Origin of the sequence: Candidatus Nitrotoga sp. 1052 (genome assembly GCF_927312905.1) — a bacterium.
Classification (GTDB): Bacteria; Pseudomonadota; Gammaproteobacteria; order Burkholderiales; family Gallionellaceae; genus Nitrotoga.
Window position 1 is genome coordinate 1 of the sequence record NZ_CAKMHQ010000034.1, and the last position, 46,657, is coordinate 46,657.

The window sequence follows — 46,657 nt, forward strand, 5'->3', positions numbered from 1 at the left end:
CCTTGCGGTATGATCATCCTGTGCTGCAACTTTGAGGGGAGACCTCAGAGTCTGCTCCCGTTATTCAGCGCAAATACTTACGTCCTTCCTTCGGATGTTCCAGTACCTGACACGCGCGGCGATAGGCCAGCAAGGTTTTCTGGGCATGGCCCAGCACGCTGCCATAAGGATAATTACCCGTCCCGTTCGCGATGCCGACCGAGAGACCGGTGAGCAGCTCTATGCCTTCGCTCGTATGCTCTGCGGTGTAGATATGAAATAAACCTTTGGCGACGGCCTCAATGACCTTGTGTTCCAGCATCAGATGCCGACGGTTACGGTGTGGAATCAACACGCCTTGGCTGCCGTCCAGTCCGGCCGTTTCACAGACACGAAAGTAGCCCTCTATTTTTTCGTTAATTCCACCCACCGGCAACACCTCTCCGTGCTGATTGACCGCGCCGGTAACCGCGATACCTTGCTTGAGAGGCAAGCCCGACAAGGACGAAAGCAAAACATAAAGTTCAGCACAGGAAGCAGAATCACCCTCTACACCGTAATAGTCCTGTTCAAACGCAATTGATGCATTAAGTGCGAGCGGTGCAATATGGGCAAATAAGGCGGACAAGTAGTTCTGCAAAATGAACACGCCCTTATCGTGGATCGGCCCGGACATTTCCACCTCGCGTCCAATATTGAGCAAACCATCTTCACCGGCAAAGGTGCGCGCCGTGACTCGTATCGGAAAGCCAAAACGGTAATCCCCCAGATCTATCTGGGAAAGACCGTTGAGTTGGCCCACTTTCTCACCATGCACTGTGATCAGCACATCACCTTCTGCAATGGATTCTTGCAAGCGCTGATCGGGGTAATCGTGGCGCAAAATGCGCGCACGAAGTGCAGCCTCTACATCCGCTGCCTCGACCAGAAGACCGGAACGAGCGCGGCAGAGCGCAGCACTTTCCATTACCAGCGCCTCGGCGCGGGCGAAGATCGCGCTTTGGCGAGACTGATCGTCCGTTTCGCGATGGGAATCCTCTAGCAGATGAGCTACGGCAGCGGCGGAAAAATGCGGCAGCCCCATCTCCTGGCAAGCATGGGCGATAAAAATTGATGAAGCGCGGCGGGTTTCAGCGCTGGATAAAAAGCTTTCGGCAAAGTCTACCTTGACCCGAAAGCGGCGTGCGAACTCCGGATCCCCCTCCTGCAACTCATAATACTGTTCGCGCGAACCGATCAAAATAATCTTGACTTCAATATCCACCGCCTCTGGTTCGAGCGAAACGGCCGCAATCGGTGTGAGAGCTGTACCCGGCTCTTCGATTTGCAGCTTGCCGCTACGCAACAAGCGCCGCAGCTTCTCCCACACCAGATCATCGTTCAGCAGATCGCGTAGATGCAGCATGAGAAAGCCCCCGTGCGCTTTGTGCAGGCTACCAGCGCGGATGCGGGTAAAATCAGTTACCAACACATCGTTTTCGGTCTGATATTCAATGCTGCCGAACAGCGAACGGAATAATGGATTATCTTCGATGATTACCGGCGCACCGCTCAGGCCATCATTGTCCACTACCAGGTTCACCCGGTAACGGGACAATACTTTGCTTAATGCCTCCTGCCGACTTTCTTCATCGGTATCGGAAACCTTGAACTGCTCCAGATTATCGAGTACGTCCTGCATGACCTGCTCCAGATATGCACTAAGCTTGACGTAATCTTTGACCTCCTGTTTCAATCCGTCCCTGATTCCCTGTAATTCATGATTCAACAACGGCTTCACCACTTGGCGCCGCAACGCCGCCAAGGCATCGTTCATAACGCGTTCCAGCGGCCGGGTTTTTTCGAAATAACTGGTAATCTTCGCGCGCAGTTCCTGCTCGGCCTGCTCTATCTCGGCCCGGAGTTCTTTCGGCAAGGCAAGTACTTCGTCTTCACTAAGTACGTGCCCCTTTTTACCCAACAGAGTAAAAACCATGTGCCCTGCCTCACGCTGAATAGCGAACTTGCGGGCTTCGGCAAAGGCCTCAAGTTCGGCGAAGTTTTTGCTTTCTTCTTCCTTGTAGGTTTTTTCAATGCGCTCGCTTTCGGCTTTGAAATCCTGCCCCGCCATGCATTGCGGTATTTCCGTCTGCAGGGATTTCGTCATCCGCACCATGAGTTGGCGCAGCAGGCGTCCCTGCCCGGCTGGCAAATACAGAGCCTGCGGTCTTTCCGGTGCATCGAAGTTGTGCAGATAACATAAGTCGGGCGGCACTGCCTTATTTGCGGCGGTCGCCTGCATCGCTTGCCTGAGCAGCGAAGATCGACCACTGCCGACTTCACCCAGCACGAACAGGTTGTAGTCGGGCTGATCCATTCCAAGACCAAAACGGGCAGCCATTTCCGCGCGCTCCTGCCCGATCCAGGGTAGTGGATACGGCAGCAATTCTGCAGTATTAGAGAATCCAAGTGAATCGGGATCGATGGTGAAGCGAAGATCGGCGGGAGTCAGGTTTGAGATCAGCATTTTTTAACCACGGGGTTACACAGGATTTCCGAATTGTAACCATTAATCTGGATTACATTACTCCTGTGTCAAGGTGTTGCTCTGCCGTCATCAGTGACGGGATGAAAATGATAGCGTCCCCTTTATCAAAATAGCGACCATCGCAATGACAATCGAAGTCATTTAGTATCTGCAGCAGCTTATTCTGAATCCTTCTCGCCGGTGATCATGGCCTTCACCAGGTTTTCCTTGTGTAATCTGCTGTAAACAACAACCCCCAAGATGTGAAGTACGATCAGGCCAAGCATGAAGTTGGAAGCGGCCTCATGAATTTCCTCCCAATACTCATCACCTTTGTTTTTTCCACTTTCAACGGCTCCATTTCTTTTACGATCCCCTTCCTCTGCTTTGGCAAAAGATATGACTGAAATCTCGGCATTGGCAGCCAACGGGCCGTGCCCCTCAGCAGCATAAGCCTTGAGGCCGGTAAAAGTCACAACAAGCAGGGTTGCCAGCATCAGCACCACCATGTAACCGCCCGCAGGATTATGTCCGACATAGCGTTGTGGAGAGCCGCTTGCCAGACTTTTCAGGTACTGAATCACCTTGGCCGGCCCGAATACAAAATCCTTGAACCGTGCATGCTCTGGCCCAATAAACCCCCACAGGATTCGGAAAATCACCAGGCCAATGACAACATAACCAGCATAGGCATGTAGAGAATCCTCTTCCTCACCGGTAAGAAAGGCGATGGTAAAAAATACCACCAGCGACCAGTGAAAAACTCTGATCAAGGGATCCCATACCTTAATAGTGTTCTGGCTCATGACAGTTTCTCCTTGCTCAATGAGATTAAATAACAGGCGGTTAAATTATAAAAATACACCTCGGCCATTCTATACGCGAAATTACGCCATCACCATGCACTATAAAATCAACCCTATGGGCAAATTGAAAAAATTTCTTACATTCACGATACCTTAACCAAAATGCATTAGGGTCGGTCAACGTAAACTTAGCCTGTAATCACAGGTATCACTTAACGGGCGCCCAACAGGAACGCCGCCACTCCGTACCGGAATATGCCAGTACGCTGAGTGCTACGCCGATTGGAATGAAAGCTATAATTTGTCCTCAGATCGTTGGGTCTTGCGGGTGTTTACTCCCTTACGGGAGGTGAATGGAAATCTGACGGGTTACTTCGAAGGTGTCCGTCTTGTCCCTGCGTGGCAGCGGAAACAGATTCTGGTGGATTCCCTTACGGTCGCTTTGATGGTGGGATTGGCATCTCTACTTTGTGGTGGTGTGCTCTATCCCGTCGTGATTCGGCTCTCCTCCGAAAATCAACGCAAAGCTCAAGAGGTGCTTGAATCGCATATTTCGATGATGGAAGCGCTGGGGCGTGCGATTGCCAAGCGTGATTCGAATACGGGCGCGCACAACTATCGTGTGGCATGGATCTCCGCCATGCTGGCTGAGACCCTTGGGATCAAGGGAGACGGGATGCAAGCATTGATTGCCGGCAGTTTTTTACACGATGCTGGAAAGATCGGGATTCCCGATGCGATTCTGCTCAAGCCAGAAAAGCTGACAGAAGATGAAATGGATTTGATGCACACTCACGTAACAATGGGTGAAGAAATTATCACCGGCGGTGGCTGGCTAGATGGCGCCAGAGAAGTAGTAGCCTGCCACCATGAAAAATGGGACGGCTCAGGATATCCGCGTGGATTAGTCGGTGAGGCCATCCCTTTAGTTGCCCGCATATTTGCGATTGTTGATGTGTTTGATGCCCTGTGTTCAAAACGCCCCTACAAGGAACCGCTCCCGCTGAATGAGGTGATGGATATCCTTCAGCAAGGATCGGGCGTCCACTTCGACCCGAAACTGCTCAAGGTGTTTTCAAGTATTGCCAGTAAAGTTTACGAAACGACCATCCACGCATCTGAGGCAGAAGTGAGAGCCCTTATGAAGAAAATGGTGCGGCGACACTTTGGCAACTGACTACCTTACCAAATTTGTCTGGCTTGGTGACTAAATCCAGTTTCTCATAGCCCCGTATATTACCCGAGGCACGTCCCAAAGTGACCGATGGGATTGCTTGCCATCAACCCGCGCTAAATTGGCGTGCATCCGGCTTAAAAAGCATTGCTATGCCACGTTTCATTCGCGACAATTTCGGTTTCACAATGCCAGTTAAGTACGCTGGCTATAGGCGAATCGGTGGCAGATAGCCGCCAGGAAGAATACCGACCACCGACAGAACGATCAGGATCAACAAAATGATGAAAAGAACACGGACGATCTGCGCCACCGGTGCCGGTAGGGGCAACATACTAATTAGCCACCATATGAGCCCGAAGACGACCAGATATATGATGAGATTAACGATTAAGTTCATTTTTTCCTCTGCAGTTTTAAAAAAACCGATTTGTCTACCCCATCATAACCGCCCTGAAGAAAGAATAACCGCAGGGCGGAAAATAATCAATTGGTTCCACTACGGAAGTATTGCCGCTTTCGTGGACGGTCGCTTGTTGGCCAAGAACCGTCATTAAATGAAGAAAATTATTCTTTGATATGGTTATCAATTTAGATCGGCTCGCATCAGGACGTTTTTGATCACTATCCGATTGGATTCACTGAAGTGAAGAAATTTTGGTATGTTAATCTAAGCATTAAAAATAATGTTTTGGTGCAATAATTTAGAACGCTGTCATGCAAAAATTCTCCTAAGTAAACGTACTAGTGCAATCATCCGCATTCATGCTTTTTACCTAATTGCCGCCTGCATTGTCTACTGCAAAAAGTATCAATGTTTTACTGTCATATGCAATTATTGATTGTTACCGAAGTTGCGATAAACCTTTCATTGTCTCAAATGATTACCCTGTATTGCCACAACTACAACGAAACATGTACAAACTGATGTTAACTACATAATGACGTTGGACGCTTCTCACAACAGCATAGGTTTTAATATGCATCAGCGATTGCTGGCAGCAAACAATTTGACGTTAGCGCACATCGCACGGGGTGCTCCTCTTGCCCAGACGCTAACCTGTATTGTGAATGGCATTGAAGATCAAAATTCCGAAATATCGGGTGCCATTTTTCTGCTGGATGAGGATGGCAATCGCCTGCATCTGGGAGCTGCACCCAGTCTGCATCAAGACTACAGTCGCGCAATTGATGATATTGCTACTGACGTTGGAGTCTGGGCGGATCAACATGCAACGGATATCATGATTCAAATTACTGCCGAGAATGTAGAAGCAGGTCAATTCTGGCGCAGCTTTTGCGACTTGGCTCTGCAACATGGATTGTATATATGCTCGATGATCCCGATTCGGTCCTCCACAAACCGCATCCTTGGAGTTTTCGTCGCCTATTCTCAAAAACCAGATCAAGCAAGCGACAAGCATCGACAAGCCATTGTTGATGTCACAGCGCTGGCATCCATTGCCATTGAGCGCAATATCGATAAAGCCAAGATAAAAAAGGCGGAGGATAACTTGCTCGAGAGTGAAACAAGAATGGCGCTTGCAATCGAAGGGAGTGGAGCCGGGATTTGGGATCGGAATATCTCAACTGGTGAGATTCATTATTCAGCTGGCTGGAAAGCAATTCTAGGTTACACGGATGCAGATATCACCAATCGGATTGAAGATAGTTATACACGTGTGCATCCCGAAGATTTGGCTTCCGTTCAAGCGATAATACAAGCGCATTTTGATCAAAAGACAGAAAGCTATGCGGCGGAACACAGAATCCGCTGCAAGGATGGCAGCTACAAATGGATATCGAGCCGCGGCAAGGTTGTTAGCCGCGACATGGAAGGCCAGCCGCTTCGTATGATAGGCATGACTACTGATATAACGGCCATGAGGGCGTTGTCCGATAGGCTACAGCAGAATGTTGACTTGATAACCTGTCTGACAAATGAAATTCGGGGTCTCGTATTCCAATATCGTCTATTGCCGAATGGAGATGCATTTTTCTCTTATGTCAGCGAGGGAATCAGGGATATTTACGAGGTCACGCCAGAACAGGTCGCCGATAATGTCTCTCTTATACATAAAGTCATTCATCCAGATGATTTCACAAATTACTGTGCTTCACTTGAAGCCTCCGCCGCCAGCCTGATGCCCTGGTATCATGAGTACCGCGTCATATTGCCCAGGCAAGGTCTACGTTGGCGGCATGGGGACGCGCGGCCTTGTCGACTGCAGGACGGCAGCATACTGTGGCATGGTTTTATCACCGACGTTACCGAACGTAAGCGCAGAGAAATTGAATTACAGGAATTCGCCACAATTGATTTTCTGACGCAGTTACCCAATCGGCGCTATTTTATGGCGCGTATGGAAGAAGAGCTGGCTCGAATTCAAAGAGTCACCGGCACGCATACGGCAGTTCTGATGTGTGATCTTGATCATTTTAAAATAATCAATGACAGTTACGGTCATGCCATTGGTGACCTGGTACTCAAGCATTTCGCAACCATTCTGCGTGACAAACTGCGCAAAAACGATACCGTGGGCCGTGTAGGTGGCGAAGAGTTTGCAATTGTTCTGTCCGGTGCGGATGTCACTGAGGCAAATATCTTTGCTAAACGAGTGCAGCAACAGATGGCAGAAACGCCCCTCGTAAAAGGCAATGTAGCAATCTCAGTAACAGTGAGTATCGGTATTGCTGTCATGAATGTGACCGATACGAGCGCTGACGCACCTCTTTCTCGCAGCGACATGGCGCTTTACCGTGCCAAAGAAAATGGTCGCAACCGTATTGAAATTGCCGTTGATTAGCGTTCACGCCCGGCAGGGCTGCTCTGGGTCGAGGCTGTGTCAAAACGCATGAAGGATACTATTAAAAATATCCCGATTGCCGCGTCCTGACGCATCGATTTTCGTTGCTCATCGGAAAGAATGATCAACATACCAAGATTCATCATTCGCTCCGTGGAAAGGACGCGAACACGGCAATCGAAGAGCCGAATAGCTCAAACAATTAGTAAGCACTACACCAGCGATTACAGAGCGGTAGATGGATATCGAGTCGGTGGCTTGGTAAGTAAACAACGAAAAAACAGCATGTTAGCGAAACGCAAAGCGCGGCTGGACGCATCGTCAAGTTAGGTTTGGCGGGTTAAGTAAGGTTAAGGAGCCATGATGCAAGACCAAGGGTTATTGGAGTTCAAGTCATTTTTTGGCAATCTTCAGGCGGGTAGTAACACCGCGCCTATAACTTTCCGCTCTCGTATTGATGGATCGGGCAAGGTCGAGTTTGATTTTGGTGCGATTGTCTTGACGAAGGAAACTAGCTTCATAATGAAATGGTGGGATGGCGAAGGGTCGCGCCCCGGCTACTTCTCACTTTCAGGGAAAGCGGAGGATGGTACCGAATTTAAAACCGTAGACCTTCACTTTAATAGTCTTGCGAATAAATGGTGCAAAGAAACAGGAAGTCGCATGAGTCCTATTGGTGGCTGTTCGCGAGCTGAATTTCACCGCAAGCTAGCGGCACAAACTCCTAAACCCACGCTTCGCATGTATGTGAAAGGATTTCAGAATCTTCGTCAGCTAAGCTCAGAATGTTGCCTCGGAATAGTCGCTATGGTCGGTGAAAGCTCCATTAATGATCCTGACAACATCACTGGCTATATCGCAGTACAGTCAGATAACGAGCCTGCCGATCTGACTGCATGGCATGCGCAGGCCGATAAGCTTCTTGAGCACATTCGGCGGGTGATGTCCTTCGCTTCGGCAACTGTGCTCAAGAGGCCGGTCATAGAGTTTTACTCGGGAGATGACCTGAAAGTGGTCGCATTGACGCAAACTCGGCAATTATCGACACCTTTCCGCACTTTTCACTATCTCAATCAGCAACCAGTTTTCGATGCGGCTGTGACCTCTTTCTTTAACCCTCCATTTGAATTAAAAAACTTTTTCTTCGCCATCGAATGGTTTGCCATGGAGGCAACCTATAAAGAGGTTAGTTTGGTGAACGTCATGACCGCACTCGAAAACCTTGTCGCATCTAATCTTGGCGTCAATGACAAATTGATTCAGCCGAAAAAGGAATTCAAAATTCTTCGTAAAGTCCTCAAACAACGTATTGAGAAGTGGTCAACAGATGAGGCTAACATCGCTAATGGAATTGTGGGGGAACTCGATGAAAAACTTGCCGAACTGAATCGTCGATCACTTCTCAATAATCTTATGATTCTGACGCAGCGTTGGTCAGTGCCGCTCGACGGGATTGGTGAAGACAAGATCAACGCGGCCAAGAAGGCTCGCGACCTCATCGTGCACCAGGGTCACTACCCTAATGACGGGAAGGATGTAAACGATGACCTGTGGGAGCACGTCACGGTTATCCGGGAAATTGTGGTTCGATTCTTATTGACGGCAATTGGTTATCGCGGAGGTTACTTCTCATACATCGGCGGGTGTCACGACGCGCAGTTTCCTCCGCAGGCGGACGATAAAAACGCGAAACAAAGTACCCCGCAGCAAACTACAGGGTATTAACTGCGCTCTTCAATCAGCTGATTTTAAAACCAGCCTTCGTCCCAAGGTGCGGGAAGAACTAAAAAGGCCAGGTTAACAATTTAATTGTTGGCAAGAGATTATAGGTAGTTCATGTCACGTTTTATCGGCTTGAAGGTGGAACTGCGCAAAAAGATTCAATCCATCGAAGAGCCTGAACTGGGGTTGGCCGCGTTTATAAAGTATAGGCCGGAAAGTTTGAAGGCTATGGATTTTTAGAGGTGCCCTTTATTGATAAAACCAATGGGTTGGACGCTCTAACTATTAATGCTCCAATAGCATAATGTTTCAATTGAAAATTTATTATCAATAAGGAGATTGCGTGCAGTCAGTTATATCAGTCGAAAATCTCACAAAGACCTACGCCTCGGGCTTTATGGCTCTCAAAAGCATCAATCTGGAGATTCAGCGTGGAGAAATCTTTGCCCTGCTGGGTCCGAATGGAGCCGGCAAGACGACATTAATCAACGTCATTTGCGGGATCGTCAATCCGAGCCAGGGTAAGGTTCTGGCCGACGGTCATGACATAGTTTCTGACTATCGCGCGGCCAGATCAAAAATCGGCCTGGTGCCGCAGGAGCTTTCCACCGATGCCTTCGAAACCGTTTTGGCCACGGTGAAATTTAGTCGTGGCTTGTTTGGTAAACCGCCAAACCCGGCCTATATCGAAAAAGTGCTGCGTGATCTGTCCCTGTGGGACAAGAAAGATGCAAAAATCAGGACGCTGTCGGGCGGTATGAAGCGCCGGGTAATGATCGCCAAGGCTCTATCCCATGAACCACAGATTCTATTTCTCGACGAGCCTTCAGCTGGCGTTGACGTCGAACTGCGCCGTGACATGTGGGAGATGGTCCGGGGATTACGAAAAAGCGGCGTGACCATTATTCTTACCACTCATTATATTGAAGAAGCCGAGGAAATGGCCGACCGCATCGGGATAATTAGCAAAGGCACAATTATCCTGGTAGAGGACAAGGTCAGATTGATGGATAAGCTGGGCAAAAAGCAGCTCAAGCTGTATCTGCAGTCTCCTTTGGCGCACATCCCCGAGGAACTCGCCGGATATCCACTTGAACTATCGGCCGATGGCAATGAGCTGATCTACATCTTTGACGCCCAGGGCGAACAGACAGGAATCGCAGATATTCTACGACAGCTCGCCAAGCACGGGATCGACTTTAAGGATCTTCAGTCGAGCCAAAGCTCACTGGAAGAAATCTTCGTTAATTTGGTAAGCGGACGATCATGAATTTTTATGCTATTCGCGCGATCTATTTTTTTGAGCTGGCGCGCACCTGGCGAACACTTATGCAAAGCATTGCATCGCCAGTCATTTCGACTTCGCTTTATTTCGTGGTGTTTGGCTCAGCGATCGGCTCGCGCATGACCGAGATCGACGGTATCAGCTATGGGGCCTTTATTGTCCCCGGTCTGATCATGCTAGCCCTGTTGACGGAAAGCATTTCCAATGCCTCTTTCGGTATTTACATGCCGAAATTCTCGGGTACTATCTACGAGATCCTCTCCGCCCCTATTTCTTATGTGGAGATCGTCATTGGCTATGTTGGGGCTGCGGCCACCAAGTCCATCATCCTGGGCTTGCTCATTCTGGCCACAGCGCGGCTTTTCGTTTCATTTGAAATCGCGCATCCACTGTGGATGATTATCTTCTTGGTACTCACTGCCGTTACCTTCAGCCTCTTCGGTTTTATTATCGGTATTTGGGCTGACGGATTCGAGAAGTTACAAATCATACCCATGATGATCATCACGCCGCTGGCTTTTCTGGGCGGAAGTTTTTATTCGATTAGCATGCTGCCACCCCTGTGGCAAAAAATCACGCTGTTCAACCCGGTGGTCTACCTGATAAGTGGTTTCAGATGGAGCTTTTATGGCGTTTCAGACGTCAACGTGGCCATCAGCGTTGGTATGACGTTGGTCTTTCTTCTCCTGTGTCTCACAGTCGTGTGGTGGATTTTCAAGACGGGATACCGACTCAAGAGCTGAGGATGCCAAGATTGTGCAGATGCAGCAATCATTAATTCATCAAAGTTAGCTTGAGTTGCGCAGGCAGTCTGCCCAGTTATTTGGCGTCTCGTAAATGCGCACGCGTTCCAGTTGCAGGTTATTCCCAAAGCTATGGTGATATGCGCTGTCGAGCAGCTTGAATGCCAGCATGGCAAGATTTTCTGCGGTGGGTGGCACTTCCAGAACTACAGTTTTGTGGTTGGGCAGTGAGTTCAGAAAATCCAATACCGCTTTGTCACTGCGATATACCAGGAAGGCATGGTCCCACGCATCCACCAGTTGTTCCTTGGCTATGCGTTTCACTTCAGTGTAGTCCATTACCATGCCTTGTTCGGATAAGCCATCGGTGGTGATGATCTCGCCGGACAGGGTAATCTCAATGGCGTAGCGGTGGCCGTGCAAATGCCGGCACTGGCTGGTGTGACTGGGGATGCGGTGACCTGCATCAAATTCTAGCCTTCGGGTAATTTGCATGATGGGTGCGAGCTGTGTAGGTGTGCGGATTATAACTTGAATGCAGCAAGCGCATCCCGTAAGGCGCGCAGCGCTTCCTGCTTTCCTCGGCTTTCTCTTGCAACTGCAAGAGGCTCGCCAGCCTATCCACCCAAGTTAAGCATCCCTCCAAATAACAAATAAGTTGCATTTTGTTTATTATTAAGTATCATTCTCATTATTGATTAGAGAATCAGCCGTGGAAAAGTTTGACCAGAACCCGTCTCCCAGCATCAAGAAGCAGTTTTATTGCGGGACAAAAACAAGCTGATCTACATAAGATAAAGGCCAGAATTATGTATATTTGTATTTGTAAGGGCATCACCGATTCCGCCATCCGTGAAGCCGTCTGTCAAGGCGCATGTCGTATGCGGGATTTGAAAACTTGTCTGGGTGTAGGTACGCAGTGCGGTAAATGTGCCTGCCATGCCAAGCAGGTTTTGAATGAGGTTCTGGCAGACTTAAGGCATGTTAAAGTAATTTCACATCAACCCAGCCATCTGGTTGAGGCCATAACCTAAGGAAGCCAACATGAAAGGCAATAAAGACATCATTCAGTTTCTAAACAGTCAACTGAAACTCGAGCTGACTGCCATTAACCAGTATTTTCTTCACGCACGCATGTACAAGAACTGGGGTTTTAATAGCCTGGGCAAGCACGAGTATGACGAATCCATCGAGGAAATGAAGCACGCTGATCTGCTGGTAGAGCGCGTTTTGTTTCTGGAAGGCCTGCCTAATTTGCAGGAACTCGGCAAGCTGATGATCGGCGAAAAAGCCGAGGAGTGCGTGGCCTGCGATCTCAAGCTAGAATTAGCCGCACGCGATAATCTGGTCGCTGCGATGGCGGCCTGTGAAAGTGCTAGCGATTATGTTTCTCGCGAAATTTTTAAAAAAATTCTGGAAGACACCGAAAAGCACATTGATTGGCTGGAAACCCAGTTGGACGTGATGCAGAAAGTCGGCATCCAGAATTGGCTACAAAGCCAGATGTAACTCGATATCAGCCGCCAACGCCTCCGGCCAGAGGTTTTTTATAAGTCAGTTCTCTTGGGTAAATAATTTACAGCAATCAAATCGGTTGTGTTTTCAATTTTATGCGCCCTGGATTCAAAAACAAAAATGCAGCATCTTATGCTGCATTAGCTCATGGCTGGATTACCCAAAGAATATGATTCCCCGCAGTATCAATATTTGACGCGCACCCGGTAAGTCAACGTGGCCTTACCGTCAGCGGGTACCGTTACTTTCCATTCTGCGATGCCGGACGTCGCCTTGGTGTGAGGTTGAGATTCGGATATCATCGTCCAGTCACCAGGCATGGGTTCTCGCACCACCACTGTGACTGACTCGTTCTTGGCATTTTTCAATACAATCTGGTAGGCACTTTCGAAGATGTTACTAGTACGCCCCGTTCCGGCCAGTTTCTGAAAATCCGTCTGCTTCTTGTCGGCTGTTACATCAAATGCATCCCCCAATTTCAGGCGAATAGACTCATTTTTAGGTGTGTGATTAATTTGATCTTCACCTACAAATTGGGCATTGCTATGAGCATCTTTTTTGTAAACACGGATTACCCCCTTGGGTAGCGGAATCCCTAAGCCCTCGCCCTTGTTTTGAAATTCTACAAAGACACCCACTTTAAGCTTCTGACCAATGTCTCCATACTGTCCAGAATAATAGTAATTCGCACCTACCAACAAAAACTCTTTATTTATGGGTACGCTGGATGCCGACATCAGCGCCACCTGCTTGGTCTGGTTCTCCATTAATGTCGTAGCGCGTTGCAGCGTATAGAGATGATATTCAAACAGTGATTCTTCTTTCATCTCCTCCGCATCTGCCATTTTCGGCGTCATAGCCATCATGTTGCGCGAAATTGATTGCGGTTGGCGCACCCGGTTCAGATCGCCGGCAACCAGTTGCAACTTGGCATTCGGATACGCTGCCCCACTTTGATTGGTTAGCGTGACCCAGCCATTGAGATCAAGGCGGTCATCGCGTTCATTTAATTCAGCCACATAGTCGGCGCGCCATGATAGCCCAGCAGTCAAATAGGAAAGTTCAAGATTTTGTTCGCCCGCAACAGGGTTGATGAGTGAGACAACCAGAGTAGGTTTGTCACGTAAATTTTCCGGAACACCGGAGAATGCCAAGCGACCAGGGATGCCGGTCTCTATACGGTCGGAAAATTTGAGTACGGTACCCCCATTGGTTGCAAGCACTGTGGCTGTTTCTCTGATTTCCGTACCGGTGGCTGGGTTGGTTCGAATTACTGTCACCTCTTTATTGAGATATTTCTCCAGCAGTTTCTGCGGCGTCAACAGATCAAAATCGAAATTTTGCTCCTGCAAGCGGAATCCGCCGGGATTGGTGAGATTGCGCAATAGTGCCGTCTCGGGCCGCATTTGAGCGGAGACTTCGCGCCAAGCCAGTTTATTGAAATCACGATCCAGTTTTACCCTGCGTGCATCTTTAATTAAAGCCAAGTTGTCGTTGTAAATCGTGACAGCGACTTCCTTTTGATCTGACAGCGTTGTGGCTTTCTCATCCCGAGGAGCGGCAGCTCCATTTAGAGATGTTAATAGGGAACTCGCTACAATCATGTTTGCAATTGATACCTTTGACATTTAATTTCCCCTTTATAGTCCGCAAATTGACATTTGAAGTACCCCACCTTATGGTGGTTTGATATAGCGTATTTTTGATTCGATATGACTGATGACCGTTGGGTGAGTGAGAGGTAGAAAGGTCGAGCAAGGTGATTGCCCAGCGATGGGATGAATCGAACCACGATCCACAAGTGGCTGAATCGCGCGAGGCGCAGGTGCGGGTCTGCGCAAGCTCAAAGCAAGAAAAACTCATGGAGGACGCCCCTTGCTGATGCAAACAGGCTCGGAATCAAGCCCCCAACCCAGAACGATTTACATCTGGCTTTGTAGCCAATTCTGGATGCCGACTTTCTGCATCACGTCCAACTGGGTTTCCAGCCAATCAATGTGCTTTTCGGTGTCTTCCAGAATTTTTTTAAAAATTTCGCGAGAAACATAATCGCTAGCACTTTCACAGGCCGCCATCGCAGCGACCAGATTATCGCGTGCGGCTAATTCTAGCTTGAGATCGCAGGCCACGCACTCCTCGGCTTTTTCGCCGATCATCAGCTTGCCGAGTTCCTGCAAATTAGGCAGGCCTTCCAGAAACAAAACGCGCTCTACCAGCAGATCAGCGTGCTTCATTTCCTCGATGGATTCGTCATACTCGTGCTTGCCCAGGCTATTAAAACCCCAGTTCTTGTACATGCGTGCGTGAAGAAAATACTGGTTAATGGCAGTCAGCTCGAGTTTCAGTTGACCGTTGAGAAACTGAATGATGTCTTTATTGCCTTTCATGTTGGCCTCCTTAGGTTATGACCTCAACCAGATGGCTGAGTTGATGTGAAAGAATTTGTACGCTTTATATTTCTCTTGAGTAGTCTGAATATACGGTCGCTGGTGTTCCGGTAGTAGTCGGACAGTACCGGGTATTTATTTTGACTCTGAAGCCGAATTTTCAATAGTTGCGATCCAGATTTCTATTCCGTAACCTTCTATGCGCTGATCGATGCGTTTGCCGACAATTTTGACTTCATGGCCAACAAATGGCTTAAGGGTTTCAACGTCAAGACCGGCCACGTACACGTTTAATTTATTTGTACCGACATCCAGCCTGAATGGCATGTCGCGGGTGTTCGGCCCCTCTCGAACATGGGCCAGTTGAAGCACACCGATAAGAACTTCCTCTGGTTCCGGCCTTTCCAGATAGAAAGACTTTTCGGCGAAAACTTGCAGAGGCTTCAGCTTTTCATCTCGCGGAATAATTTTTTTTCCATACTGCCCGGGAGTCACCGGCACCTCCGATGTGGGTCGCCGGTGGCTCGTCTTGCCAGGTTCGCTTGTGTTTGCGAACGGTTTACAGCCGATCCCAAGACAAGCTGCCAGAATGACTGCAACAAAAGCTCGCTGTACTCCTGTCAGCATCGAAATTAATTGCGGACGTGGGTTGCCCAGTACACTGTTTGAGACCCCGTGGGAACATTGTATCCCCTGATTCGGATCACCCAGGTTCCCGCTTGCAAAGCACCGTTCACGCCAGTTCGCTCGAAGATACTGACACCTGAGTAGCCTTTGGCCCGCTCGATACCCGATGGATCAATCAGATGCACGTCGATATCGTTGTGAGTCTGCGTTGCCGATTCGGGCCACCACAAGGCGGCATCCAGATTACTTTTGCCGACCCCGACGTTTATGGGAATGTCGATATTAACGTGATTCCCAACGGATACCTTGCCCCACCAAGCGTGCCCATTGGTCGCCATTTGAATAGGCCCCGCACCCACCGTGTTGTCATAGGGCCATTCCCTCTGACCATAGAGGATCATGAAAGCATATGTCTGGCCGTTGTCGAATGATCCAAACTGTTGCAACCAGTTGCGAGCCAGCATGGCGGCAGCCGCCGCATAAGGTGTGGCGCCACTTGTGCCACTGAACACCTGTAACGCGGTATCGTTAGTATTGCTGGCTGTCTCGCTCCATGTTGGGGCCTGAATATCCGGCTTGTAACGCGAGTCGGTAGCGGGTCCGCGCCCTTGATTATTGTACTGTGCGCCACCGTCAGTCATGAAACCACCGACACCGAGGACCTTGTGCGCGATTCCCGGCGAACGCACTGTCGATGCGTTCGGACCAAAATTTCCATTGGCTGAGACGAAAATGATGCCGGCATCGTAAGCATTGTCGGCTGCTGTTGCGATAGTGCCAGTCTCTGACTCGCTCGCCTGGATCTCACCGACCAGGACCTTGTCAAACGCCGCGATGCCTGCTTGAATACCTCGCACGGCAGCCGCCGTGTTTAAACCGCCAGACGTATAGATCTGCCAGCTATCCAGGTTTATTGCAGTAACGCCCCGGTACTGGTTACCAAGTCTATTGTTTCCGGTCAGAAGTCCGGCGGAACTCGTGCCGTGATTCCATGAAAAGTCTGTAGGATCGAAATTGGGATTCGATGTGTCGTTGCAGTTATTCCCACCGTTGACGCAATCCCGCATCCATGCAATGTGATCGGGCGAATTGAACATGTCGTGTGTGTCTCGAACTCCTGTGTCGAGAAGACCGATCCATGGGTTGGTAAGTCCCAAGTTGAAATAAGGATCCGAGACAATTCTGTCCCGACCATCCTGAGCATCGTTATTGTTGTTTGCGTCTTGCGGCGGTTTTTCACCTCCCTCTACTGGTTGGAGATAAACGACTTCCCGGGATTCAGAAAGACGTTTTACTTCTCCGATTTTGACGGTTCCAACGACGCTATTGACGATCCAGAAACTGTCGGATTGCTTGAAATTGCCGTACTTAGCCAGTTTTTTCAAAGACTGAGCCTGAGACTCCTCGCGCGCTCTCTTGAGTTTGTTGATTGCATCCAATCGCCGGGTTTTACCTTTTTCACGATTCTCCTCCGAGCCTAATTCGGGCAGTCGTGGTATCCGTGTATCCTCCTTGAACGTGACGATGATCTCTACAGATTCGTCAGCATTTTTTGTACCGATCCATTCCAGAAGCACGGGGCTGATCTTCGAGATAGGGCGGGTCTCGCCACCATCGTTATCTTTCTTTTCATATTTTTCATCTATGTAGATATTCTTGACGGGAATCTCATATGTGCCGGAAAACTCGCCTGTTACATCTTTAGAAGTGGATGCCGATCGGACCTGATTCAATGGGTCAAGTACCACACCGTAAGGGTTATGAATGCCGTCGTCGAATTTAGGCTCCGGAACCTTCGTCTGTGTTGTGCACCCAATCACGGACGTTACGAAGACAACGAAACTCAGGGAAACTAAATATTGATTGCTGTTTCTTTGCATGATTTTTACCTCCATTTAATATAACTTCAAGAATTAAAAATAAATTTTTAAGTAGATTAAATTTATAAAGTGGGTGGATTATTAAGCGCTGAGTTAATCAATACGAACCGATCTCGACCGGAACTTCACGCCAGAGATCGTGTTCCGGTCACTCACCGGAGGGGGAACGCCAGCCTTCAACCAACAGCGGCCACGTGGCCCCTGAATTCCCCGCCGCAAATAGGACCAAGCCGCACACATTTGATCGTTCGTGCATGCAGTCTCGCAGGTCTTCCATGAGTCGATCAAGAAATTGTTATAGTCTGACCCTGGACGATTGGTATTATCCTCTGCCTTCAGATCGCGTTTTGAAATGTGTTCACGTGAGCCGGAGTTGCAGCAATTATCCTTAACCAGAGTTGGAATTCTGTCCTTGAGCCAGCAATGTCCACTTGGCCCCTGGATTCCAGGTTTGACCCAAGTCCAAGCCTGACATCGAGGATCGCCCCCGCATGAGTTTCTGCAGACAAATGCCGAATGTGCATTGAAATTGGCATAATCGAAACCGGGCAAATTGAATCCGTCGACAGCGTGTGCTGGTATGGAAAACACCGATATCGCGGCTGCAACAAGAAGGTAAGATCGCATGATATGTCCTCCGCTGAATATGCCAGTGAAATGTCGCCTGCAGCATAGCGGGCGACTAAAACAAAGCACCTGCATTGTTTTTTACAACATTAATGCATCAAACAAAATATGCTGTTCAGGATCGAATCCTAAGATAACAACTATAAAAAGCGAATAAGCAAATTGCTTATTTTGGCTAAAGAATTCATATTTTTTAACATAAGGGTACTTCTAAAAATTTAGAGTTCTAAACAAGACTTAGGCGCGAATAAAAAATGTTGACGCAGAATATAATTGATATGTAAGGAAACATTTTTTGTGAGCGACGACGTATTGTGACGAAATTTGATTTTTTAGATGTGCCCATAAATTATTTTTAATGCCGGATGAATTTGGGTGGCCAAGCTGGATGCGCAGCAGAAAACGGCCAAGTTGTAATTCAGGTGGTGGAAACGTGCTGACTTGATGGGGGATTCTGTGTGGTGCGGCTTTCCTCGTCGGCCACAATCATTTGCGGAAAAATCGGTTCAGATGAAACTTAAATACTACGCTTGCACATAAATATACTGACACACGAAGGAAGTTGGCGGCAGCATAATACGACTTTGTTTCAAGGGGGCTTGCTCGGAATGGTGAATAACGTTGCGTAGTGAACTTCTCAAAAAAATTATAGCAAAATGGCGGCAACTACTTTGCGGTCTTCTCCCATTAGGATGTTGTAAGTGCGGCAGGCGGCGGGGGTATCCATACTTTCCACGCCGATGCCGGCCGCAGTTAATTGTTGATATAGGCGTGGATGCGGAAAGCGCTGCTGCGCGCCGGTTCCGAGCAGCACAATTTCTGGCTTCATGGCTAGAAGATAGGCGAAGTGCGATTCACTTAATGCATCGAAACCTTGCGGCTGCCAATCGGTGAATACCTGTTCCGGCGTGACCACTATGGAATGCTCAAAGCTCAGGCCGCTGACCGTGACATAGCCAGCGCCGTGGGCAGTGAAAATATTTTGGTTTGTGCGGGTGTTGAGATGCAGTTTCACGCGAGTTCTCCATTTGCTGACCCAGGCGCGCTCGGTTAGAATCACGCCCTTTGCAGTCAATAAGTTCAAGGGCCATAAGTGTATTTATGATGTTTTTCGTTCGTGTCAAATTCTACCACCCAGCGGATTGATGTCACAGTTTAGAAGCAACAGATTGAGAGAACCAATTGAAACAACTTGACAGCACAGATATGGAAATTGTGCCCCTTGTATTGAAATCCACCAAACTGGCCAGCGTCTGCTATGACATTCGCGGCCCTGTGATGGCGCGCGCCAAGCACATGGAAGAAGACGGCCATCGTATTATAAAACTGAATATTGGCAATTTGGCGTCATTTGGCTTCGAAGCGCCAGAAGAAATTCAGCAGGACGTAATACATAACCTGCCCAATGCTTCCGGCTATTCTGATTCAAAAGGGCTGTTTGCCGCGCGCAAAGCCATCATGCACTACGCCCAGCAAAAGAATATCGCCGGGGTAGGGCTGGAGGATATTTTTATTGGCAATGGCGCATCCGAATTGATTGTGATGTCCATGCAGGGACTGCTTAATACGGGCGATGAAGTACTGGTGCCAGCACCAGATTATCCGCTGTGGACGGCGGCGGTCACGCTGGCGGGCGGTACTCCGCGCCACTATTTATGCGACGAGCAGGCAGGCTGGTTGCCGGACATGGCTGACATCAGCAGCAAAATTACACCCAACACACGCGCCATCGTGCTGATCAACCCGAATAATCCCACTGGCGCGATATACCCGGATTCGTTGTTGCAAGAGATCATCGAAATCGCACGCAAAAACAGACTCATTGTGTTCGCCGACGAGATCTATGACAAGGTGCTCTATGATGGCGTGAGCCATACCTCAATCGCTTCGCTGGCGGATGATGTACTGTTCGTCACGTTTAACGGCCTGTCCAAGAATTATCGCGCTTGCGGCTATCGTGCCGGCTGGATGGTTGTGTCGGGCAGAAAGAAGCACGCGCAGGATTATATTGATGGCCTGGGCATTCTTGCTTCGATGCGTCTGTGTTCAAACGTGCCGGGGCAATTCGCCATCCAGACTGCGCTGGGAGGTTATCAAAGCATCAATGATCTGGTCGCGCCTTCCGGACGGCTGTGCAAGCAGCGGGACCTTGCATATCAATTGCTTACCGCTATTCCGGGTGTTACATGCGTCAAGCCGAAAGCCGCGCTATATATGTTTCCGCGCCTGGACCAGAAGATGTATCCGATCAATGACGATCAGAAATTTATCCTTGAACTGCTGGAAACCGAGAAGGTGCTCGTGGTTCAGGGTACGGGCTTTAACTGGCCGGATCCCGACCACTTCCGCGTGGTGTTTCTGCCGAACGCGGACGATTTAGTCGAAGCGATTGGCCGAATTGCGCGTTTTCTGGAGTATTACCGCAAACGTTATGGGAAGAAGTAAATAAGGGGATCTAAACGTGCCCTAACTCTTCCCAATCCCGGTTGTCAGGGGAGGCGGAGAGGGGTGAGTAAACGAATTGAATTTTGGAGTTAATAAATAATGAAACCAATGAACGTAGGTCTATTGGGTCTGGGCACCGTAGGTGCGGGCACATTTACTGTGTTGTCGCGCAATGCTGAAGAAATTTCCCGTCGTGCGGGTCGTCCCATACGCATTGTCGTGGTGGCGGAAAAGGATGTGGCGCGTGCCAATGAAATTATCCAAGGCGCCTGTCGTGTAGTTGACGATGCATTCGCTGTGGCGAGCGACCCGGAAGTGGATATCGTTATCGAGCTAATCGGCGGCTGCGGTGTGGCCAAGGAATTGGTGCTTAAGGCCATTGCTAATGGCAAGCATGTGGTCACTGCAAACAAGGCGCTACTGGCCATGCACGGCAACGAAATATTTGCCGAGGCACAAAAGCAGGGCGTGATGGTTGCATTCGAAGCGGCAGTGGCGGGCGGTGTGCCGATTGTTAAAGCGGTACGCGAGGGCCTGAGCGCCAATCGCATTGAGTGGATTGCCGGAATTATTAACGGAACTACCAACTTTATCCTATCCGAGATGCGCGATAAGGGGCTGAGTTTCGATACCGTGCTGAAAGAGGCGCAGCGCTTGGGATATGCCGAGGCCGATCCGACCTTCGACATCGAAGGGGTGGATGCAGCGCACAAGATCACCATCCTCTCTGCGATTGCATTCGGCATTCCGATGCAATTCGACAAGGCTTATATTGAGGGCATTTCCCAGCTTAATGCAAAGGACATAAAGTACGCCGAACAGCTAGGCTACCGCATCAAACTGCTTGGTATTACCAAACGCACCACGGCAGGTATTGAGTTACGCGTGCATCCCACCTTGATTCCCGCCAAACGACTGATCGCCAACGTGGAAGGTGCGATGAACGCGGTGGTAGTGCAGGGCGACGCAGTCGGTGCGACTTTGTATTACGGCAAGGGTGCGGGTGCGGAACCAACGGCCAGTGCGGTAATTGCCGATCTGGTTGACGTGACGCGTATGCACACCGCCGACCCGGAACATCGAGTGCCGCATTTGGCATTCCAGCCGGATCAATTGGTCGATCTGCCCATTCTGCCAATAACTGAGGTGGTGACCTGCTACTACCTGCGCCTGCGGGTGCAGGATGAACCTGGTGTGCTGGCCGATATTACACGTGTGCTGGCTGATGAACAGATTTCGATTGATGCCTTGATTCAGAAAGAACCGGGTGACGGTGAAGACGAGACGGACTTGATTTTGCTTACCCATTTGACACGCGAAAAACGCATCAATGCAGCTATTGCCAGACTTGAAAAGCTATCAGTGGTCGTGGGTAAAGTGACGCGCATCCGTATGGAAGAGCTGGGCAAATAAGGCATTCCGTCTCTACTGAGAGAAACTTGAAAAAACTTACTCTCTACCCCTCTCTTCTGTAACAGGAATAGGGATTAAAAATGAAGCGAGCAAAGCAATGAAATACATCTCTACACGCGGCAATTCACCCGCTAAAAATTTCACCGAAATCCTGCTCGGTGGGCTCGCGCCAGATGGCGGTCTGTACCTGCCGGAAGAATACCCACAAGTAACGCGAGCCGATTTGGATAACTGGCGCAATCTGTCTTATGCTGATCTCGCTTATGCCGTGCTGTCCAAATTTGCAACGGATATTCCTGCAGACGACCTCAAGGTGATCGTTAGCAAGACCTATACATCTGCCAGTTATCACAACGCCCGCGCCGATTCTGACACTCAGCAAATTACCCCGCTGCGTACGCTGGAGGCGGGAATGCATATTCTAGAATTGTCCAACGGCCCGACCTTGTCGTTCAAGGACATGGCGATGCAATTGCTGGGTAATCTGTTCGAGTACGTGCTGGACAAACAGCGCGAAGAACTTAATATCCTCGGCGCTACTTCCGGTGACACCGGCTCGGCGGCGGAATACGCCATGCGCGGCAAGCGCGGCATCCGCGTTTTCATGTTGTCACCGCACGGCAAAATGTCTGCTTTCCAGCGTGCGCAGATGTATTCACTGCAAGATCCAAATATCTTCAACATTGCCATCCGTGGCGTGTTTGACGAGGCGCAGGACTTGGTCAAGGCGGTGTCCAATGATCACGCCTTCAAGGCCAAATATAAAATCGGCACGGTCAATTCGATCAACTGGGCGCGCGTGTCGGCGCAGATCGTCTATTATTTCAAGGGCTACTTTGCCGCGACACAATCCAACGATGAGAAAGTTGCATTTTCAGTGCCTTCCGGCAATTTCGGCAACATCTGTGCTGGCCACATTGCGCGCATGATGGGCTTGCCCATCGGCCAGCTTATCCTTGCCACTAACGAAAACGATGTATTGGATGAGTTCTTTAGAACCGGCGTATATCGCCCGCGCGCGACGGATCACACCTATCACACCAGCAGCCCGTCGATGGATATCTCTAAGGCATCCAACTTCGAACGCTTTGTATTTGATCTGGTTGGGCGCGATGCAACCAAGGTGCGCGAATTCTGGAGCAGCATTGATGCAGGGGGCGCGTTCGATATCAAGGGCACGCCCTATTGGCATGAGCTGTCTAAATTTGGTTTCGCTTCCGGCAAAAGTACGCATCTCGACCGCCTCAAGATCATCCGCGAACTGTGGGAAGACTACAACGTAATGGTCGATACCCATACCGCCGATGGGATCAAAGTCGGCCTCGAACAACGCCGCCCCAGCTTGCCGCTGATCTGCCTGGAAACCGCATTGCCAGCCAAGTTTGAAGACACCATCATCGAAGCACTCGGACGCAATCCTGAACGGCCTGCCGGATTGGAGTGCATCGAGAAATTACCGCAACGCGTCGAGGTGATGGACGCAGATTTGGAAAAGCTAAAGGCGTACATCGCTGCCAAAATTCCGAATTAGAGCTCAAAACCCGTCGTATCCTGAACACACTTCAGCTCCGGCGATGGAGGGCGTACCGGCTACGCGAAAACCGTTGTTGTTACGTTTCGCGGACTCGTTCCTGTTTGTGTTTAGCCGCGGGCGCGTTATTTGCTCGCTGGAGCAACTATTCAGGGCACCCTCAAAAAAATGAATGACCCTACCCCTCAGCCGTGCGCCGCTTGCGGCCCGTCCCGCTTAAATGAGGGCTTAGCCTGGATGGCGGCTCTATAAGACATCCAGCTACAAACTTGTGAAGTACGCTGGCGATCAATGTCTGATATGGCATACCCTCCTCAAGGTCTCGGGCTTGAATATCCATCAAATCTGGCGTGGAAAGGCGTATGTTGATCCGTTTTTCCTTGAGAAAGGTAGCTGAAGCAGCGGCTTTGAATTTTGTCAGCTCTGCTTTTGAAGGAGAGGTGGACTTAAGCTCGCCCTTTTCATAGGCGGCTAAGATGTCTTTCTCAAACACATCAAGTTTTTTCATCTGGGTTACTCCTCAATAAATAATCTCTGGTTAATCTGGCTGAACAGCGCTCCGATGTGTTGGTGCGGCATATCGATGACTTGCGTGCAGCCCATGAAAACGGTGAAAGACGCGCATCCGTTTGCTATTCTGAAGATGGTGGTGTTGTCAAAACACCTGCTTGCGATATGGCGCTTGTCACCGGGTGATGCCGGCTATCCACTGCGCTGGTCGTTCATCAAGGCCGGGTTTTCCCAGCGGCTGGCAAAAGACGAACACATTCGTGCCAGTCGCCAAGCCAAGCGTGAGCGCGGCATTTGGCAGCGGCGGTATTGGGAACATCAAATTCGAGATGAGATTGATCTTGCGCGGCGCGTTGACTACATTCATTACAATCCCGTAAAACATGGCTGGGTCACTCGCCCAGTCGATTGGCCACATCTACATTGCATGGCTACATTGAGCGGAGAATGGCAGCATCAGATTGGACTGGAAAAGCCTTAAGTCAATAAAAAACCCGCCGAAGCGGGTTAAGGTAGCTAAATTGCAGTTTAGTTACGTATCATTTTAATGATGAGGAGACTGGGAGGTACTCTCGCCTTGCTTAATGTTACTCTTCTTGTGCCATGCGTCGTCTCTGTTCTTGTCCCAAGTAGAGTCGCTGTTCTTGTGCCAAGCATCATCCCGTTTCTGGTCCCAGGTATCACCCATCTTCCCTGCCTCCTCAGAACTGCCGACTGACTTTTGTTCGCTCCTCTGAGACACAATCTTTATTTCCATTGGGGTAATATTGTCGTCTCCATCAACATCCAATGTATGAAAATCCATATCATCATATTTCTTTTTTGTATAACCCATAAACTCGTGCCTAGCGACCTTTCCATCAGAATCCTTATCCATAGTTTTGAACATCGTTTCGTCCATTTTGAACACCTTATCATCCATTTTTCCTTGAGATGAATCAGAATCCGCGTGCGCCATTGATGTTCCCAAGATGAAACAGGATGACATAGCGAGGAATGCAATAGTTTTTTTCATTTGTAACTCCATGTAAAGTTAGGAAATTTATTAACTGAAATACTTTTGCCGCTCTAAAGAGTTTACCCAAGACAGCATTGGCATACTCTAAGATAAGGTTAACAAAGGGTTTTAAATACTGTCTGTGCACTTCCGCACATACGAACCATTAACATGAAGCTATCACGAAACTGTTCTCTGTTTTTTGCGATGGAGTGCAAATAATTCCTCCATTAATTGTGTGTAGCTCTGAGTCTTCTTGACGCGCAAGAAGCTGTGAGCCTTCCCGCTCTCCTGCTAGGTAATGGCGGTTTTTTATTTCGTCTTCCCTCGTACCCTCAAAACAAATCGTATAAAAAAGGTGATGACGCCCAAGCTCGATAGGTTGGACTTCATTTCGTTCAGCTCAACCTACCGAGCTTTAGATTAAGAAGGTGCAGTTTCAAAGGTTTTCATCCTTACCGGACGACGAGGTGTGTGGCTGAAAATTATGGCTAATCAGGTATTATTTTAACTTCGAAAAAAATGCCGCTTTCGGGGAAGTCGGCGGCATAAGGGAAGTGGTTTAAATATTTGCTATTGCAAACAATTCGTTAACACATCAGGCATTACTGTTGAAAAATATTATTTAATCTAACGCTTTAGTTATGCTCCATGATTTTAATGTCATTGTGGACCGTAACTACTCCTTTGGTATCCTGAGCAATTGAAACAGCCTTATCCGCTTCTGTTTGACTGTGGGCCGTGCCGCTCAACCATACGACACCATTTTTGTCTGTATCAACTTTAATATCCTTCAAGCTACCCAAATGGGTTTTAGCGGCCAGTTTGGCCTTTATTTTTGTTGTTATAACTGAGTCCTTAACGAATGTTACGGGACCTGAACGATTCGTATCTGAATCTGCGGTATAACCCACGACAGGTGCAAACATAATGCCAATCGCAAGACAAGTTGTAGCAAATTTTATTTTCATGATTCAAGTCTTTTCGGTAATTAAAATTTAATAATAATGTTTTCTTTTAAATCCATCTGTTCGCTTCCGCTCATAAGACGGAATTTAGGGTTAAAAAACTGTCACAGGATGGCTTGTATAGCCCGGTAGGCTGGGCTGAATGAAATGAAGCCCAAACATTACAGGTAGTAGAACGATTAGTTGCGTTACCGACGTATTGATGTGGCAAAAGGCACATACTTTTTAACTGTAAATCTAGCTGAACGGCGTTAGACGTACAAACCGGCGCGATCAAGCTTATTCAGAGATTCGGTTCGGCGGCCAATCTCAACATCCACATGTATTGCCTGATACGTGATGGCTTTATCACATCCAAAATGGCGTGCCGGAGTTCCACGGCGTGCGCATACCGATTTTGTAAATATCTGATTACTGGCCGGTATGGTTGACGACTAAACCGTTTCCCGGTACATTCAGTTTTGGTGAAAAAGGGCGTTTATTTTTTCCTAGACACTGAACAAAAAATGTAATCAAATTTGGAATTAATAATCCAGCCAACTCAACACAAAGGAAAAAATATGTTCAGCAAAATTTTGGTAACAATGGCAATGGTCGGTTCAATGGCTTTATTCTCACAAGTAGCTCTTGCCAAAATTGGCGATGCTTGTAACAAAGACAACGCTACGACAGTATGTGACGCTAAGAAAAATGAAGCCTGCCTTTTGGCAGTTACTCCATCTAAATGTATCGCGCTTCATTCACTTCCAAAAGGTACGGCATGTGTGAAACCTGCAGTATGTTCATCAGACAAATGCACAGCTGGTAAATGCGAGTAATTAGCTCTTGATGAGATAGTTTGTAGTTGAGACTACCCGAATCTTCGAGATTTATTGTTTTAATAAATTTCGGAGATTCGGGTTTTTTCATTGATGGGCACAGCATGTCAAACTCTGCTGAAATCCCGCATCCTGTTAATTTTCTATATTAATTTTTCATGCCAGTATTAGAAGATGGATTGCCATGCAATCACGGCGCGCATGAAGATCTGATCCGTAAACTGCGAAAGCTGTTACCGCCAGAGGCCGTACTCACCGACAAAGAAGATCTACGCCCGTTCGAGTGCGACGGGCTATCGGTTTACCGACGTCTGCCCTTGGTAGTGGCTCTGCCCGAAACTATTGCTCAGGTACAGGACATCATGCGTCTGTGTCATGCTTTGCAGGTGCCCGTTGTGGCGCGCGGTGCAGGCACCGGTTTGTCTGGTGGCGCTCTGCCTTTGTCTGATGGTGTGCTGCTGAGTCTGGCAAAATTCAAACGCATACTCCATATCGATCCGGAAAATGCGATTGCCACTTTGCAGCCGGGTGTGCGCAATCTGGCAATTTCCGAGGCCGCCGCCGCGTATGGCTTGTATTACGCGCCTGATCCTTCCTCGCAGATTGCCTGCACCATTGGCGGCAATGTCGCGGAAAATTCCGGCGGGGTGCATTGCCTGAAATATGGCCTGACGGTACACAACATCCTGATGCTGAAAGTAGTGACGATGGATGGGGAGTTGCTGACCATCGGCGCTGAAACACTGGATTCTCCGGGGTATGATCTGCTGGCATTGATGGCTGGCTCGGAGGGGATGCTGGCGGTGATCGTCGAGGTTACCGTAAAACTACTGGCCAAGCCGGAGCGCGCGCAAGTTTTGCTGGCGGCCTTTGATGATGTCTTCAAAGCCGGGGAAGCGGTCGGAGCGATAATTGCTGCCGGTATTATTCCGGCCGGTCTGGAAATGATGGACAAGGTGGCGATTCAGGCGGCGGAAGATTATGCGCATGCCGGTTACCCTCGTGATGCAGAGGCGATTTTGCTGTGCGAACTGGATGGCACCAATGCGGAAGTATCCGAGCACATCATGGAAGTGCGCGAAATATTGCACCAGAGTGGCGCGACCGAGGTGCGCACTGCCGTTAACGAAGCAGAGCGACAGCTGTTCTGGAAGGGGCGTAAATCAGCCTTCCCCGCAGTGGGGCGCATTTCGCCGGATTATTACTGTATGGATGGCACGATTCCACGGCGTCAATTGCCGCATGTATTGCGCCAGATCAGTTTATGGTCGGAAGAATATGGCTTGCCGGTGGCGAATGTGTTTCATGCCGGAGATGGCAATCTGCATCCGCTGATATTATTCGATGCCAATAAGGACGGCGAGTTGGCACGTACGGAGGAATTCGGTCAGCGTATATTGCAACTATGCGTTGAAGTGGGCGGATCTATCACCGGCGAGCATGGCGTCGGCATGGAAAAAATTAATCAGATGTGTATCCAGTTCAAAACGGCTGAACTCAGCCAATTCCATGCGGTTAAAGCCGCTTTCGATCCTGCAGGCTTGCTCAATCCCGGGAAAGCCGTGCCCACCCTGCAGCGCTGCGCAGAATTTGGCGCTATGCACGTCCATCACGGACAGCTGCCCCATGCTGAGCTGGAACGCTTCTGATGTTGGAGCGCGATATCAGTGAGGCACTGCAACAGCAGGTGCACAACGCAGTCGTTAACGGGACACCGCTCAAAATCGAAGGCGGCAATACCAAAGCATTTTTAGGACGAGAGATTCACGGCGAAATTCTGGATGTCAGCGGTCATCGCGGCATTGTCGAACATGATCCGCGCGAGTTGGTTTTGACTGCACGCAGCGGCACGCCGCTCAAGGAAATTGAAGCTGCGTTGGCTGAAGCCGGACAGATGCTGGCATTCGAGCCGCCGCATTTTGGTGACAATGCCACGTTGGGTGGCACCATTGCCTGCGGTCTGTCCGGGCCGCGCCGTTCTTTTTGCGGCTCCGCACGCGATTTTGTATTGGGCTGCAAGCTGATCAACGGCAAGGGCGAGATATTGCGCTTCGGTGGTCAGGTGATAAAAAACGTGGCGGGTTACGATGTCTCGCGTTTGATGGTCGGTGCATACGGCACGCTGGGCGTGCTGCTGGAAATCAGCTTGAAAGTGCTGCCGCGCCCGGCGGCGAGTCACACTCTGATACAGGAATGCACTCAAGCTGAAGCCATCAGCAAAATGAGCCGCTTGCTGTCCCAGCCCGTGCCCGTCGATGCGGCCTGTTATCATGCGGGGCACTGTTATCTGCGCCTGTCCGGCAGCGAGCAAGCCGTCAAGCATGCCCATGAGCATTTGGGCGGCGAAGTGATAGAAAAGTCAGAACCCTTCTGGCATGCCTTGCGCGAACATCATCTGCCATTTTTTGGTGCTGCGAAACCGCTGTATCGCATAATGATAAAGCCCGCCATGCCTCCTTTAGAAATTGCCGGCGAATGGTTGCTCGATTGGGGCGGTGCGCAGCGTTGGCTAGTGAGTGACGAACCGATTGCGTTTATACGCGAACGCGTCGCTAAAGTAGGCGGACATGTCACCCAGTTCCGGGGTAGCGAACACAATGGCGAAATATTTCAGCCGCTCGCCACGCCCTTGCTCGTCATTCATCAACGCCTGAAATCCAGTTTAGATCCACACGGAATTTTTAACCGGGGGCGCATTTACGCCAACTTGTAAGCCATATGCAAACCGCCATTTCTCCAGAACTCCTTGTTAATCCCGACATCGCCGAAGCCAATGCGATTCTGCGTTCTTGCGTGCACTGCGGATTTTGCAATGCCACTTGCCCCACCTATCAGTTGCTCGGCAACGATCTGGATGGCCCGCGTGGGCGTATTTATCTTATCAAGGAAATGCTGGAAGGCAATCAATCCAGCGAGAAGACGCAATTGCATCTGGACCGTTGCCTGACCTGCCGCGCCTGTGAAACCACCTGTCCATCCGGAGTGCAGTATGGCCGGTTGATTGACATCGGGCGGCAAGTCATCGAGGAACGCGCACCGCGTCCGCTGTGGCAAAAAATTGTGCGGCGCAGTCTGCTGGCAGTGCTGCCGTATCTCAAGCGTTTTGCGTTCGTGCTTGGCATTAGCCGCGTGGTGTATCCATTATTACCACTCTCTTTGCAACGTAAAATCCCGGCCCAACGACGGGCACAGTCAGCTCGTCCGCACGCAATTCATCCGCGCAGCATGCTGGTATTGGAAGGTTGTGTGCAATCGCTGAGTGCGCCAAATATCAACACTGCCGCTGCATGCGTGCTGGATAAATTGGGCATTTCTTTAATCAGCGCGCCTAGGGCCGGCTGCTGTGGCGCACTGAACCAGCACTTGGCTGACATTAATGGGGCACATGACATGATGCGCCGCAATATTGACGCCTGGTGGCCATATATTGAACAAGGCGCAGAGGCTATTGTGATGAGTTCAAGCGGCTGCGGCCTGATGGTGAAAGAATATGGCGTTACGCTGAAACACGATCCAGACTATGCCGCGAAGGCGGCACGCATCAGCGAACTTACACGCGACTTGAGCGAAATTCTGGGCCGCGAAGATTTGAGTGCCTTAGCCGATGTCGGCAAAGGTGTGCGCGTCGCTTATCAATCGTCTTGCACCTTGCAGCATGGACAAAAACTGCCTGGCGTTGTGGAAACTATCCTGCGAAACTGCGGCTATACGCTTACGCCAGTTGCGGACAGCCATCTATGCTGTGGCGCTGCGGGCACTTATACCCTGATGCAACCCGCGTTGTCGCAGCAGCTGCTGGAAAATAAATTGAGTGCGCTGCAACAGGGCGCGGCCGAGGTCATCGCCACTGCCAACATCGGCTGCCAGCTACATTTGGAAAGTGCAGCCCGCTTGCCGGTGAAACACTGGATCGAGCTATTGCAACCATTTTCCCAACAAGGGGCGCCTGAAGAGCACCTCTGAAAATCCAATTTTGCGAGCAGCAGCTTTGCGGCTTGCCTGCTTACCCCATTTCGTCGCAATACGGCGTTACTCGAAAAAAATTATCGCTTACATATTAACTATATGCCGCACTCAAATTTTTTTAGTCGTGCCTTGTCTTGCTTAGAAACTTGAATTTCTAGAGGCGCCCTGAAAGCAGTGAAAAAAGTTAAAATGCCGGATTTAACGAATCGCAACCCGCAAGGAGAAAAAGCATGGCAATAAAATCGTTCCATCCCCCGCAACGCATTCTGATGGGCCCAGGCCCTTCGGATGTCAGCTCACGTGTACTGGAGGCATTGTCGCGCCCCACTATCGGCCATCTTGATCCAGTGTTCGTAACCATGATGGACGAAATGAAAGAGCTGTTGAAGTACGCTTTTCAGACTAAAAATGAATTGACTATGCCCGTTTCCGCCCCCGGCTCGGCCGGAATGGAAACCTGCTTCGTTAATCTGGTGGAACCCGGCGACAAAGTCATCGTATGTCAGAACGGCGTATTCGGCGGACGTATGAAGGAAAACGTTGAGCGCTGCGGCGGTATTGCAGTGATGGTGCAGGACGATTGGGGACGCGCAGTCGACCCACAAAAAGTTGAAGATGCACTCAAGGCTAATCCTGATACCAAGATCATTGCGTTTGTGCACGCAGAAACTTCCACAGGTGCCCTGTCTGACGCTAAAACCTTGGTGGCGCTTGCTCATAAACATGGTTGCTTGGCCATCGTGGACGCAGTCACTTCACTCGCCGGCTCGCCACTCAAGGTCGACGAATGGGAAATAGACGCTATTTATTCCGGCACGCAAAAATGTCTCTCCTGCACGCCAGGGCTATCCCCAGTCAGCTTCAGTGCGCGCGCGCTGGAGAAAATCAAGATTCGCAAGAGCAAAGTACAAAGCTGGTTCCTGGATTTGAATCTGGTCATGAGCTATTGGGGCGGTTCAACCAAACGCGCCTACCACCACACCGCACCGATCAACGCACTATATGGCCTGCACGAAGCATTGGTGATATTGCAGGAAGAAGGCCTGGAAAATTCATGGGCTCGTCATACTAAAAATCACCTTGCCCTGCGCGCCGGCCTGGAAGCAATGGGATTGAAGTTCGTGGTGCCAGAATCTGAACGTCTGCCGCAATTGAATGCCCTTACTATTCCAGATGGTGTGGACGATGCCGCCGTGCGCTCCACCCTGCTAAACGATTATCAACTGGAAATTGGCGCGGGTCTGGGCGTAATGGCAGGCAAGGTGTGGCGCATAGGCTTGATGGGTTACGCCAGCAATCAGAGCAATATTTTGGTATGCCTCGGTGCGCTGGATGACGTGTTAGGCAGGATGAAGGCACCGGTTCAGCATGGCGTGGCAGTAGCTGCAGCGCAAAAAGTACTGGCGGGCTGATTTGTTTATACGGCCTTCAATGGATACTGAGGGGTAAATAAATATAATAATTATGATGTGAGTGTGAGCAATCATGAGGTATCACAGACATTTTTGATCCGTATATATAATAATATTCGTTTCCCGGAATCCCCCTTTGCTTCAACACAAAGGGGGATTTTTCATGGCGCATTCGGATACGAATGAACAAATGATATAGCGGGCAGCTGTGCACAAACAGGCGCGGCTTATCCACAATGCTCACCAAGGGCGAGGAATACACCGATCAAGGTCAGAACTGCTTTGAGGAGCGCTATCGCGAGCGAGTGCTGCGGCATCTGGTCCAGCGCGCCGAAAAGATGGGAATGAAACTCGTCGTATGGGAACAGGTCGCCTAATATACTAAAAAAAATCAATAGATTAGGAGGTGTTTTTTAAGTGCAGAGCTACTAAGATTGATATTCCCCGAGACCGACGGAAGGCGACACCGTTACGATTTACTGAGCGCCAAATAGGCTCACAGAAAGTCCGGCCTTCATAGTTAATACAATAGAACCATTATGAAAGGCTGCTGCCGCATTTTGATAAATGCCATATATCATTTTTTTAAGATATTTTTAAGGTCTGCGAAAGGATTAAAGGTAGCCAGTGATTCTGGGTTTTGAGCAGCGGAACGACCTGTTGAGTCCTTTATCCGAGAGTGCTCATTTTCATGGCAATAGGTACATAAAAGCTCCCAGTTACTACCATCCGGAGGATTATGGTCATGGTTATTATTCTTGTGGTGGACTTCTAATAATTGAAGATTCTCTCGGGCAAAGGTACGGGCACAACGACCGCAAACCCAAGGATACATCTTGAGTGCTTGCTCTCGATATCCCATAGCCCGCTTCTCTGCATTCTGACGTGCATCAAGTACAATTTTGTCCAGCTTACTATTCTTTGGCGTCATAAGTGTTCGTTTAAATGGAAATAATGCGGTTACTGTGAATTCAGTCATTCGCCCTATACTTCAATGCACGCATCCGCAAAATGAATAATATTTATTATAAGGGGAAATCATTTCCGGTAGGTGACTCGGAAAATAAACGAAATCTGTGATCAACAGTTTCACGAAAAAAGCCACACCCTCAACTAAAAATTAAGGATGCCGATAACAAAAGTTAAAGTAATCATGGATACACTATCCAACACTTGCTCGGATGAATTTTATATGTGCTAATGATACGTTGTTATGTTATGTTTTTTTATCTTAACCAAAAAATTTATGGAGGAATCATGAAACGTTCCAAATATTACCTTTCAGCTCGAATCACAATGGTCATATCCATCTTTCTCACCACCGCTTATTTTAGCCAAGTAGCTCAAGCAGCTTGCAATGAGTGCGGTACGGTCACAGATGTGAAGACCATAAAAATTGAAGGGCAGGGAAGCGGTGTTGGCGCTGTCACAGGTGGAGTATTGGGCGGTGTAGTGGGCCACCAAGTTGGAGGGGGAAGAGGTAAGGATTTGGCGACCATTGGGGGGGTTGTAGGCGGCGCTTATGTCGGCCATCAGGTTGAGAAAAAATCAAAATCTGGAACCAGATATCACGTCCTTGTAGAGATGGAGGACGGTTCGAGTAAGACTTTCAAGTATTCTTCTAAAACTAGCTATCAGGTAGGAGATCGTGTCAAGGTAAAGAAAGGCAAGCTGACTCGGGCATAGAAACTGCTTGAAGGGTGCTTCTAGATGGAACCCAGAAACTTACTTCATCGTTAATAGCTCGGACTGTCGTCAAATCTAGACCGGCGCATCCAAAAAAGCACGTTCAGTTGAAAAATTTCCTGCCATGCTTCATCTGGGAAGCCATCCCGATTCAGTCTTCCACCACCACGGCCATTTGGTTGCAACAGGTCGGTGAAATAGGCTTCGCAATGAGGTGAATTCCAGAGTTCGATGATTTTATTAAGGACATGAGGGAATCGTTTCTCAAGCATTTCCGGGTATTTATTTGGTAAACAATCAAGCGTTTCCATGACTATTTTTTTATTAAACATCACTCATCCTCCAATATTGGTTCATCTTGTAGATTTTACCTGGCTCGGTATAACGTCTATGCCGGTTGTAGAGCGTGAATTAATACTCTAATTCTCGTTTTAGTTTCTCTGATGGTGCCAAAATCCAGTAGAACACGCCCTGTAAAAAAATGCCCCTGAACCTAATGGGAACAGGGGCAAATGTCTTAACTAATGGGAGAGGTTAAGACTTCACGTTCAAGGAGGAAAAACGTGGGATAGCTTGCGCTATACTAAACTATAGATAAGGAAATGCTGAAATAGTTCCACCGGATTGCACCTATAGAGACAAACCTACAGCATAAATCATGGAGGCGTAGGTGAATTGATGGATAACTACCTGACAGTACAGTCCAAAATAAGGAGCGAGCGGCATAGTTTAGTGCAATATAATTTAAGTTACATCACCATACAAGCTTAGCAAACTAAGGGGTAGGGCGTTCGAATAGCTCTGGCCGCACCACTAAAATCAAGTTCGCCATTTTGTTCGACGAATGCTTCAGAAATTTAGCTTGTCGGTTTCGTGGATTTAGCTGTGACTTGTAAACACGAAATTCATTACACCCTCTACTAGTGTAGCGCACCATAAATAATAGAATTTATATGAAGGCTCGACCTCTAAAAGCTTATTGCCGAGGAGGTCAGTGCCATGCGTGTTGCCAAGCCAATCCAGTTGAGTTCCGACGATAATCGCCGCCTGCGAGTTCTTTCCAAGCGCAAACGTGTTGAAGCGCGCGTTCAAATTCGCAGTCGCATCGTGCTGTTGGCTGCGGCCGGGATGACGGACAAGGACATCGCGCAGAAGCTTGACATTGGTCGCCGAGTTGCAGCGCGCTGGCGGGCGCGCTTCCTCGCCGCTGGCGTCGATGGACTGTTTCAAGATGCGACGCGCCCTGGTCGTCCGCGCACGGCGCGCAATGCGGGCGTCGCTCTTTTTTGACCGACACGCCAACAGCACTCGTTCCTTTTCTTTTCATCCAATTTTTTAACATGTGACGATTGATGTTCAATTCTACCGCGACCGACTTCACCGTCCGATCGCCTCGAGAATAGACCTTGAATAACGCCTGCTCGATAAATGCTTTTGAGTAACGTATTTCCATTGTTGCCTCCATGCCTCATAGTTAAATTTTGAGGCGACAACTGGCCTGATACAGGGGGGTAGTTAACGATCCATATCCAGCAGATCATTCCACAGGCCTGTGCTTTGAGTCAGTTGTGGCTCTGAAGCGACGTCTGTGTCATGCATAGAGGTCGTTTTCACACATCAGACGTCTCATGGATTCCTTTTAGCGGGGAGGCGGTCATACTATTTTTAAAGCACGCACATGCTACCATAAGCTTTTTTCATGCTGAACCACTACCAACAAGACTCGTTAATTGCGGAATTATACAAAGAGACTTATTATATTTAAGTATGATTATTGATAGACATTTACGTAAATAATTGGGAATTACGCAAAGCAAGCTGCTCACCAGGTAGCTGTCATTGCTATTTAATAATATTTCATCAGGAGATTTTTTCATGGCAATATTGCCAAAAGTAGTACAAAAATTAGCAGATGAAAATAATCCTCTCTTTGGAAAAGCTAAAGCAATTTTATTAGAGGAAGATGCAGGAGCAATTGCTGCAAAAAAAGCAGCTGGTATTGTTCGTTCTGAAGATAATAACGCTCTCTTAGCGGTTAAAGATAATGATGCCCTGATGGCAGCGACATGGGACAACGATTTAGAGGAAATGGAGAGCGCAATAAAACAGGGTGCGGATTTGAATATTCGTGATTTTCTGGGTAAAACGCCCTTGCATTATGTTGCAAGTATAGACGCAGCTAAACTGTTAATTGATGGTGGAGCTGACCTTAATATTTTAGATAATAATAATCGTACTCCATTATTCGAGGTTGATGATCCCAATATTGCCATATTTTTAATTGATTGCGGTGCTAGTTTCAATTTGAAAGATAAAGATAGTTTTACGCCTTTACATTTATGGGTTAATCATCCAAAAGTCGCCAAACGCTTATTGATTGCGGGTGCCAACCCGAATATTCAGCTTGCACGAGGAGGTACATTGTCAAGAGGAGGGATTTATAAAAAGGGGAATACCGCTTTACATTGCGCTAATAATTTAGATACAGCAAAAATTTTAATTGAACATGGCGCAGATATCACGATTAAAAATAAATATGGCTTACTTGCTGAGGAAACGACTACAGCTGAGACCCAAGAATATATTAAATCTGTCAGTATGAATAAGCAGTAACCAAAATTATTTGCAGGACAACCGGGTCCACTTCTCGGCGGGGCGATTGTTTTTCTTAATAATAATTTTGCAATAATAATATTTGCTTGTCACTCCAACTGAATATCTTATTTAAAAAACATAATTTATGTCATTGGTACTAAATCGCAATATGTCATGAGAACTTCTTGGGTTAAATTTGAGAGGCTTCTTGAACCAGCACGGCCCGCGATAACCACTGTAATTCTGGCAGGGGGATTAGGTACTCGTATCGGCGGCGCAAAGGGTTTGCAACCCTTGCGTGGACGAGCGTTAATTGACTGGGTATTAGATTCGGTCAGCCGCCAAAGTGAAGAGGTTTTGATTAATGCGAACGATGAGCACGATGATTATTTGTGCTTCGGCTATCCTGTCATTGCCGATCAGACCCCGAATTGGGCTGGACCGCTTGCCGGGTTGCAGTCCGCACTACGACTTGCACGCAATGATTGGGTTGCGAGTGTTCCTTGTGACACACCATTCCTGCCAGACGATTTGATTGCCCGCTTATATAAAGCAGTTAGCACAACAACTACGGTGGAGGCCTCTGTGGCAGTTGTTGCTGGGAAGCGGCAGCCTACTATTGCCCTCTATCACAAAAACGTACTTCCCAAACTTGATGCCTATCTGAATTCGGGTGGGCGCAAAGTAAATAGCTGGCTAGAAACCTTACATTTGAGCGAAGCGGTATTAGATGATGCAATTGCATTTACTAACATTAACACGCTGGACGATTTGGCACACGCTAACCAGATTGCAGTAAACGTACACTCAAAGGATGCAACTGAGTCATCAATAATCAAGAAAGAAAAATGGGATTAGAAAAACCAGGTGCAAAATTGCCTGGTCTGATGAAACGAATTAAGACGTATCGTAATGTATCTTTAAGCTAGTTGATGTGCTGCCAAATTGGCACCGAGCAAGCCGACTTGTGCATTAGTCACGATGTGCAGCGGCAGGGTGTTGAGCAATTCCACGTAACGGCCTTTGTCTCGAAAGGTGCGCATGAACGCTCCTTGTTGCAGAGTTGTAATGATTTTTGCCGCAATCCCGCCAGCTACATAGACACCACCACGCGGCAACAGAGCCAGCGCTATATTTCCCACGAACGCACCATAAATTTGGACGAACATATCCAGCGCCATGCGTGCGATGGGTTCATCGATCTGCTGGCCAAACCGGCTTATCGCTGCTGCGGCATCACCTTCGCGCATTGCAGTAAACAGCTGTGTTGAAGGCGTGGCTCGACCGCTGTCACGCAGAAAGTCGAAAATCGCTTCCAGCCCGGGGCCAGAGACGATGCGCTCATAGGAGACATGAGCGTAGCGCTGTTGCAAATAACGTAATAGCTCATACTGAGTATTATCGGTGGGAGCGAAATCCATATGCCCACCTTCCGATGGATGTATGGCATAGCCGCCATCCTGCCAAGAGAGCCAAGCCACTCCTAAGCCGGTACCTGCACCGGCCACTATGCGCACTCCCTGTGCTTGCGGTTCGCCTGCCTGAAGGGTAAGCAGATCAGTTGGCTGCAATGCCGCAATGCCAAGCCCCACGGCCTCGAAATCGTTAATCAGGGAGATACGGCCAATGGCAAAGTGTGCGGCAATCGTGTCAGCATCAACTACCCACGGCAGATTTGTTAGCTTTACTCGCCTGCCGGAAACGGGACCAGCCAAGGCAAAGCAGGCAGCGGCAATATCCACCGTGCCTGCCTCACGTAAAAAATCGTCCAAAATTTCTATTAGCCCGGCGTAATTTGCACTGGGATAGGATTTTTGTAGTATTGGTGCGCGCGCTCCGTTTGTTGCACTGATTTGCAACAATGTCTTGGTACCACCGATATCACCCGCAAGTAAATGGTGCACGTTGGTCAGTAGGCCTGTAAATCAGCGACATTTGGATTCAAGGAATGACGCCAGAAATCGTCATCACGGTCGAACAGATGGTAATAAGTGCCACGCGAGCCCCAACTGCCAGCTTGGTAGCCATTGATAAAATCTCGTTCCATCGCCAATACCTTCAAGGATAGTTACTGTATATTGTTGCGTGAAAGCAGCGGGTGACAAGTAGCTAAGGCGGGCCTGCTTCCGCTGCCGGTTGTAAAACATCCCAATGTACTCGGTTATTTCCTGTATTGCTCAAATGAGTTAGGCGCTTGCGCTGATTGCCCGGATGCAGGTGATAATATCGTCACCGTAATCCGGCGATTTCGCGCGCGCCCTTCCGCCGTGTCATTGGATGTAACTGGATAGTTGGCAGCCGAACCTATCGCTTTCAAATGCCTTGACATTAACCCATGTCCGATAAATAAGCGCACTACGCTACTGGCACGTGCAGAAGACAACTCCCAATTGGATGGAAATTGCTGAGTGTTAATGGGGATGTCATCGGTATGTCCTTCGATCTCAATGGCCAGGTCGACTTGCGACAGCACCTTCGCCACTTCGGCCAGAGTGTTTATTGCACCGCCTTGTAATACTGCATCCCCCTGATTGAATAGCGCGCTAGCATTGATTTCCACCGCTACACCGCGATTAGTCTGCATCACGCTGACCTGGCCATTTTTAACCAATGCGTTCATGACTTGATTGATTTTTTTGGCGATGTCCTGCATGGCTTCCTGCTGTTGTTCGACTAACTTGGCGTTCCTCCTGTCCACTAGGGATTTCAGCAATAAGTCCTGCTCGCTGGTTGGAACAATTGCTTCGGATTTGACTATCTGTTTACCAAATGCGGAAGTCAATGAGGCACTGAACATTTGATATTTACTTTCATTCACCGAAGAAATTGCATACATCACTACAAAGAAAGCAAATAGCAGCGTGATAAAATCGGCATATGAGATCAGCCAACGATCATGGTTCTCATGTTCTTTATGTCTTACCCGGCGTGCCATGGCTTAAGGAATAAATCCCTGCAACTTGCTCTCGATGAAACGCGGACTCTCGCCACTAGCAATGGCTATCAGTCCATCTACCAATATTTCACGCATCACTATCTGTTGCAGAATCAACATTTTCAATTTATTGGCCATGGGCAAAAAAACTAGATTCGCAAGTCCCACACCGTAAATGGTAGAAATAAACGCAACCGCAATACCTGCTCCCAGTTTTGACGGTTCGCCAAGACTCTGCATGACATGAATCAACCCAAGTACAGCGCCTAGAATGCCGATAGTCGGCGCATAACCTGCTGCTGATTCCCATACACGCGCAGACTGGAATCGCAATTGTTCATACGTATGATTATCTACCTCCAGTACTTCTCGAATTTTTTCCGCACTGTTGCCATCCACCAGCAGTTGAAGTCCTTTTTTCACAAATGAATCGCTGCTCCTGGCAATGTGTGGTTCCAGAACAAGTATTCCATCCTTGCGCGCCTGTCTACTCCAAGCGGTAATCTGATAAATCAACTTCTGCGGGGATAACGTTGGTGTAACGAACACCCAACGTCCCATTTTGATGCCTGCTAAAAAAACATTTAGTGGGCTTTGCAGCATCACGGCACCCAGAGTGCCGCCGAACACGATGAGAAAAGCCGCGCCCTGAAAAAGAATGGATAGCTCGCCGCCTTCAAGTAATTGCCCGCCTAATATACCGCCCAAGCCAAGCAACAGACCGGCTAAGCTAAGCTTGTCCATTAATGCCCTTTCAACGAACTGCGCAAACGCGCTACCGCTTGGCTGTGCAATTGGCACACCCGCGATTCGCTTACGCCCATCACCTCACCGATTTCGCGCAAGTTCATGTCCTGCTCATAATGCATGCCCATCAATATGCGCTCACGTTCCGGCAAATTTCCGATTGCCTGAATCAACGCGCCGCGAAAACGTTCATCTTGCAGCACTTCGAGCGGATTGGCATCGCTATCAAAGTCATAACGCTCAAAGAAATCCTCCTCACCCTCGCTGTGAAAATCCTCGTAATAGACTAATTGTGCGCCACGCGACGTGAACAACATATGTTGATATTCGGTCAGCGGCATGCCCAGCTCCTGAGCAAGCTCCGTTTCACTTGGCGGCTTACCCAGGCGTTGCTGTAGTTTGCTGATTGCCGCTTCAATTCGGCGCATATCGCGGCGCAAGCTGCGCGGCATCCAATCGGCTTGGCGCAGTTCGTCCAGCATGGAACCGCGGATGCGCTGCGAGGCATAAGTTTCAAACTGCGCGCCACGCAACTCATCATAGCGCCCAGCTGCCTCCAAAAGGCCCATCATGCCAGCCTGTATAAGGTCATCTACGACTATGCTGCTGGGCAATCGCAGCATCAAATGATGCGCAATACGCTTTACTAGCGGCGCATATTCCTTGATGCACTGTTCTTTGTCGCTTAATCCGCTGGCTGTGTACATAATATTTGCTATTGAGATTTACATTGATTATGAAAGGAGTCACTGTAGCAGCCATCATTCTCGTTTCGATAAGCTCAAAACAGGCTGGCTTTGGTGAAACGAGAATCCAAAATTCAAAATACTTTCTTAAAGTTCACGAGATCCTGTCTTTTCGGAAATGACCGGGTTAAGTAAAACATGGCGTAAGAATGGAATTCTAGCGCCATATATTAATTAGATGAAAATTATTGATAAAATTTTTTAAGTGATGCCATATCAAAATGTTGTTTGATTTATAGTGGTGCGCCTCATGTATTTCTCAATAATTTGCGTGTGCCCTAATTCAGGGTACTTACCTGCCGAATCAATCGCTGCATCATATTGGGCAGACCTCCTGACTCCTCGCTCTCAGCAGCGGGCAGCAACATCAGGTTGCGTCCCAGTTCGCCAAATGCCAGCGCAGACTTTGCAGTCGGGAAAACATCAAGAACTGGGCGGCATAATTGTGTCGCACGTTTAAGCTTTTCATCAAACGGAATATAACCTAGATATTCCACGCGTACCTGCAAATGTTGGCGTGCCACCTGCGCTACGTTACTAAATACAAGACGTGCCGCCTGCTCATTACATGCCTTATTAACAACGATCCCAAAGTTCTGGCGCCCATCCTGCATGGCCATGCGCTTGATCAAGGCATAACTTTCAGTGATAGCGGAGGCAGTGGAGTTCAGCACTAGCATTAGCGGCTGATTGGGTGCCAGGCTACCAGAAATATCTGACTCCTTATATGCCGTTGCATCCACCAGTACTACATCAACATCACAGGATGCTTCCGCCAAACTTTCCAGCAAATGCTCACGCTCCTGCGCACACAATGTTGGCAGCGCTTGAATGGCACGTGCTACAGGCAGGATACGTATATTCTGTGAGCCATCATGCAGCATAATCTCGCGCATCGTCTTTCCACGCCGTACAGCATGCAACAAGTCATGATGTGACTTAAGCGCAAGCATGTTACTTACATTGTCGTGCGACTGGCTCTCGTCCAGTATAAGCACCTCTTTACCGGCGCGCGCCAGGGCCGTAGCCAGATTCACCACTACACTGGTCGCACCGAAGCCAGTGCGGGCAGCGGCCACCGTGATCACACGCGTGGAAGCACGAACCAACAGACGGCGCAATCCTTCTGCTTGATCAGTTATGCGTTCAAGTTGCATATTCCTCCCGCATTACAGGTGCCGCACCTACTCCCGCCATCAGCGCAGGGAATTCCAGCTCATGCAAAGCGAACGGAGCCTCTTTAGCAGATTGTTTGAAGGCGCGATGCAACAGATACTCCATGTTCACTTCGTGCAAGTCTTCCGGCACACGTTGTCCATTGGCTATGTAGTGCAATGTCAATTTGTGGCGCATTGCTACATCCAGTACCGTACCAAAGGTTACCGCTTCGTCCAGTTTCGTGGGGATGCAACCAATTACCCCTGCGCCGTTGTACATGCACACCACATCATTTAGGGTGTCGCCGCTGCTGGTGGCATTAAGCAACAATAGACGTTGCACTCCAGTAGCATTGAACATTTCGGCTTGGGCTGCCATGCGACTATCGCGCTGCCCCATACCGATGGTATCAATCAGCACCAAATGTTTTTGCTTCAGGCCGGACAAGGTGAGACGTAAATCTTCGGTATCGCGCACTGTATGTACTGTCACACCGAGTATTTTGCCATAAATGCGCAATTGTTCATGCGCACCAATTCTATAGCTGTCGGTGGTAAGTAATGCCACCTTGTCTGCTCCATATCGAACCACTGCACGTGCCGCCAGCTTGGCAGTGGTGGTGGTTTTTCCAACGCCGGTGGGACCTACCAGTGCAACCACGCCGCCGCGCACGATTAAATCTTCTTGCTTCGTGGCGATACGCAGGTTGTTTCCCAGCACTCGACGCACCCATTCCATATTGGCCGTAGCGGGCATCTTGTCAATCATCTGGCGCGACAGGGCTGGGCTAAATCCGGCATTCAGCAGATCGCGCAACATACGAGTGCGTTTAGGGTCGCGCTGCTGCCTGTCCGACCACGATAGACAGTCCATCTGTTCCTGCATCATATTGCGCATGAACTTGATCTCACTGAGGATGCCTTGCTGTTCCAGTTGCATTGTAGATATGGATGATATTGCAGGCTCTGCCATAACTGCGACAGGTGCGCGCTCCTTCGTAACTATCGCTGCCCGGGCTGATATGGGAGCCGGTTGCCTGGATTCATGTGTCAACTGGGCAAATTCTGCGTTGGCCAGCGCCATAATCTCTACCCCACCGTCCACCTTACGGTTGGATAGGATAACCGCATCAGCGCCCATCTCAATGCGTATCAGCCGCAATGCTTCGCGCGAAGTTGTGGCCACAAATTTTTTCATGTTCATGCTCTTCCTCCTACCATTGAAGTTACCCGTACCGCCTTGAAGCCGGGTACTTCCTCATGCGAAATTACTTTGAGTTGCGGCAACGCACGTTTCAGAAAACGTGCCAGCAAATCGCGTAGCTGTCCCGGCACCAACAGCACCGTGGGCAGCCCTAATTGTTCTTGCAGCTGTGCAGCAGTTCGCGCCTCACGCAGAAGAGTGTCGGCCAATCCGGGTTCGATAGCCAAATTGCTGCCGCCCGTCTGCATGGCCTGCATCAAGATATATTCCAGCTCTTTGTCCATGCCGATGACCTGCAATTCCTGCGCCGCAGGGTAGAACTGCTGCACGATGGCTGGGCCAAGCGCGACACGCACTAAGGCGGTAAGATGGTGTGCGTCCTGTGTCTGAGCGGCACACTCCGCCAACGTTTCCAATATGGTACGCATGTCACGGATATGCATTCCTTCGTCGAGCAAGTTCTGCATCACCTTCTGCACTGTAGAAAGCGGCAGCAATTTAGGGATAAGATCTTCGGTCAACTTAGGTGACAGTTTGCTCAAATGATCGAACAATTGCTGTAATTCCTGTCGACCCAGTAGTTCAGCGGAATGGGTATGGATGAGATGGCTTAGATGGGTGGCGATAACCGTGCTGGCATCAACCACCGTATAGCCCATAGACTGTGCCTGCTCGCGCATTGCCGTATCTACCCAAGTAGCAGGCAGGCCGAATGCCGGGTCATGCGTCTGAGTACCGGGTAACACACCGCTAACGCTGCCGGGATTAATCGCCAGATGCATATTGGGAAAGGCATCGCCCGTGCCAATTTCAACCCCCTTCAGGGTAATGCGGTAAGAATTCGGGCGCAGGTCGAGATTGTCGCGGATATGCACTGCAGGCGGCAAGAATCCGATGTCATGTGTAAATTTCTTGCGTATCCCCTTAATGCGTCGCAATAGGTCGCCGTCCTGTGCTTTATCAACCAGCGCGATAAGACGATACCCGACTTCCAGTCCCAGTATGTCCACTTGCGACACATCTTCCCAGCTAGCCTCATTAGTTTCCGATGGTGGTGCCACAATACTTGCAGCTTCAGGCTTTTGCTCGACTGTCTTGGTGCGCTGCATGATGAAATAAGCCAGACCGCCCAGGGCGCCAGCTAGCAACAAGAAAGAGAAATGCGGCATGTTAGGAATCAGACCCAGCATGCCGATGATGCCCGCAGTTAAAATCAGCACCTGCGGTTGGCTAAATAACTGCCCAACGATTTGCTGGCTGATATTCTCTTCAGTGGATACACGGCTCACCATCATGCCGGCGGCGGTAGAAATAACAAGTGCCGGAATTTGCGCCACCAAACCATCGCCGATGGCTAGCAGGGTATAATTGTTGGCGGCAGTAGCTATGTCCAGGTTGTGTTGGAATACGCCAATGATCAATCCGCCGATGACATTGATAAAAATGATGATAATGCCCGCTACCGCATCGCCACGCACGAACTTGCTGGCTCCATCCATTGAGCCATAGAAATCCGCCTCCTGCGAAATAGCAGCACGCCGCCGCCGCGCCTCTTCTTCGCCAATCAGCCCGGCATTAAGGTCGGCGTCAATCGCCATCTGCTTGCCAGGCATCGCATCCAATGTGAAGCGTGCTCCCACCTCAGCGATACGTCCTGCACCCTTGGTAATCACCACAAAGTTAATCACCACCAGAATGATGAACACTACTATGCCGACTGCGTAATTGCCGCCCACCAGGAAATGGCCGAATGCTTCAATCACTTTGCCCGCAGCTCCAGGGCCAGTATGGCCTTCCAGCAGCACCACACGAGTGGAAGCCACGTTGAGCGAAAGGCGCAGCAGTGTGGTAATCAGCAGGACGGTTGGGAATACAGCGAAATCCAGAATCTTGACGGTGTGCATGCTTACCAGCAATACCATAACAGCCAGTGCAATATTGAAGGTAAACAAAATATCAAGCAGAAATGGCGGCAGCGGCAACACCATCATCGCCAGAATCATTACGATCAGCACAGGCCCAGCCATGCTGCGCAAACCAATACGCTTGATTAAATTTTGTATGGTCAATAAGTTAATCATATAGATCCTTCTCCATCAGATGCGGGATCAAGTTGTGGCGGCACCGGCAAGTCATGTGGAGCATCCGGCATGACACCACTACCTTGGCGATAACGGCGCAATTGATAAACGTAGGCCAATACTTCCGCTACGGCGTTGTATAACGCTTCGGGGATGGCCTGCCCCAACTCGGTATGCTTGTGCAAGGCGCGCGCCAGTGGTGGTGCTTCAAGGATAGGCACATTATTCTTTATGGCAATTTCACGGATGCGTGCAGCAAGCAGATGGGATCCTTTGGCCACCACGACAGGCGCGCCCATCCCTTTTTCGCTGTAACTCAATGCTACGGCATAGTGTGTAGGATTGGTCACCACCACGTCGGCAGTCGGAATGTTCGCCATCATGCGGCGGCGTGCCATTTCGCGCTGCATGCTGCGAATGCGTCCCTTGACCTGTGGATCACCCTCGGATTCCCTGGCTTCCTGACGCACCTCTTCCTTGGTCATCTTCAATTTTTTGTTGTGTTCCCACAACTGGAAGGGGACATCCACTGACGCAATCAGAAACATGCCACCCATAATAGTGACGAAGCTCATCCACAACAGATAGCCTAGATGAGGCAAGGCAGCAATTAACGGTTCCGCTACCAACATCATCACCGAGTCCTTGTTGTGCCAGATAGCCCACGCTCCTATTCCACCTACCACCAGCGATTTGGCAATAGCCTTGCCAAGTTCGACCAGGCTATTAATCGAGAACATGCGGCCTATACCTGCGATCGGATTGAGTTTTGAAAGGTCGGGTTGTAGCGGCTTCAAGCTGAATATCCAGCCATTAAGCAATAGAGGGGACAGCGCGGCAGTAACAAGCAGCAACAATAGAAAAGGCAGAAATGCCACAAGAACTTCCAGAGACAGCGTGTGCAAGCGTGGCAATAGCAAATCGGCATTGAAAGCCAGTGTGGCATCAAGAGTCAGGCCGTCACGCAACAGCTTGGTTAGTTGCGCAGACAGTGCAGAACCCATCAACCATAGCCCGGCACCACCTGCAAACAGCACAGAGAAAGTAGACAATTCGCGCGAACGCGCTGCCTGACCTTCTTCACGGGCCTGATCCAGGCGCCGCTGTGAGGGTTGTTCCGTTTTTTCGAGATCGCTGTCTTCTGACATGACTTATTACTCCACTGACTATAGCGATTATCAGCAATCTGGAAGAACACAACACGACGAATAAAGCGGGTTTTACGGTGTATTTCACTCTCTGAATGAGAAGGGAAGTCAATGCGTACAAGCTATGAGGTGAGGCGGATTCAACTCTGTAGTGAATGAGATTAATAATTTTGGTAAAATATGCGGTTAAGGAAACACTGATTTATTCCACCGCACTTCACTGAACTTCGCCACCATGAT

47 protein-coding genes and 2 pseudogenes are annotated in these 46,657 nt (G+C 49.1%); 23 read left to right on the forward strand and 26 right to left on the reverse strand.

Annotation, left to right across the window (positions count from 1 at the left end; all coding sequences use genetic code 11):
* Positions 1-64: 64 nt before the first annotated feature.
* Together MJ768_RS07625 and MJ768_RS07630 are read right to left on the reverse strand one after the other, a co-directional pair.
* Entirely contained in the window at positions 65-2,485 is a 2,421-nt protein-coding gene (locus MJ768_RS07625; RefSeq protein ID WP_239289787.1) for a Lon protease family protein, read from the reverse strand.
* A 179-nt stretch (positions 2,486-2,664) separates the two neighbouring features.
* A complete protein-coding gene (locus MJ768_RS07630) occupies positions 2,665-3,291 on the reverse strand; it encodes a cytochrome b/b6 domain-containing protein (protein ID WP_239289789.1) in 627 nt (208 codons plus the stop codon).
* A gap of 301 nt (positions 3,292-3,592) precedes the next feature.
* Between MJ768_RS07630 and MJ768_RS07635 the strand changes: the two genes are divergently transcribed.
* A complete protein-coding gene (locus MJ768_RS07635; RefSeq protein ID WP_239289791.1) occupies positions 3,593-4,468 on the forward strand; it encodes an HD-GYP domain-containing protein in 876 nt (291 codons plus the stop codon).
* Positions 4,469-4,673: 205 nt separating this feature from the next.
* Here the strand turns inward: MJ768_RS07635 and MJ768_RS15155 are convergent, their stop codons facing one another.
* Positions 4,674-4,865, reverse strand: coding sequence for a Thivi_2564 family membrane protein (locus MJ768_RS15155; RefSeq protein ID WP_305855916.1), 192 nt, complete (start codon positions 4,863-4,865; stop codon positions 4,674-4,676).
* 580 nt (positions 4,866-5,445) lie between these two features.
* Between MJ768_RS15155 and MJ768_RS07640 the strand changes: the two genes are divergently transcribed.
* The 5 genes from MJ768_RS07640 to MJ768_RS07655 all read left to right on the forward strand — a co-directional run bounded on the left by MJ768_RS07640 (position 5,446) and on the right by MJ768_RS07655 (position 11,022).
* Positions 5,446-7,272: a diguanylate cyclase gene (locus MJ768_RS07640; protein WP_239289801.1), complete on the forward strand. Its 1,827-nt coding sequence runs from the start codon at positions 5,446-5,448 to the stop codon at positions 7,270-7,272.
* A 360-nt stretch (positions 7,273-7,632) separates the two neighbouring features.
* On the forward strand, positions 7,633-8,997 hold the full coding sequence (locus MJ768_RS07645) for a hypothetical protein (protein ID WP_239289803.1): 1,365 nt from the start codon (positions 7,633-7,635) through the stop codon (positions 8,995-8,997).
* A gap of 111 nt (positions 8,998-9,108) precedes the next feature.
* The gene (locus MJ768_RS15160) at positions 9,109-9,234 is read left to right on the forward strand and encodes a hypothetical protein (protein ID WP_256449840.1); all 126 of its coding nucleotides are present in this window, start codon (positions 9,109-9,111) and stop codon (positions 9,232-9,234) included.
* Positions 9,235-9,337: 103 nt separating this feature from the next.
* Positions 9,338-10,264: an ABC transporter ATP-binding protein gene (locus MJ768_RS07650; protein ID WP_239289805.1), complete on the forward strand. Its 927-nt coding sequence runs from the start codon at positions 9,338-9,340 to the stop codon at positions 10,262-10,264.
* Positions 10,261-11,022, forward strand: coding sequence for an ABC transporter permease (locus MJ768_RS07655; RefSeq protein WP_239289807.1), 762 nt, complete (start codon positions 10,261-10,263; stop codon positions 11,020-11,022). Before MJ768_RS07650 ends, MJ768_RS07655 begins: the two co-directional genes overlap by 4 nt.
* 45 nt (positions 11,023-11,067) lie before the next feature.
* Here the strand turns inward: MJ768_RS07655 and queD are convergent, their stop codons facing one another.
* Entirely contained in the window at positions 11,068-11,517 is a 450-nt protein-coding gene (queD, locus tag MJ768_RS07660) for a 6-carboxytetrahydropterin synthase QueD (RefSeq protein ID WP_239289809.1), read from the reverse strand.
* A 314-nt stretch (positions 11,518-11,831) separates the two neighbouring features.
* On the opposite strand from queD, the gene MJ768_RS07665 reads away from it, so the two are divergent.
* Together MJ768_RS07665 and bfr (MJ768_RS07670) are read left to right on the forward strand one after the other, a co-directional pair.
* Positions 11,832-12,056, forward strand: a complete 225-nt coding sequence (locus MJ768_RS07665) for a bacterioferritin-associated ferredoxin (RefSeq protein WP_239289811.1) — start codon at positions 11,832-11,834, stop codon at positions 12,054-12,056.
* Between the two features lie 10 nt (positions 12,057-12,066).
* Positions 12,067-12,531, forward strand: coding sequence for a bacterioferritin (gene bfr, locus MJ768_RS07670; RefSeq protein WP_239289820.1), 465 nt, complete (start codon positions 12,067-12,069; stop codon positions 12,529-12,531).
* 191 nt (positions 12,532-12,722) lie between these two features.
* Here bfr (MJ768_RS07670) and MJ768_RS07675 read toward each other — a convergent pair whose 3' ends face one another.
* From MJ768_RS07675 to MJ768_RS07695, 6 genes are all read right to left on the reverse strand, one after another.
* The gene (locus MJ768_RS07675; RefSeq protein WP_239289822.1) at positions 12,723-14,165 is read right to left on the reverse strand and encodes a DUF4139 domain-containing protein; all 1,443 of its coding nucleotides are present in this window, start codon (positions 14,163-14,165) and stop codon (positions 12,723-12,725) included.
* A 294-nt stretch (positions 14,166-14,459) separates the two neighbouring features.
* Positions 14,460-14,924 carry a bacterioferritin gene (gene bfr, locus MJ768_RS07680; protein ID WP_239289832.1) on the reverse strand — a complete coding sequence of 155 codons (465 nt, stop codon included), beginning with the start codon at positions 14,922-14,924 and terminating at the stop codon, positions 14,460-14,462.
* 135 nt (positions 14,925-15,059) lie between these two features.
* Complete coding sequence (locus MJ768_RS07685; protein WP_239289834.1) at positions 15,060-15,551, reverse strand: hypothetical protein; 492 nt, start codon at positions 15,549-15,551, stop codon at positions 15,060-15,062.
* A 5-nt stretch (positions 15,552-15,556) separates the two neighbouring features.
* Complete coding sequence (locus MJ768_RS07690) at positions 15,557-17,431, reverse strand: S8 family serine peptidase (RefSeq protein ID WP_239289836.1); 1,875 nt, start codon at positions 17,429-17,431, stop codon at positions 15,557-15,559.
* A gap of 93 nt (positions 17,432-17,524) precedes the next feature.
* On the reverse strand, positions 17,525-18,133 hold the full coding sequence (locus tag MJ768_RS15380; protein ID WP_445082978.1) for a PAN domain-containing protein: 609 nt from the start codon (positions 18,131-18,133) through the stop codon (positions 17,525-17,527).
* A gap of 571 nt (positions 18,134-18,704) precedes the next feature.
* Positions 18,705-19,073 carry an Mth938-like domain-containing protein gene (locus tag MJ768_RS07695; RefSeq protein ID WP_239289838.1) on the reverse strand — a complete coding sequence of 123 codons (369 nt, stop codon included), beginning with the start codon at positions 19,071-19,073 and terminating at the stop codon, positions 18,705-18,707.
* A gap of 191 nt (positions 19,074-19,264) precedes the next feature.
* Between MJ768_RS07695 and MJ768_RS07700 the strand changes: the two genes are divergently transcribed.
* From MJ768_RS07700 to thrC, 3 genes are all read left to right on the forward strand, one after another.
* Positions 19,265-20,503: a pyridoxal phosphate-dependent aminotransferase gene (locus MJ768_RS07700; protein ID WP_305855918.1), complete on the forward strand. Its 1,239-nt coding sequence runs from the start codon at positions 19,265-19,267 to the stop codon at positions 20,501-20,503.
* A gap of 99 nt (positions 20,504-20,602) precedes the next feature.
* Positions 20,603-21,916 carry a homoserine dehydrogenase gene (locus MJ768_RS07705; RefSeq protein WP_239289840.1) on the forward strand — a complete coding sequence of 438 codons (1,314 nt, stop codon included), beginning with the start codon at positions 20,603-20,605 and terminating at the stop codon, positions 21,914-21,916.
* A gap of 97 nt (positions 21,917-22,013) precedes the next feature.
* Positions 22,014-23,447, forward strand: coding sequence for a threonine synthase (thrC, locus tag MJ768_RS07710; protein ID WP_239289842.1), 1,434 nt, complete (start codon positions 22,014-22,016; stop codon positions 23,445-23,447).
* Between the two features lie 178 nt (positions 23,448-23,625).
* Here the strand turns inward: thrC and MJ768_RS07715 are convergent, their stop codons facing one another.
* Entirely contained in the window at positions 23,626-23,955 is a 330-nt protein-coding gene (locus tag MJ768_RS07715) for a hypothetical protein (RefSeq protein ID WP_239289852.1), read from the reverse strand.
* Between the two features lie 93 nt (positions 23,956-24,048).
* Between MJ768_RS07715 and MJ768_RS07720 the strand changes: the two genes are divergently transcribed.
* Positions 24,049-24,438 (forward strand): REP-associated tyrosine transposase, encoded by a 390-nt coding sequence (locus MJ768_RS07720; RefSeq protein ID WP_239289854.1) that lies wholly within the window; start codon positions 24,049-24,051, stop codon positions 24,436-24,438.
* Between the two features lie 63 nt (positions 24,439-24,501).
* Here MJ768_RS07720 and MJ768_RS07725 read toward each other — a convergent pair whose 3' ends face one another.
* Together MJ768_RS07725 and MJ768_RS07730 are read right to left on the reverse strand one after the other, a co-directional pair.
* On the reverse strand, positions 24,502-24,972 hold the full coding sequence (locus MJ768_RS07725) for a hypothetical protein (RefSeq protein ID WP_239289856.1): 471 nt from the start codon (positions 24,970-24,972) through the stop codon (positions 24,502-24,504).
* Between the two features lie 620 nt (positions 24,973-25,592).
* Positions 25,593-25,925, reverse strand: coding sequence for a BON domain-containing protein (locus tag MJ768_RS07730; RefSeq protein ID WP_239289858.1), 333 nt, complete (start codon positions 25,923-25,925; stop codon positions 25,593-25,595).
* A 269-nt stretch (positions 25,926-26,194) separates the two neighbouring features.
* On the opposite strand from MJ768_RS07730, the gene MJ768_RS15385 reads away from it, so the two are divergent.
* From MJ768_RS15385 to MJ768_RS07760, 7 genes are all read left to right on the forward strand, one after another.
* Positions 26,195-26,353 (forward strand): hypothetical protein, encoded by a 159-nt coding sequence (locus tag MJ768_RS15385; RefSeq protein ID WP_445082979.1) that lies wholly within the window; start codon positions 26,195-26,197, stop codon positions 26,351-26,353.
* Between the two features lie 129 nt (positions 26,354-26,482).
* Entirely contained in the window at positions 26,483-26,740 is a 258-nt protein-coding gene (locus MJ768_RS07735; protein ID WP_239289860.1) for a hypothetical protein, read from the forward strand.
* A 158-nt stretch (positions 26,741-26,898) separates the two neighbouring features.
* Complete coding sequence (locus tag MJ768_RS07740; RefSeq protein ID WP_239289870.1) at positions 26,899-28,389, forward strand: FAD-linked oxidase C-terminal domain-containing protein; 1,491 nt, start codon at positions 26,899-26,901, stop codon at positions 28,387-28,389.
* Positions 28,389-29,453, forward strand: a complete 1,065-nt coding sequence (gene glcE, locus MJ768_RS07745; protein WP_239289872.1) for a glycolate oxidase subunit GlcE — start codon at positions 28,389-28,391, stop codon at positions 29,451-29,453. The genes MJ768_RS07740 and glcE overlap by 1 nt, the downstream gene beginning before the upstream one ends.
* A gap of 5 nt (positions 29,454-29,458) precedes the next feature.
* Positions 29,459-30,703 (forward strand): glycolate oxidase subunit GlcF, encoded by a 1,245-nt coding sequence (gene glcF, locus MJ768_RS07750; RefSeq protein ID WP_239289874.1) that lies wholly within the window; start codon positions 29,459-29,461, stop codon positions 30,701-30,703.
* Between the two features lie 233 nt (positions 30,704-30,936).
* Entirely contained in the window at positions 30,937-32,118 is a 1,182-nt protein-coding gene (locus MJ768_RS07755) for a pyridoxal-phosphate-dependent aminotransferase family protein (protein WP_239289876.1), read from the forward strand.
* A gap of 236 nt (positions 32,119-32,354) precedes the next feature.
* Positions 32,355-32,495 carry a hypothetical protein gene (locus tag MJ768_RS07760; RefSeq protein WP_239289878.1) on the forward strand — a complete coding sequence of 47 codons (141 nt, stop codon included), beginning with the start codon at positions 32,355-32,357 and terminating at the stop codon, positions 32,493-32,495.
* Between the two features lie 200 nt (positions 32,496-32,695).
* Here MJ768_RS07760 and MJ768_RS07765 read toward each other — a convergent pair whose 3' ends face one another.
* Positions 32,696-33,097, reverse strand: a complete 402-nt coding sequence (locus MJ768_RS07765; RefSeq protein WP_256449841.1) for a YajD family HNH nuclease — start codon at positions 33,095-33,097, stop codon at positions 32,696-32,698.
* 278 nt (positions 33,098-33,375) lie between these two features.
* Here MJ768_RS07765 and MJ768_RS07770 point away from each other — a divergent pair, with 278 nt between their 5' ends.
* Positions 33,376-33,804: a glycine zipper 2TM domain-containing protein gene (locus MJ768_RS07770; RefSeq protein WP_239289888.1), complete on the forward strand. Its 429-nt coding sequence runs from the start codon at positions 33,376-33,378 to the stop codon at positions 33,802-33,804.
* 50 nt (positions 33,805-33,854) lie between these two features.
* On the opposite strand, the gene MJ768_RS07775 is transcribed toward MJ768_RS07770, so the two are convergent.
* Positions 33,855-34,136, reverse strand: coding sequence for a hypothetical protein (locus MJ768_RS07775; protein WP_239289890.1), 282 nt, complete (start codon positions 34,134-34,136; stop codon positions 33,855-33,857).
* A gap of 691 nt (positions 34,137-34,827) precedes the next feature.
* On the opposite strand from MJ768_RS07775, the gene MJ768_RS07780 reads away from it, so the two are divergent.
* On the forward strand, positions 34,828-35,094 hold the full coding sequence (locus MJ768_RS07780; protein ID WP_239289892.1) for a helix-turn-helix domain-containing protein: 267 nt from the start codon (positions 34,828-34,830) through the stop codon (positions 35,092-35,094).
* 34 nt (positions 35,095-35,128) lie between these two features.
* Here MJ768_RS07780 and MJ768_RS15390 read toward each other — a convergent pair.
* Positions 35,129-35,269 (reverse strand): annotated as a pseudogene (locus MJ768_RS15390) (transposase); the annotation flags it as partial.
* Between the two features lie 410 nt (positions 35,270-35,679).
* On the opposite strand from MJ768_RS15390, the gene MJ768_RS07785 reads away from it, so the two are divergent.
* Positions 35,680-36,417, forward strand: coding sequence for an ankyrin repeat domain-containing protein (locus tag MJ768_RS07785; protein ID WP_239289894.1), 738 nt, complete (start codon positions 35,680-35,682; stop codon positions 36,415-36,417).
* Between the two features lie 156 nt (positions 36,418-36,573).
* Positions 36,574-37,257 (forward strand): molybdenum cofactor guanylyltransferase MobA, encoded by a 684-nt coding sequence (mobA, locus tag MJ768_RS07790; protein ID WP_239289896.1) that lies wholly within the window; start codon positions 36,574-36,576, stop codon positions 37,255-37,257.
* A 62-nt stretch (positions 37,258-37,319) separates the two neighbouring features.
* Here the strand turns inward: mobA and MJ768_RS07795 are convergent, their stop codons facing one another.
* The 10 genes and pseudogenes from MJ768_RS07795 to flhB all read right to left on the reverse strand — a co-directional run bounded on the left by MJ768_RS07795 (position 37,320) and on the right by flhB (position 46,417).
* Positions 37,320-38,303, reverse strand: coding sequence for a glucokinase (locus tag MJ768_RS07795; RefSeq protein ID WP_239289900.1), 984 nt, complete (start codon positions 38,301-38,303; stop codon positions 37,320-37,322).
* Between the two features lie 5 nt (positions 38,304-38,308).
* On the reverse strand, positions 38,309-38,446 hold the full coding sequence (locus MJ768_RS07800) for a hypothetical protein (protein ID WP_239289901.1): 138 nt from the start codon (positions 38,444-38,446) through the stop codon (positions 38,309-38,311).
* A 28-nt stretch (positions 38,447-38,474) separates the two neighbouring features.
* Positions 38,475-38,576, reverse strand: a pseudogene (locus MJ768_RS07805) (IS3 family transposase); the annotation flags it as partial.
* The gene (motD, locus tag MJ768_RS07810; protein WP_239289902.1) at positions 38,561-39,334 is read right to left on the reverse strand and encodes a flagellar motor protein MotD; all 774 of its coding nucleotides are present in this window, start codon (positions 39,332-39,334) and stop codon (positions 38,561-38,563) included. The gene motD and the pseudogene MJ768_RS07805, both read right to left, overlap by 16 nt.
* A gap of 3 nt (positions 39,335-39,337) precedes the next feature.
* Positions 39,338-40,078 (reverse strand): flagellar motor protein, encoded by a 741-nt coding sequence (locus MJ768_RS07815; RefSeq protein WP_239289903.1) that lies wholly within the window; start codon positions 40,076-40,078, stop codon positions 39,338-39,340.
* The gene (locus MJ768_RS07820; RefSeq protein ID WP_239289904.1) at positions 40,078-40,788 is read right to left on the reverse strand and encodes an RNA polymerase sigma factor FliA; all 711 of its coding nucleotides are present in this window, start codon (positions 40,786-40,788) and stop codon (positions 40,078-40,080) included. The genes MJ768_RS07815 and MJ768_RS07820 overlap by 1 nt, the downstream gene beginning before the upstream one ends.
* A gap of 317 nt (positions 40,789-41,105) precedes the next feature.
* Positions 41,106-41,984: a MinD/ParA family ATP-binding protein gene (locus tag MJ768_RS07825; protein ID WP_239289905.1), complete on the reverse strand. Its 879-nt coding sequence runs from the start codon at positions 41,982-41,984 to the stop codon at positions 41,106-41,108.
* Positions 41,974-43,188 carry a flagellar biosynthesis protein FlhF gene (flhF, locus tag MJ768_RS07830; RefSeq protein ID WP_239289906.1) on the reverse strand — a complete coding sequence of 405 codons (1,215 nt, stop codon included), beginning with the start codon at positions 43,186-43,188 and terminating at the stop codon, positions 41,974-41,976. Before flhF ends, MJ768_RS07825 begins: the two co-directional genes overlap by 11 nt.
* Entirely contained in the window at positions 43,185-45,269 is a 2,085-nt protein-coding gene (gene flhA, locus MJ768_RS07835) for a flagellar biosynthesis protein FlhA (protein WP_239289907.1), read from the reverse strand. The genes flhF and flhA overlap by 4 nt, the downstream gene beginning before the upstream one ends.
* On the reverse strand, positions 45,266-46,417 hold the full coding sequence (flhB, locus tag MJ768_RS07840) for a flagellar biosynthesis protein FlhB (RefSeq protein WP_239289908.1): 1,152 nt from the start codon (positions 46,415-46,417) through the stop codon (positions 45,266-45,268). The genes flhA and flhB overlap by 4 nt, the downstream gene beginning before the upstream one ends.
* Between the last annotated feature and the right edge of the window lie 240 nt (positions 46,418-46,657).

Bases quoted from the DNA above. Each gene is read 5' to 3' on its own strand.
- MJ768_RS07625 (WP_239289787.1), bottom strand. From the start codon at position 2,485: ATGCTGATCTCAAACCTGACTCCCGCCGATCTTCGCTTCACCATCGAT.
- MJ768_RS07630 (WP_239289789.1), bottom strand. From the start codon at position 3,291: ATGAGCCAGAACACTATTAAGGTATGGGATCCCTTGATCAGAGTTTTT.
- MJ768_RS15155 (WP_305855916.1), bottom strand. From the start codon at position 4,865: ATGAACTTAATCGTTAATCTCATCATATATCTGGTCGTCTTCGGGCTC.
- MJ768_RS07640 (WP_239289801.1), top strand. From the start codon at position 5,446: ATGCATCAGCGATTGCTGGCAGCAAACAATTTGACGTTAGCGCACATC.
- MJ768_RS07645 (WP_239289803.1), top strand. From the start codon at position 7,633: ATGATGCAAGACCAAGGGTTATTGGAGTTCAAGTCATTTTTTGGCAAT.
- MJ768_RS15160 (WP_256449840.1), top strand. From the start codon at position 9,109: ATGTCACGTTTTATCGGCTTGAAGGTGGAACTGCGCAAAAAGATTCAA.
- MJ768_RS07655 (WP_239289807.1), top strand. From the start codon at position 10,261: ATGAATTTTTATGCTATTCGCGCGATCTATTTTTTTGAGCTGGCGCGC.
- queD (WP_239289809.1), bottom strand. From the start codon at position 11,517: ATGCAAATTACCCGAAGGCTAGAATTTGATGCAGGTCACCGCATCCCC.
- MJ768_RS07665 (WP_239289811.1), top strand. From the start codon at position 11,832: ATGTATATTTGTATTTGTAAGGGCATCACCGATTCCGCCATCCGTGAA.
- bfr (WP_239289820.1), top strand. From the start codon at position 12,067: ATGAAAGGCAATAAAGACATCATTCAGTTTCTAAACAGTCAACTGAAA.
- MJ768_RS07675 (WP_239289822.1), bottom strand. From the start codon at position 14,165: ATGTCAAAGGTATCAATTGCAAACATGATTGTAGCGAGTTCCCTATTA.
- bfr (WP_239289832.1), bottom strand. From the start codon at position 14,924: ATGAAAGGCAATAAAGACATCATTCAGTTTCTCAACGGTCAACTGAAA.
- MJ768_RS07685 (WP_239289834.1), bottom strand. From the start codon at position 15,551: ATGCTGACAGGAGTACAGCGAGCTTTTGTTGCAGTCATTCTGGCAGCT.
- MJ768_RS07690 (WP_239289836.1), bottom strand. From the start codon at position 17,431: ATGCAAAGAAACAGCAATCAATATTTAGTTTCCCTGAGTTTCGTTGTC.
- MJ768_RS15380 (WP_445082978.1), bottom strand. From the start codon at position 18,133: ATGCAGGTGCTTTGTTTTAGTCGCCCGCTATGCTGCAGGCGACATTTC.
- MJ768_RS07700 (WP_305855918.1), top strand. From the start codon at position 19,265: ATGGAAATTGTGCCCCTTGTATTGAAATCCACCAAACTGGCCAGCGTC.
- MJ768_RS07705 (WP_239289840.1), top strand. From the start codon at position 20,603: ATGAAACCAATGAACGTAGGTCTATTGGGTCTGGGCACCGTAGGTGCG.
- thrC (WP_239289842.1), top strand. From the start codon at position 22,014: ATGAAATACATCTCTACACGCGGCAATTCACCCGCTAAAAATTTCACC.
- MJ768_RS07715 (WP_239289852.1), bottom strand. From the start codon at position 23,955: ATGAAAAAACTTGATGTGTTTGAGAAAGACATCTTAGCCGCCTATGAA.
- MJ768_RS07720 (WP_239289854.1), top strand. From the start codon at position 24,049: ATGAAAACGGTGAAAGACGCGCATCCGTTTGCTATTCTGAAGATGGTG.
- MJ768_RS07725 (WP_239289856.1), bottom strand. From the start codon at position 24,972: ATGAAAAAAACTATTGCATTCCTCGCTATGTCATCCTGTTTCATCTTG.
- MJ768_RS07730 (WP_239289858.1), bottom strand. From the start codon at position 25,925: ATGAAAATAAAATTTGCTACAACTTGTCTTGCGATTGGCATTATGTTT.
- MJ768_RS07735 (WP_239289860.1), top strand. From the start codon at position 26,483: ATGTTCAGCAAAATTTTGGTAACAATGGCAATGGTCGGTTCAATGGCT.
- MJ768_RS07740 (WP_239289870.1), top strand. From the start codon at position 26,899: ATGCCAGTATTAGAAGATGGATTGCCATGCAATCACGGCGCGCATGAA.
- glcE (WP_239289872.1), top strand. From the start codon at position 28,389: ATGTTGGAGCGCGATATCAGTGAGGCACTGCAACAGCAGGTGCACAAC.
- glcF (WP_239289874.1), top strand. From the start codon at position 29,459: ATGCAAACCGCCATTTCTCCAGAACTCCTTGTTAATCCCGACATCGCC.
- MJ768_RS07755 (WP_239289876.1), top strand. From the start codon at position 30,937: ATGGCAATAAAATCGTTCCATCCCCCGCAACGCATTCTGATGGGCCCA.
- MJ768_RS07760 (WP_239289878.1), top strand. From the start codon at position 32,355: ATGCTCACCAAGGGCGAGGAATACACCGATCAAGGTCAGAACTGCTTT.
- MJ768_RS07765 (WP_256449841.1), bottom strand. From the start codon at position 33,097: ATGACTGAATTCACAGTAACCGCATTATTTCCATTTAAACGAACACTT.
- MJ768_RS07770 (WP_239289888.1), top strand. From the start codon at position 33,376: ATGAAACGTTCCAAATATTACCTTTCAGCTCGAATCACAATGGTCATA.
- MJ768_RS07775 (WP_239289890.1), bottom strand. From the start codon at position 34,136: ATGTTTAATAAAAAAATAGTCATGGAAACGCTTGATTGTTTACCAAAT.
- MJ768_RS07785 (WP_239289894.1), top strand. From the start codon at position 35,680: ATGGCAATATTGCCAAAAGTAGTACAAAAATTAGCAGATGAAAATAAT.
- mobA (WP_239289896.1), top strand. From the start codon at position 36,574: ATGAGAACTTCTTGGGTTAAATTTGAGAGGCTTCTTGAACCAGCACGG.
- MJ768_RS07800 (WP_239289901.1), bottom strand. From the start codon at position 38,446: ATGGAACGAGATTTTATCAATGGCTACCAAGCTGGCAGTTGGGGCTCG.
- motD (WP_239289902.1), bottom strand. From the start codon at position 39,334: ATGGCACGCCGGGTAAGACATAAAGAACATGAGAACCATGATCGTTGG.
- MJ768_RS07815 (WP_239289903.1), bottom strand. From the start codon at position 40,078: ATGGACAAGCTTAGCTTAGCCGGTCTGTTGCTTGGCTTGGGCGGTATA.
- MJ768_RS07820 (WP_239289904.1), bottom strand. From the start codon at position 40,788: ATGTACACAGCCAGCGGATTAAGCGACAAAGAACAGTGCATCAAGGAA.
- MJ768_RS07825 (WP_239289905.1), bottom strand. From the start codon at position 41,984: ATGCAACTTGAACGCATAACTGATCAAGCAGAAGGATTGCGCCGTCTG.
- flhF (WP_239289906.1), bottom strand. From the start codon at position 43,188: ATGAACATGAAAAAATTTGTGGCCACAACTTCGCGCGAAGCATTGCGG.
- flhA (WP_239289907.1), bottom strand. From the start codon at position 45,269: ATGATTAACTTATTGACCATACAAAATTTAATCAAGCGTATTGGTTTG.
- flhB (WP_239289908.1), bottom strand. From the start codon at position 46,417: ATGTCAGAAGACAGCGATCTCGAAAAAACGGAACAACCCTCACAGCGG.